The following is a 57,671-nucleotide window of genomic DNA, read 5'->3' on the forward strand; positions in this document are numbered from 1 at the left end:
AAGACGGCGAGGAACCCGGCACCGTCCGCCCACAGCGGCGGCATGTCCCCGGTGCCGAGCCCGTGCCCGGCCACGGCAAGCAGCACGCACACCGCGGCGAAAACCGCGGCACGCAGGCTCCGTACCGCCCGGGACGCACTCATGGTGAGGGATCCTCCCACGGACGGCGCCCGGTCACGGCTTGCGGGCCACCCCGCCGTAGCAGCCGGACTGGGCGTCGGTGAGGTCGGCCAGCGGCTGGCCCGGCTCCGGGTGCCAGCGGTGCGTCACCGCCAGCCCCGGCGGCAGCAGGTCCAGCCCGGCGAAGAAGCGGGCTGTCCGGGCCCTGGAGCGCAGTTGGATCGGGATGCCCGCACGGACGTACACGTCCTGCGTACGGGCCATGCCCTCCGGGTCGAAGTCGGTGGTGCCGTGGCTGAGGACGAGGAAGCTGCCGGACGGCAACGCGTCGACCAGTTCCTGCACCACCTCGTACGCGCCGTGCTCGTCCGGCACGAAGTGCATCAGAGCGCACAGGCTCAGCGCGATCGGCCGGTCGAAGTCGAGCGTGGCCCGGGCCTCGTAGGACTCCAGGATGGACTTCGGCTCCCGCACGTCCGCCTGCACATAGGCGATGCGGCCCTCGGGGGTACCGCGCAGCAGGGCCCGCGCGTGGGCCAGCACGATCGGATCGTTGTCGGCGTAGAACACCCGGCACTCCGCGGCCTCGGCCTGTGCGACCTGGTGCAGGTTCGGCTCGGTCGGCACACCGGTGCCTATGTCGAGGAACTGCCGCACCCCGTGATCACGCGCCAGCGTCCGCACGGCCCGGTGCATGAACAGCCGGTTGGCGAGGGCGGAGCTGCGGGCGTCCGGGGTGTGTTCGAGTACCTGCTCGGCCGCCTCGGCGTCCACCACGTAGTGGTCCTTGCCGCCCAGGTAGTAGTCGTACATACGGGCCGGGTGCGGCCTGCTGGAATCGATGGGTACCAACCCCGAGGCCGACTCGACCGACACCGTTTTCTCCTCGACTGTGTATGACGGGCCCTCGCCCCGTATCCGTGCCGGCCGCCGCACCGGAACGGCCGACCGACGGCATCACCGTAGGCGATTGAGTCCGGAGTGACCAGAAAACCCTTGGCGGGACGTCGAGTTGGGGCGATTCTGAGCCGAGTTCGATCGGCGCGGATCGGCTAGACGGCGCCCGCCGCGTCCAGGAGGCGTACCAGGTCCTTTCTGCCGTAGCCGAGGAGGGACGCGCGGTGGGCGGCCATCAGCATCAGATGGGCGACGATCTGGGCCCCGTAACCGTCCTTGTCGTCGCCCAGCCATTCGCCGGGGTCCTCGACGCCGAGGCTGTTCATCACCAGCCCGTGGGCGCGGCGGATCTCCGTCACGGTGTCGGACACGGCCTCCAGCAGGGTCCGCCCCGGCCGCTCGCACTTCAGGGCGAAGCCTCCCCAGTCAACCGGTTCGCAGCCGCTCGGCGGTCGCAGCCGCAGGCCCTCGTAGCGCTCGTGGCCGAAGGCGCCGTCGCCGAACTCGTCGTGCACCAGGGCGAAGCGGTGGAAGCCGGGGGCCACCGGCGACGGCGGTGGGGTGTACTCCCACCCGGCGTCCTCGTGCAGTGACCGTCGCACCTCCTCCTCGTCGGCCGAGGTGACGGTGAACCCCGTCTCGGTGTTGTGTCCGGTGAGTGTGCCGTCGTCGTTGCGCTGGAACTTCAGGCTCATGAGACCCCCCGTGGTCGTCGGTGGCGGGAAACGCCGAACGCTCCCCGTCACACGAACCAACGGACCGCGGCCGACCCGCGTGCCCGTCGCCACCATTGTCATCCGATCGTGTGAGCACGCCGCTCGTCCGTGACGATGCGACCGAGTCCGGGCCCGGCCTGCACGAGACAGCACGTTCTCTGCACTGTTCTGCGCACGCCGTTCCGGCCGGCCGATCCGGCGGTTTCCGGCATCCGCGCGGGCGACGAGACGCTGCGGGCCGGGAGGGGCCTTGCGGCTGCGCCCCACCCGGCCCGAGCCCCCTACCCCTTCTGTTCCACGCGCACCCAGTCCACCTCCGCCTGTACTCCCCCGGCGGCGATGCGGTCCACGCTCGACTGGGGCAGGCCCCAGTAGGGGGTGGTGACCTGGTTCCAGCCGGCCGGGTAGGCGCCGCCCAGGGCCAGGTTGAGGATGACGTACTGGTCGTGGTCGTAGACCCATTGGCCGCGGGTCGACTCGACCTTGTTGCGGGTGGTCTCCTGGACCAGCCGGTCGTCGACGTAGAAGCGCATCGCCGTCGGGGTCCATTCGACGGCGTACGTGTGCCACTGGTCGGCGCGGCCGCCGTTCGGGTAGGTCTGGCGGGCGCCGATGTTGCCGTCGGCCGAGTAACCGGGGCCGTGCAGGGCGGAGCTCGTCCAGTCGGCGTAGCCGATGTTCTCCATGATGTCGGTCTCGCCGGAGGCCGGCCAGGAGACGGACGGGTCGTCGACGTTGCTGCCGAGCAGCCAGAAGGCGGGCCAGAAGCCGTCGCCGACCGGGAGTTTCATACGAGCGCTGACCCGGCCGTAGGTGAAGTCGAACCTGGTGTTGGTGTCGATGCGGCCGGAGGTGAAGTCGTAGGTGCCGCCGCCCGCCTGGGTGCAGCCCTTGCAGTACTTGGACCTGAGGATCAGGCTGCCGTTCTCGGTACGGATGTTGTCCGTGGAGTCGACGTATGCCTGTGACTCGCCGTTGACCGGGCCCATCTCCGTTCCGGTGCGTACGACACGCCACTTGGAGCGATCGAGGGCGGCGCCGGTGAAGTCGTCGAAGAACGTGGTGCGGTAGCTGCCCGGCTGGTCGGCGGGGAGGGCCGGGTAGACGGCGGAGGCGCTGCCGCCGGTGCCCCAGACCTGGAACTCGTAGAGGGAGTAGCCGAACTGGGCGGTGTAGGGGGCCGGGTTGTAGAAGGAGCGGCGCTCCGTGCCGAGCATGCGGACATAGCGGCCGGTGGCCGGGGACGGGAGGGTCACGGTGTCGTGCAGGCCCGCCGCCTCGGACGGCGACTTGACGTTCGCGCGGCGCGCGGCGACGTCGGCGGCGGACGGCTGGTAGACCGTGCGCCAGGTGCGGTTGTCGTCGGAGACCTGGATCCGGTAGTCGACGGCGTAGGCCGCCTCCCAGTACAGGTCCACGGAGGAGATCGTCGAGGTGGCGCCGAGGTCGACCGAGACCCAGCGGTCCGCGTTCCAGTCGCTCGACCAGCGGGTGGCGTCACCCTTCAGATCGGCGGGCCAGCCGCCGTCCGTGACGAACGCCGGTGAGTTGCCGGCGTGTTGGTAGAGGTTCGAGTAGGCCGGGTGGTTCAGGGCCAGGTTGGCGCGGGTCGCCGACGCGGGTGCGGGTTCGCCGCCGTACACCTTGAAGGAGTAGAGGGAGTAGCCGTACGGCGTGGCGCGTTCCAGGCCGCGCAGGCGGACGTAGCGGCCGGTCGCCTCCTGGGGGTAGGTGTGCGCGGTGAGCGAGCCGCCGGTGCCGGCGGTCTCGGTGTAGAAGGGGGTCCAGTCGGTGCCGTTCCTCGACACCTCCAGCACGTAGCGCTTGCCGTACGCGGCCTCCCAGTCGAGGGTGACCCGGTCGATCCGGATCGTGGTGCCCAGGTCGAGGCGGATCCAGGCGTCGTCGGCGAAGTTGCTGGACCAGCGGGTGGCACCGTTGCCGTCGAAGGCGAGGCCCGGGGTGGTGCCGCCGTTCTCGCTGCCGGAGGCGGTGACGGCGGCCGGGTTCAGGGCGTAGGCCGCGGCGGCGCGGTCGGTGTCCCAGCCGGCCGCTTCGGCGGCGGCGGGCTGTGCGACGACGGGGGCGGCGAAGGCCGGGCCGGCGGACAGCAGCGCCAGCGCGGCGAGGGCCGTCATGAGGGTGCGCGGGGTGCGGGGGAAGCGGGCTGACCGTGGGGCGGTGGATGGCATGCGGCTCTCCTCAGTTCTGTTGCTATGACATGCACCTGACATTTCTGTTCGTGGTTCGGTGCGCGTGATTCGGTGCGCGTGATTCGCTGCACGTGGTTCGCTGCGCATGGTTCGTCGCAGGGGTGTTCCCGCGGGGTCGTACATGGGTCCCGCTGGGCCGTACATGGGTCCCGCGGTGGGCGCGGGCTCCCGCGCCCACGCCCACCGCAGGGGTATCAGGCGGGCCTCAGGCGGCCCGGCTCGACTGTCCGCGGTGGGTGCGGACGATGTCGGCGTAGCGGTGGCCGGTGCCCTTGATGGTGCGCACCTGGGTGCGGTAGTCGACGTGGACGAGGCCGAAGCGCTTGTCGTAGCCGTACGCCCACTCGAAGTTGTCCAGCAGCGACCAGGCGAAGTAGCCGGCCAGCGGGGCGCCCTTGCGGGCGGCGGACGCGCAGGCGGCGAGGTGCCGGACCAGGTAGTCCTGGCGCTCCGGGTCGTCGACGGTGCCGTCGGGGCGTACGACGTCGGGGAAGGACGAGCCGTTCTCCGTGACATACAGCTTGCGCGGGGCGTACTCCTCGGTGAGGCGCAGCAACAGCGTCTCGATGCCGCTCGCGTCGATCTCCCAGTCCATGCCGGTGCGCGGGACGCCGGACCGGCGGACCGAAAGGGCGCGCGGGGCCGGGCCTTCGGGGTCGTCGGCGACGGTGGCCGGGAAGTAGTAGTTCAGGCCGAGCCAGTCGAGCGGGGCGGCGATCGTCTCCATGTCGCCCGGCTTCTCCGGGAGTTCGACGCCGTAGACCTCGCGCATGTCGGCCGGGAAACCGCGGCCGTGCACCGGGTCCAGCCACCAGCGGTTGGTGTGGCCGTCCATCCGGCGGGCGGCGGCGATGTCCTCGGGGCGGTCGCTCGCCGCGTGGACGGTGGAGAGGTTGTTGACGATGCCGACCTCGGCGTCCGGGGCGGCGGCGCGGATCGCCTGGGCGGCGAGGCCGTGGCCGAGGAGGAGGTGGTAGGAGGCGCGGACTGCGGCCGTCAGGTCGGTGAGGCCGGGGGCCATCTTGCCCTCCAGGTGGCCGATCCAGGCCGAGCAGAGGGGCTCGTTGAGGGTGGTCCAGTGGGTGACCCGGTCGCCGAGTCGTTCGGCGACGACCGAGGCGTACGCGGCGAAGTGCTCCGCGGTCTCGCGCTCGGGCCAGCCGCCACGGTCCTGGAGCGCCTGCGGCAGGTCCCAGTGGTAGAGGGTGACGGAGGGGGTGATGCCCGCCTCCAGGAGTGCGTCGACCAACTCGTCGTAGAAGGCGAGGCCCTTGGGGTTGACCGGGCCGTCGCCGCCGGGCACGACGCGCGGCCAGGCGACGGACAGCCGGTAGGCGTTGGTGCCGAGGCGGCGCATCAGGCCGATGTCCTCGCGCCAGCGGTGGTAGTGGTCGCAGGCGACGTCGCCGTGGTCGTCGTTGTCGATCTTGCCGGGGGTGTGCGAGAAGGTGTCCCAGATCGACGGGGAACGGCCGTCCTCCGCCACGGCTCCCTCGATCTGGTACGCCGATGTGGCCGTGCCCCACAGGAAGTCGTGCGGGAGTGCGGCGAGGTCGATACGTTCGGACACTGAAGCCCTCTCAGGAATAGGGGGGTTGGTCGTCGCTTCACCGGCTGCCGTCCGGCCGCCGGTCGTACGACCGGTGGCCGTACGACCGGCAGCCTCCGCGGCGTCGGTCACTTGACCGCTCCGGCGGTGAGGCCGGCGACGAGATAGCGCTGGAGCAGCAGGAATCCGGCGACCACGGGCACGCTGACGACCAGCGAGGCGGCCATGATCTGGTTCCAGTAGACGTCGTTGAGCGTGGAGTAGCCCTGGAGTCCGACCGCGAGGGTGCGGGTGGCGTCGTTGGTCATCACCGACGCGAACAGCACCTCGCCCCAGGCGGTCATGAAGGCGTAGACGGCCACCGCGACGATGCCCGGGATCGCGGCCGGGACCACGACCCGGAACAGGGCGCCGAGCGGTCCGCAGCCGTCCACCAGGGCCGCCTCGTCGAGTTCACGCGGCACCGAGTCGAAGTACCCGATCAGCATCCAGATGGAGAACGGGAGCGAAAAGGTGAGATACGTGAGGATCAGGCCGCCGCGCGAGCCGAACAGGGCGATGCCGGTGGCGTTGCCGATGTTGACGTAGAGCAGGAACAGCGGCAGGAGGAAGAGGATGCCGGGGAACATCTGCGTCGACAGCACGGTCACCGTGAACACGCGCTTGCCGCGGAACTCGTAGCGGCTGACGGCGTACGCGGAGAAGACCGCGATCACCACCGAGCAGACGGTGGCGGCACCCGCCACGATCAGCGAGTTGCCGAAGTACTTGGCGAGCGGGACGGTCGACCAGATGTCGATGTACGGACGGATCGTCAGACCGCTGGGCAGCCAGCGGAACTTGCCGCTGACGTCCGCGAGGGGCTTCAGGGAGCTGGAGATCATGACGTAGACCGGCAGCAGCACGAACCCGGTGAGCAGGGTGAGGAAGACCCGCCGGGTCCATACGAACGAACTCGGCTGCGCCATGGGCGAGTCAGACACGGGAGGTCCTCCGTCCGCGGGACGTGACGGCGAGGTACACGCCGGTGACGAGGAGCAGGAAGAGCAGCAGCAGGACCGACATCGCCGAACCGGTGCCGAAGTTCCAGGTGACGAAGGACGCCTGGTAGATGTGGACCGAGATGAGGTCCGCGGCCGCGGGGGCGGTCCTGCCGAACAGGACGTACGGCGTGTTGAAGTCGTTGAACGTCCACAGGAACAGCACCAGGACCAGCACCTGGTTGACCGCGCTCAGCGACGGCAGGGTGATGTGGCGGATCTGCTTCCAGACGCCGGCGCCGTCGAGGGCGGCCGCCTCGTACAGCTCCCGCGGGATGTTCTGGAGGCCGGCCATCACGATCAGGAAGGCGAACGGCCAGCCCTTCCACACGGACACGGTGAGCAGGGCGTAGAAGCTGTTGTCGCCGATCAGCCAGAAGGACGGCTGGTCGGTGAGGTGCAGCTGGTCGTGCAGGACGTGGTTCACCAGGCCGTTGTCGTGCTGGAACATGAACACCCAGGTGATCACGGCCGCGTAGACCGGCAGGGCGTACGGCACCAGGAACAGGGCGCGCAGCAGACCGCGGCCGCGGAAGGCGTCCTGCATGCAGATCGCCGCCGCCGTGCCGATCAGCCAGCACAGGCCGACGGACAGCAGCGTGAAGGCGACGGTGACCAGGAAGGAGTGGAGCAGGGCCTCGCCGACGGGCGCGTCGAAGTCCACCGACACCGTGTAGTTGTCCAGGCCGGACCACGGCGCGGTGCTCCAGTCCCGGATGAAGAACTGGGTGAGCTCCTTGAAGCTCATCACGATGCCGATCACCATCGGCACCAGATGGACCAGGAGTTCGAGGATCAGCGCAGGCAGAAGCAGGAAATACGGGAGTCCGGCGCGGCGGAGCCGCCCGGTGCGGCGGCGGGAGCCGCGCGCCGCACCGGGGGCGTCCTTGCGCACCGTCCGCCCCCCGGCCTCCGTGGAGACAGTGGTGGTCATGGTGCTCACTTACTTGGTCGGCATCTGCTGCTGGGCCTTCTCGAGCTTCGCCTTCACCGACTCGGCGGTGACCGCGCGTCCGGCCGCCGCGTCCGCGAACAGTTCCTTGACGGCCGTGCCGACGGCCGTCTCGAACTGGGACTCGTCGGCAACCTGCGGCAGCGCCGCGGCGCTCTTGGCGAGCGTGTCCTTCAGGACCGCGTTGGACGGGGTGTTGAAGGCGGTGTCCGCCTGTGCGGCGGCGACCGGCGGAATGGAGCTGTACGAGGTGTTGAGGATCTTCTGCTCGGCGTCGCTCGTCATGAACTTCACGAACTCGGTGGCGCCGTCGAGGTTGTGGGTGTTCTTGAAGACCGCCATGTTGATGCCGGCGACCATGGAGTTGACGTTGGTGCCGGTACCGGGGGTGCCGGACTGCACGGGGACCGGGGCGATGCCGTAGTCGGCCTCGCTCATGCCCTGGGACTTGAGGTTGGCGGACGCGGACTGCCACAGCAGCATCGCGTTCTTGCCCTTGGCGAAGTCGCTGACGGACTGGTTCTGCGCGTACTCGGCGTTGCCCGGCGCGATGATCTTGTCGGAGGCCATCAGGCCGACGTACTGCTGGACCGCGCTGACCACGCCGTCGTTGGTGAAGTCGGGCTTGCCGTCGGCGGTGAAGAAGTCGGCGCCGTGCTGCTTGGCGAAGACGAAGACGTGGTGGATGTTCTCGGACGGGTTCGAACCCTCGGCGCCCAGGCCCCACTTGCCGCCCTTGGACAGCTTCTTGCCGTCGGCGATCAGCTCGGCCCAGGTGGCCGGCGGGTTGGCGATGCCGGCGTCGGCGAACATCTTCTTGTTGTAGTAGAGCGCGTACGCCATCGAGTACAGCGGCACCGCGGCCGGGTCCTTGCCCTCGGCGCCGGTCGAGCCGAGCGCGGAGGCGACGAAGCGGTCCTTGCCGCCGATCGCGGCGAACTGCTTCGCGTCCCACGGCAGCAGCGCCCCGGTGGCCTGGAGCGAGGCGCTCCAGGTGTTGCCTATGTTGAGGACGTCGGGGCCCTGGCCGGAGGTGGTGGCGGTGAGGATCCGGTTCAGCAGGTCGGACCAGGGGACCACCTCCAGCTTGACCTTGATCCCGGTCTGCTTCTCGAACTTGTCGAGTTCGGGCTGGAGGACCTTCTTGTCGACCTCGATGCTGGCGCCCTGGTTGGAGGCCCAGTAGGTGAGCGTCTTCGGCGAGTCGTTCGACCCACCGCCGGTCGCGGATCCGCCTCCGCAGGCCGTGGCGGCGAGAGCGAGTGACATGGTGACGGCGCCGACGGCCGCGGCTCGGATGCTGCGCATGGCTCCTGGTGTCCCTTTCCTGGAGTCGTGAACCCGGAGGCAGGCCGCGGAAGTGACACCCCGTTCGACTCCCGAAGCCCCTCATGGCTTAATTTACGACGTGAGTTAAACCTCGGAAGAAGAACGCGTCAAGACATCCGGCAGGGTCTCCCCGGGCGGCACCGTCCGGATCGGGGGCGCCGGGCCGGTGCGCACAGCGATCGCACAGGCCGTGACCTGCGCTGGGACCGCCTCGGGGGCGTTGTGCAACGGTTGTGTTTCGACGGGCCCCGGGGCACCCCGGGCAGCGGCCGGACCGGGACAATCCGCGCCACGAACCCGGGGGTTCGTGGCGCGGACCGCCCTGTCCGCTACAGCTCCTACCGTGTCGATCCGGTCACCGGCGCCGAGGCGGGCACCGGCGCGTACCCGGTGGGCCGGGCCGTGAAGGTGCCGCGGCCCTGGGTCCGGCTGCGCAACCGGGTCGCGTAGCCGAACAGTTCGGCCAGCGGCACGGTGGCGCCGACGACCGCCGAACCGGCCCGTACGGTCGAGCCCGTGACCCGGCCGCGGCGCGCCGCCAGGTCGCCGAGCACGGAGCCGACCGCGTCCTCGGGCACGGTGACGGTGACCTCGGCCACCGGCTCCAGCAGGACCATCACGCAGGCGCGCAGGGCCTCGCGGAGCGCGAGCCGGCCTGCGGTACGGAACGCCGTGTCGGAGGAGTCCTTCACATGCGTCGCCCCGTCGGTCAGCGTCACCCGCAGTCCGGTCACCGGATGCCCGCCGAGCGGACCGTCGGCGAGGGCGTCCCGGCACCCGGCCTCGACCGCGCGCACGTACTCCCGCGGCACCCGGCCGCCGACCACGGCCGAGCGGAACTCGAAGCCCCCGCCTCCGTCGCCGCCTCCCTCGCCGCTTCCGACGGGCCCGGAGCCGGTGGGGTCCGGCGGATCCATCGGTTCCACGTCGAGGACGACATGGGCGAACTGCCCGGCGCCGCCGTCCTGTTTGACATGACGGAAGACCAGCCCGGAGACACCGCGGACGACGGTCTCGCGGTGGGCCACCCGCGGGCGGCCCACGTTGACGTCGAGGCCGTGGGCACGCCGGAGCGTCTCCACCGCCACCTCCAGGTGCAGTTCCCCCATGCCGGACAGCACCGTCTGACCCGTCTCCGGGTCGGTGCGGACGACCAGCGACGGGTCCTCCTCGGCCAGCCGGCCGAGCGCGGCGGCCAGCCGGTCGGTGTCGGTGCCCCGCAGGGCCTCGACCGCCACGGAGACGACCGGGTCGGCGACCCCCGGCGGTTCGAGCACCAGAGGTGCCTCGGGAGCGCACAGCGTCGAGCCCGCGCGGGCCGACTTCAGGCCGACCACGGCGACGATGTCACCCGCCACCGCCCGCTCCAGCGGGGTCCGGCGGTCCGCCTGCACCCGCAGGATGCGGCCGATGCGCTCGGTGCGCCGCGCGCCCGCGTCCATCACCGCGTCTCCCTTCCCGATCGTTCCCGAGTACACCCGCAGATACGTCAGCCGCCCCGTCGGGGTGGCGTTCACCTTGAACACCAGGGCCGCCAGCGGCGCCGCCGGGTCGGCGGACCGCTCCTGGGGCACGCCGTCGTGGGTACCCCGTACGGCGGGTACGTCCAGCGGCGACGGCAGATAGGCCACGACGGCGTCGAGCAGCGGTTCGATGCCGCGGTTGCGGTAGGCCGAGCCGCACAGCACGACCACGCCGTCGCCGCTGTGCGTCAGGTCGCGCAGCGCGGCGGCCAGCGTCCGCGCGGACAGAGCCGACCGGGCGCAGAACTCGTCCAGCGCGCCCGGGTGCAGTTCGGCCACCGCTTCCTCCAGCACCCGCCGACGCCGGTCCGCCTCCTCGCGCAGGTCCGCCGGCACCGGGCCCTCCTGAGCCGTGTCGTCGCCCTCGGCCCAGGTCAGGGCCCGCATGCGCAGCAGATCCACGACGCCGGTGAAGCGGTCCTCCGTACCGATCGGCAACTGCACGACGAGCGGAGCCGGGTGCAGCCGCGCCCGGATCGAGGCGACGGCCGTGTCCAGGTCGGCGCCCGCCCGGTCCAGCTTGTTGACGAACGCGATCCTCGGTACGGCGTGCCGGTCGGCCTGCCGCCACACGGACTCGCTCTGCGGCTCCACACCCGCGACGGCGTCGAACACCGCGACGGCGCCGTCGAGGACGCGCAGCGAACGCTCCACCTCGTCGGCGAAGTCGACGTGCCCGGGGGTGTCGATCAGGTTGATCCGGTGACCGTCCCACGCGCAGCTGACGGCCGCGGCGAAGATGGTGATCCCCCGGTCGCGTTCCTGGGGGTCGAAGTCGGTGACGGTCGTGCCGTCATGGACCTCGCCGCGCTTGTGGGTGCTGCCGGTCGCGTACAGCATCCGCTCGGTGAGGGTGGTCTTGCCCGCGTCCACATGGGCGAGGATGCCCAGGTTGCGGACGGCGGCGAGCGGGTCGGTGAGGTGAGGGTCGAAGTGGGTACGCACGGCCCATGGCCTTTCGGGGCGACGGTGGAAAAGGGCGGCGCGATGGCCGGACGGGGACGTCGGTGTGCCTGCGGCCCGGCCGCCGGGCACGGCCTCCGGCTCGGCGAGCCGGCTGGCCGGCTGGCTGGCTGGCTGGCTGGCTGGCTGGCTGGCTGGCTGGCTGGCTGGGCGAACTGGCCGCTCGGCGGCTCGGTAGGCTCAGCTGGCTCGGCAAACTGGCCAGCTCGGCGAACCGGCCGGCTCGGCTGAGCCTGTGGGCTCCGCGGGTCAGGCCGAAGGGCAGGGCTCTTGAGGACGTCGTCTCGTCACGGCATCCGGTGCCGGCCGCGCAGCGGGCACCGGGCGGCCGGAGACACGAGGATCACCTCGTACCGGGAACGGGAAGCGACGACAGCGATGCGGACACGCACGGCCGGGCTCCCCTCACTCGTCACGACGACGCGCCGCCGTACCGTCGGCCGGCGCGTGATGGGTTGAGTCTAGGGAGAGCCACGGCGTCGAAGCACACGATTTTCCGCGCGATCGATTTCCGCGCGGCCGGGGGGGGACTTGGCCTCAGCCCTCAGGCAGAACCGCCGACTGCCCTCAGGTGTCGGGCCCACCGCCCTCGGAGGACGGGCCCGCTGCCCCCGGGGGACGGGCCCACCGCCCCCGGGGAACGGGCCCGCAGCCCTCAAGGCGACTCGGCGCCCGTCGTCCGGGGCGCGTTCGCCCAGAACTGCGCCCGCACCCGTCGCAGCCAGGCCTCGGCCGCCGTCTCGTCCGGCCGCTCCGGCAGTACGCTGCGTGTCTCCTCGAAGGCCTCCTCGAACCGGCGCAGCAGGGGCAGCGCGGCCTCGGGGTCGGCCGCGACCTGCTCACCGAAGCGGTGGTAGCCCTCCGGGTCGTCGACCCTGATGGTCAGCCGGCCCGTCGCATAGAGCTCGAACCCCTGCGTGCAGAGCCGCTTGAGGTGGCGGGCGTGCTTGGCGGTGCGTCTGCGGACCTCGGCGGAGCGCGGCCCTTCGCTGCGGTTCTGGAGCTTCCTGAACTGCTGGGTCGCGTAGCCGAGATAGGCGGCGCGGATCCTCGGTGCGCTCAGGAACGACGGCCGGATGCCGATGAGTTCGTCGCCCAGCGGAGTGCGGACCTCGTACAACTCGTCCGGCAGCCAGACGAGTTCCATCACCGTCGGATTGCCGCCCAGCGCCAGCCGGCACCACTTCGCGGCCTCGTGCAGGGTGCGGTCCGGTGCCGTGCTGACATGGGATTCCTTCGGCCCGTGCAGGCCGTGCAGTTCCTCGGTGGGCGCCGCGAACAGACCGAGCCGGTCCACGTCGGAGCCGGCGCGGGCGAGGCCGTACGCCGTCGAGCCGACGACGCCGGACAGCAGGATGTTGGTCATGGTCACAGGGGCCCCCGATGGTGGTCGTCTCACCGGCGCGGGCCGGTGCGTACGGCCCCGGGCGCCGTCCGCCGACCGCCCCCGGTACGGGGTGGCGGCGGGACAGCCATGATGCCCGGCCGCGGCCGCCGTCACCTCGCATTTTCCGTGGCCGGGCGGCGGCCCTCCGACGTGGGTTGCGGGCCGGACCGCGTTCACCCTTTCGGCTCCGTGCGCTGGTCGGGCACCGGAGCCGGTGGTGCCGTGGGAGGGAAAAGGGAGCACCAGCACCTCGGGGATACGTCCTCGTCCTCAGGAGGCATCCGTGATGACCCCTCGCCCGTCCCGACCCGCCCGTGTCCTCGCCTCGGCCCTGGCGGCGGGCACGCTGCTGACCACGGCCGCCTGCTCGGACGGTGAATCGGGCGGCTCGGGCGCCACGACCTCGGCTGCGGCGACCGGGACGACCTCCCCCAGCCCGTCGGCCACGACCGCCGCCGTCACCCAGGACCAGGCACAGGCCGCGCTGATCACCGCGGCCGATGTGGAGGACGCCTGGACCCAGGCGCAGGACCCCAAATCCTGGCACGACGCCCTGCTGACCGGCACGGTCGACGCCTCCCAGTTCGTCACCGACAAGTCTGCCGCCGCCGACTGTCAGCGCCTGCTCGACGGGCTCTACCGCGAGGACCTCCTGGGCAAGCCGGCCGGGGCCTCGGCGCTCGTCGGGTTCACCCAGAACAACTCCCGGCTGCTCCAGCAGACCGCGGCCTACAACAAGGACGACCTCGACAAGTCGCTGAGCTGGCTGGCGGGTCTGGCCGACAAATGCGCCCAGTTCACCGTGAAGGGCTCCGGCGGCGACCGGACCGTACAGGTCGTGGAAGCCACCCTGCCGAAGGCGGGCGACACCCGGCAGGGTCTGACGGTGACGGTGAAGGGCACCTCGAACGGCGCGCCCGTCACCCTGACCCTGGACGTCGCCGCGTCGCAGGTGGGCCCCAACGCGGTCACGGTCACCAACGGCGGTACGGAGGGCGTCAGTCACGACAGCACCGCGGACGCGATCACCTTCGGAACCCAGCATCTGCAGGACGTGCTGGCCGGCAAGACGCCCGCGCCCGCACCGAGCCAGATCGAGTGACGCCGCTTCCTCCCCCCGGGTTCTCCGGGAAGCGTCCGGGTTCTCCAGGAAGGGAGCGGGATCTCCGGGGAGGGAGCGGGTTCCCCGGGGAGCGCTTGGGATCTCTTCGCGGGCGCGCGCAATCCGACCGGATACGCTCGCTTCCCGCCGCTCCGTGTTCGGTGATGCCCCGCGAAGGGCATCGTGCATACAAGGCGGTGCGGCGCCGGTGCCGTCCCGTGCGACCACGCGGGCCAGGGGGGATGTCAACTACCGTACGTGAGGCCGGTGTCGTGCTTCCGTGCGGTATCGCTGCCCCCTAGCATTCACCTGCCCCACGACGAGGTTCGCGCGGCGGCCGACGGTGGCATGCGCGCGGTGCGTCCTCGGCCGTGCCGACACCGTGCGGGCGCGGAACGGAGGGGGGACGAGCCATGGCGACATCGGGCCATGCCCGTTGGCGTCGGCGGCCGGAGTCGGTTCCCGTCGTCGCGGTGGGTGCGGCGGGCACGCTGGTGGCGGGCGTGGTGATCGGGCTGCTGGTGGACACCTCGGCCCTGGTCGACTCGGGTGGATACCTGTTCGGTGCAAGCCTGTTGCTCGCCGTCGGCCTGTACGGGAGCACGTACGCGATCGATCTCGACGCGCTGCGGGCCGACCTGACCGGGGTGCTGGCCGCCGTGACCGTGGGGGTGCTGCTGAAGGCGGCCCTGATCGCCGGGACGATGCTGCTGGTCTTCCACCGGCCGCAGGCGCTGGTGCTCGGCATCGCGGTGGCCCAGATCGACCCGCTGTCCGTCGCCGCGCTCGGCCGCAACGGACGGATGTCGCCGCGGGCCCGGTCCTTATTGACGGCGTGGGCGTCCTTCGACGATCCGATGACCGTGCTGCTGACCCTCTACCTCGCGGGATACGCGTACACGGCCGCGGGGCACACGGGGGCGCCCGAGGTGTCGGGCGACGGCGGGGGCGGCTATCTGACCGGACTCGGTCTCAACGCCGCGCTGCTGGCAGGGGTGTTGTTGCTGTGGTGGGCCGGGCGCCGGGTGACGGCCGTGGTGCGCGGTGCCGGGTCGCTGAGGTGGGCCAGGGCGGCCGCGACGGTCGTGCTCGTGGTGGCGATGCTGGTGCTCGCGGCCGCGCAGCAGCTGATGCTCGCGGTGGCACTGGCCGGGCTGGTGGTCCGGTCCGCCGTCCTGACGAAGGGGCTGGAGCGTGCGGTGAGCGGTGCGTTCCTCGCCGCATTCCTGGCGCTCGGGCTGCTGCTGGCCCACGGGGTGGCGTGGTGGCCGGGATTCGTCCTGGGCGCGGCGGCCTTCGGAGCACAGGCGGTGGTGGCGCTCGGGGTGATGCCCCTGTTCGTACGGGATCTGGAGCGGCGCGACCGGATCGCGCTCGGTCTCGGACAGCAGAACGGCATCACGGCCGTGCTGATCGCGTTGACCCTGGAGCGTGACTTCCCCGGTACGGCGGCCACGGTGGGTCCCGCCGTCATCACGGTGAACGTGCTGCACGGCGTCTCGCAGGCGCTGCTGGCCCGTTCGGCCCGCGCCCGCCGCCCGGCCGTCGACCGGGAACTCCCGGTGGCCCATGCACGTCACTTCGTGCACGAGCGGAAGGCGCTCGACAAGAAGCTCGACGACAAGCTCGACAAGAAGTCGGTGGCGTAGCCGCGCGGCGGACGAGCCGGCAGACGGACAGATCGGCAGACGGCGAGATCGGCAGACGGCAAGATCGGCAGACGGACCGGCAGACCAATCAGCAGACGGACCGACAGGCGGGAGACGCGGACGGGAGACGCGGGCAGGAAGCGCGGACGGGCGGCGCGGACGGCCCACGGCGGGGAGGAGTCGTACGGAGGCGGCGGCGGGAGCGAGAGCGGCAAGGGTGGCAGGAGCGGCCGAGGCGGTGACCTCGGCGGGCCGGACAGGACCGGCGCGACCGCCGGTGGACCGGCGGGATCAGCAGGGCATACGGAACACCGGTGCTGCCGGACGACGGAGCGACCGGAACGGGGAGAGGCGTATGAGGCAGGGGACGGGACACGGCCGACGGGGGGCACCGAGGGCTGGCCGTCCGCCCGGTGTCCGGCCGGCGGAACGGGCCACCGCTCCCCCACGCGGCCCGCGGTCCCCTGTGCGCGGAGCTCACCGGTTCACGGCCTACGCGGCAGCGGTGCACGGTGCGGCGGTCTGCGGTACGGCACTGCTGCTGGCGGCCGGCGCCGCTCCGGCGTCCGCCGCGCCGTCGGCGTCCGACGAGCGGGACGTGCAGTTGGTGTACTGCCTGTCGGACGCGCATCGCGACGACCTCGTCGCGGCCGCCGTGGCGCTGGGGCTGCTGGTGCCCGGCAGCGCGGCCGGACAGGACTCGGTGCAGCCCGTACGGCCGGTGGGGTCCGCGGGGTCGTCGAGTGCCACGGGCGCCGCGGGAGCGTCGACGTCGCCGGGCGCCGCGGGACCGACGGCATCGGCGAGCGCCGCGGGGTCCGGTGGGCGTATGACGCTGCGGCAGTGGGCCGGGCGGCGTGCGAACGACTTCACGCGGGCCTGTTCCGCGCTGATGGCGGCCGCCGCGGCGGACTCCGACGGCCCGGCCGCGCAGGGATCCGGTGCCGAGGACGGCTGGTTCGAGACGTTCCTGAAGGGGCTGCCCGCGCTGGCGGCGGGTGCGCTGCTCACCCTGGGTGGTCAGCTCTCCGAGCGGGTCTCGTCCGAACGGCGCCTGTCGAGGCAGCGGTTGCGGACCGACGAGGCGGCGTTCCGGGGCGCGGCGCGCACGTATCTGGCCGCCTACGAGAGCGACCCGGAGGCGGATCACACCGCCGTACGGTCGACGCGTGAGGCGCTGGCCGGGACGCTGTTCCAGATACCGGGTCCGGCGGCACGGCGGCGGGCCGCCGCGCTGGCCGTCGAGCGGCTGCCGCTGGCCGGACCGCTGCCCGCCTCACGCGAGGGCGTGGTGCTCGGCTCGGAGGGCCGGGCCCGTGAGGCGCGCGAGGCGGGGGAGGCCGTGGATCTCGTGCTGCGCACGGTGTCGGACCTCGACCGTGGCGTCGCGCACTGGGCCCTGCGCACCGTGCTCGAGTGGCGGTCCGGCCGTACGGCGCCGGGAGCGGCCGTATGACCGGGCCGGTGCAGAACGACCCCCACGGCGTCCAGGACAACCCGTACGGCGTCTACGTGCCGGGCAGCAGGGACAGTCTGCCGTGGCTGCCTCCCCCGCTGCTGGACGACCATCCGCTGGTGCCCTGGGTGGAGGCGAGCCACGCCGGTCAGTGGGTGGACGTCGATCATGCCCTGGAACAGGTGAAACAGTTCGAGCAGTGCCTGAGAAGGCTGCCGGAGATGATCCTTCCGAGGGTGGACACGGGTCATCTGGTCGTGGTCACGGGACCGGTCGGCATGGGCAAGACCACCCTGATCCACCGGTGTGTGCATCTGGCCCACCAGTACCTGGACTACTTCAGGCAGCAGCCCCGGGCGGGCGCCGGCCGAGCGGGAGTCATCCAGCCGCCGACGCCCTACGTGGCGATGACCGGCGGTTACGACAATCGCGCGAACGGCATCAGCACGGACGCGCGGGGACAGTTCGCGTCGACGCAGGACATCAACACCGCCCTGCGCGACAAGATCGTCGACGAGCTGGGCGACCAGTTCCCCGAGAAGTCGCTGCAACGGGTGCGGGACGAACCGGAAGTCCACGAGGCGTTCCGGCTGCTCAGCAGGCTGCTCGCGCAGCAGGACGCGCTGCTGCTGGTCCTGGTGCCGCACATGGACTGGCGGGACGACATGGGTTCCGTGCGCACGGACTTCCTGAGGACCTGTCTGAAACATGCGCGCAGCAGAATCGTACTGTTCGTCGAGGTGTGCCACCACGATCCCGACCGGGCGCACGAGGTGGTCGACGAGATCTGGCCCAACAGCGCGCTCACCCATCTGAAACTCGGCAGCCTCACCTCGGAGGACACCGTGAAGTTCAGTCAGGCCGCCCGCGGGGACCATCCCGATCCCGACGCGCCGGTCCACTCCGGGGCATGGCTCACGTCCGACGTACGGCAGTTGCGCAAGCGGTACTTCAGCATCGCCGAGGAACGCAGACGTACGGGCGGCGAGGTCCGGGTCACCGCGGCCGACCTCGGCGCCCCCGTCCTCGACGTGACGGCCATGGCCCGCCACCCGTCGGCCGCCGCCGGTCCGGTCCCCAGGCAGCCCCCTCCCCCGCCGGGCACCTGAACCCCGGCCCGGCGGCCGCCCGGCCCCGTACCCACCCGATCCTCCGCGGCACCCACCCGCGGTGATCCCCGCACCCGCCCGCCGCTCGGAAGCCGAAACCGGATACACGAGGAGTGCCATCGTGGCCCCAGACCGTGGAGACATCTGGCACGAGAACCCCTTCCCGCTGATCCCGGTCGTGCGCCTCGGTCCGGCGTCCGACCTGGGAGACGCCTCGGTCCGAGGGGCCGACTCGGGCAACGCGCACATCACCACCCCGCTGATACAGGACCTCCGGGCGCTGGTCGACGACTACTTCGCGCCGCCCGCCGCCTCCGGCCGGCGGGGCCGGGCCATCGCCCTGGTGGGCGGGTACGGGCTCGGCAAGAGCCATGCGCTGCGGCGTACGTACCAGACGGTGCGCGAGCGGCACTCCGAGACGGCGATGTGGATCGTGGACGAGCCGGCGCAGGACATGGGGCGCCTCTACCGCGACCGGCTGCGCGGTCCCGGCGACTCGGTGCAGGGCCGACAGGCCTTCGAGGAGCTGGTGCGGGACTACTACGCCTATGTGACGGCGGGCTGGGTGGGCGCGCAGGAGGGCGATCCACGCCGGGACACCCTCCAGGAGATCGCGACCGGGCTGCGGGAACGCGCGCTCGACCCGGACAAGGTGGTGGCGGCACTGCGCTACGACCCCGAGGTGATCCACGCCGATCTGCGGGGCACGCTCGGCGAGGTCACGGAGCACCGCAGGTTCGCGACCGCGCTGGCGCTGCTGCTGGAGCCGCCGTTCAAGCGGATGGTGTGGAACTGGCTCGGCGGCGAGGAACCGGCCGAGCCGCTGCGCGAGCGGGGCATCACGGAGGCGATCGGCCCGTCCGGCGGCGGGGCGGGCAACCCGGCCGGGATCGACCGGGTGTTCGACGCGCTGGCGGTGCAGGGCTTCCTGCACGGCCGGGTCGGCTCCGCCTACGTGCTGTTGCTCGACTCCCTGGAGAAGGTCTTGGACTGGCCGGAGGAGAACCGGCGCACCTTCATGGACGCCTTCGAGCGGCTCGTCAACATCTACACCAGCCATGGCGGTCTGCTCGTGTTCTGCACCTCGCCGGAGGGGCTGCGGGCGCTGCGGGCCGGCATGCACGAGCGGGTGGTGCAGTTGTGGCCGACGGGGCTGAGCAACGAGCACACCCGGGAACTGGTCGCCAAGTACCTCGCGGAGAGCGGCCAGGGCGCCGGGACGGAGGCAGTGCCGGCGGCACCGGACACGGGGCCGTTCGAGGAGGAGGCGCTACGGCTGCTGCACGAGCTGACCGAGGGCGTGCCGCGCGAGGTGCTCAAGGTGTGCCGGCTGGCCTGGCAGCTCAGCGAGGAGCCCATGGAGCCCATGGAATCCGCCGGCTCCGCGGAGCCCGCGGAAGCCGGGGCGGGGGGCTCGGCCGGGTCGCTGCCGGGTTCCGGGACCGGGGCCGGCACCGGGGACCACGGTGGCCCGGACGGCGGCCGGAGGCTGGTGGTGCGCCGGGTGACCGGGGCCACGATGCTGAAGGCGGTGCGGCAACTGCACGAGCGGGTGTCGTACCGCAAGGTCCTCGACGACGTGCATGACGCGCTGGACCTCGGGCAGTGGCGGATCGCCTCGCGTGATCCGGTACCGGCCCGGCTGTCGCGTTCACCGGGCGGCCGGGACGAGGTGGTGCACTGGCTGTCGCCCGCCCCCAACGCCTATCTGGCGGTGATCCACACCCGTTCGGTGCTGCTCGCCGACGACGCCGAACGCATCGCGGCCCATGTGCACGGGCTGCGCAGCGCGGTGCGCCCGGGACGGTTCGAGGCGCTGCTTGTGGTCAACGGGCTGGTGTCGCAGGCGATGCAGGACCGGCTCGGGCGGTCGATCGGCTCCCGGCCGCTGGTGTACCGGCAGGGCGGGTTCGCGCAGACCGTGCACGAGGCGCTGCTGCAACTGGAACGCCGTCTGGTCGAGGAGCAGCGCGAGGGCGACCTCGCCGAGCTGGGCGAGCGGATGCGGCGCGATCTGGAACAGCAACAGGCGGCCCAGCTCGAGGAGTTGCGCCGCGCCGTCGCGGCGCTGGCACTGGAGACCGTGCCGAGAGTGACCGTCCCGGCGACCGTGGGGCCCGTCGGCGAACTCGAGCCGGAAGCGGTCGAGTTGCCGGTCCCGGTACGACGCAGGTTCCGCGACGCGCTGGCGATGCTGGAGACGGTGACGCGGCGGGTGGCAGGCCGGGCGGTGAGCCGGCGTGTGGCGGCGACGCCCGCCGATCTCAGCGTCCTGGGCTGCGCCACCCTGGTACGGGAACTGACCGAGGACTTCCGGGGCTCGGTCACCGCCTGGGCGCGCGGTACGCAGCCGGGCGCGCCGACCGAGCTCCAGCTGAGTGAACTGCGCCGGATCTGCCGGGAGTACGAGTGCGCCGTCGAGGTGCTGCCGGTACATCTGCTGGGCGGCGCCGAGCCACAGCATCCACTGACGCCCGCGCGAGCCGTGGAGGTCCTCGCCGAGGAGGTCTGGGGCTCCCTCAGCGCGGTGCCTTGAACCGGGCGCGGAACGGGCGCGGTGCCAAGGCCCGACACCGAGCGCGGACCCGGCGGCACCGCACCGGGGACGAGGCGGCGCGGCCGTCCGTCACCGCGGGGGCGGGACGATGCCGCCGACCGCGCGTGCCAGTGCCGCCAACTCGCGTTCGGCGTGGTCGACCTGGCGTTGGTCCAGGGTGACGCCCAGGAGGAACGCGCCCACCGAGGTCCAGTGCACGTACACGGCGCCCTCCTGTACGTCGAGGACGAGCCGGTCCACCGGGGCGTGGCCGTGTACGGGCGGGGCGACCAGGGCGAGCGCGTCGGTGAGCCGGACGAGGTGGCCGCGCAGGCTGCGGGAGAGGTCGCGGTAGGCCGTGCGCCGGGTGCGGACGCTGACGTCGATGAACCGCGGCCCGAGCTCATGGGCGTCGAACACGTCTCCGACGCAGACCAGGGCCCAGTCGCGGTAGTAGCCCGCGTACTGGAGGTCGGTGGTGTTCACATGCGTGTGCCACAGGCTGCGCAGCCGCTCCTCGTACGCGACGTCGGGTTCGGCCGCCGTACCGAAGTCGACGTGCGGGCCGTCCGTCTCGGCCGCGCCGCGCCGGTTCGCCTTGGCTTCGGGGTCGCCGCCGGGCAACTCGTCGGGCAGCGAGTGCACTTCGGTACGGATCCGGGTGACGAGCCGGTTCATGGCGGCGTCCATGGCCGGGACGCCGTCGGGCAGGTCCGTCACCGCGGCCAGGAATTCACCGGGACGGGCCCGCCCGCCCCACAGGCCGCCGCGCGTGTTGGCGACGACTGTACGCATCAGCTCACCGGTCCCCAGCGGTCGCAGGACCGTGCCGAGATCCTGGGCGCACAGCAGCAGCCTGCTGCCGGGCAGCGCCTCGCTCTCGTCCTCGTCGCCCAGTTCGGTGACCAGGCTGCTGAGCGGGGCGCGCGGGAAGCGGAAGACGGTGAAGTCCAGGATGCCGTTGCTGTAGTGGGACAGGGAACGGATCTGGGGAGTCCGCGCGACCTCCTCCTCGCACAGGGCGGTGATCCGGCCGTGACGCTTGTCGGCCCAGTGGGACTCCTTCAGGGTGTCGGTGCGTCGGTGTGCGGGAGCTGCCACGGGTGCTCGCCTTTCGGTGGGTGAGTGCGGGCTGCTTGCGGCCGGCCGGTACCGGTTCCGATGGTGCACTACACGTCGGGCAGCTCCAGGTCGATGTCGTAGCCCGACGGCGGTGCCGAGCGGGCGGATCCGGTCGCGGTGAGCCGGGCGAGGTGCTGGCTCACCCGGCGTCCGTCGGGGCGGTGCGCCACGCCGAGGTCGCGCAGCCGGGTCAGCGCGGCCCCTGCAAGCCCGGCCGCCTCGTCGGGCCGGCCGGCGGAGGCCAGCGTGGCGGCCAGGGAGTTCTCCGCGGCGGCGACCCAGGGGTGGGCCTGGCCCAGCTTGTGGCCGAGAAGGTTCAGGGCGCCGCGGCCCACCTCCTCCGCCAGCCGCGTCTCGCCTGTCGCGCGCAGATAGACGCCGTGGCGCACCTGGCACAGGGCGGTGTACGGGTGGCCCGCGCCGAACCGCCGGGCGAGGGTGTCCCCGCACTGCCGGGCCTGCGCCTCGGCCTCGTCCGCCTTGCCGAGGGCGTGCAGGTCGGCGGCGTAACTGAACTGGCAGCGCAGGGTGTCGAACCGGTCGGGACCGAAGCGGCCGATGTAGATGCGCAGCGCCCGCTGGTCGCGCTCGTGGGCGAGTTCGTAGCCGTAGCGGGGATCCTTCACGGCCGGGAAGCCGTCCGCGAGCCGACGCTCGCTGATGGCCAGGCCCACCTCGGTGTTGAGCCGCCTGCCGTCCCAGACGTCGCCGTGGCGGCGCAGTCGCTGGCGCAGCAGGTCGTGCGCCTCCCCGGTGCGGCCGGCCGAGCGGTAGAGGTAGGCGAGCAGGTCTGCGCTCTCCCAGGCGATCTCGTCGTCCGTGCCGCCGACCGCCTGCCGGTAGCGGAAGCGTTCCTGGAGCCGGGTGAGGGCGCGGGCGACGCGTCCGGTCAGCGCCTCGGTGAGGGCCACGTTGTGCTCGACCTGGAGGGTGGCGGGATGCTTCCAGCCGAGCAGCAGCTCCAACTGCTCCAGCGCGGGGCGCAGTTGGAGCAGGGCGTCGTCGAACCGGCCGACGGCGCGCAGGGTCGCGGCGTAGGAGTCGGCGGACAGCAGGGTGCGGGGGTGGGTGGTGCCCAGCAGCCTGCGGTGTCCCCCGAGCGCCTCCTGGGCGAGGCGGCGGGAGGTGTCGTAGTCGCCGCGCAACCGGTGGGCGCGGGCGGTGAAGTTGAGCAGCCGCAGGTACTCGGGCGACTGTTCGTCGTCGTCGGCACGCCACCAGGCGCGGGCCAGCCCGGCGATCTCCAGGAGCCGGTCCAGGTCGGCGGACTCGGCGCGCCGGCTGAGCGCGCTGAGGTGGCGCAGCAGCGAGCGGCGCACCCTGGGCCGGGGGTCCTCCCACAGGCGCAGCGAGTACACCTCGCGGGCCCAGTCGGCGGGCAGTTCCTGGTTCTCCTGCGGGGCGTACTCGGCGAGGATGCCGCGCAGCACCGACTCGATGTGGCGCCGGTCGGCGTCGGCCATGCCGGCCCTGATCAGGTCGCGCAGTCCGTGGTGCTGGGCGAGGGGCTGTTCGGCGCGGTCGAAGTCGACGTCGAGGAGGCCGACCTGGGCGAGTGCCCACAGGGCGACGCTCACCATGTGTTCGTCGGGCAGCTGTACGTCGTCGGGGTGGCGGGTGCTCGCCGCGGTGACCGGCCGGTCGGCGTCGTCGTCGCGGGCCAGTTCGGACAGGATGCGGCGCGAGCGCAGCAGCTCCAGCCCCATGCCGCGGCCGGTGAGCAGGGACGCGGCGTCCAACAGCCAGCCGAGGGCGTCGCGTTCGGGGCTCTCGGCGCGCCAGGCCGCGGCTCCGGGGGTGGCCTGCGCGACCCGCCGGGCGACGCGGACCATCACCGCGAGCGGGGCCACGCCCTCGCTGTGGCGCAGCAGTTCGGTCTTGCCGGCGCGGTACTCGGCCAGCACGTCGCCGACGGCGGCGCGCAGCGCGGCGTCCGGGTTCATGTGGTCCTCGCGGCGGTGGGCCGCGACCCGCTCGGCCAGGCAGTGGGCCGCCAGCTGAAGGGCGTGCGGCACGAAGTCCACGACGCTGCCGAGCTGTCCGGCCTGCTGCTCGGTGATCTCCGGAACCCGGTCGGCGAGCAGCGCGCGGCTCTCGTCCGGGGCCATCGGGGGGATGGCCAGGGGGGTGAGGTGCGGAGGGCGGGGTTCGGGGCCGGTGCGGGGGCGGAGGGACGATGCGGGCGGATCGGCCGGAGTCCCCTGCGGCAGGTCGGCCCGGTGCTCGGCGGCCGGGACCGGGGCCGGGGCCCAGGTGCCCGGCTCGGGCTGTGGTGGCTGCCGGCTGGTGATCAGGACATGCCCGCGCTCGTGCGGTACGGGCAGCAGTCCGTGCAGGGAGGCGGGGTCGGTGACACCGTCGTAGACGAGCAGCCAGCTGCCCAGTTCGTCGTCGGGGCGCGACAGCCGGGTCAGCAGCCGGGAGACACCGGCGTCGTCGCCACCGGTGGCGAGCCGTTCCTCGGTGCCGCCCAGGCGGACGGCCAGCCGTGCGAGACCACGCTCGACGCGCTGCCGTTCCCAGGAGCGCACCCACCACACCACGTCGTAGCCGGCGCCGTAGCGATGGCACAGCTCGTGCGCGGCCTCGCTCTTGCCCCAGCCGCTGGGTCCGTGCAGCACCAGGCAGGCCCCGTCGCGGCCGGCGTCGCGCAGCGACTCGTCGATCCGGGCGAGCAGTTCGCCGCGGTCGACGAAGCCGACGCCGCGCGGGGCGACGTTGGTGGTCTCCGGCAGACGTGGGAAACGCGCCGCGGCGCGGGGGACTGCGTGCTCGGCGGCATCGAGTCCGAGTCCGGTGAAGAGCAGCCGCAGCGCCTCGTCCTCGGTGGTGTCGCGCAGGTCGATCCGCTCGTGGTGGGCGGCCTCGGCGTGCGGGAACGGCTCGTCCACCAGCACGATGCGTACGTCCGTGTGGGACAGCGCCCCGATCTGGGCGAGGAGCGTGTCGTCGGCGTCGTCGGGGGACACGAACAGCAGGGCGCCGCCGGGGTCGGGGCGTTCACCCGTGTAGGTGTCGGCGCGCCGCAGTTCGGTGCGCACCCCCTGCGCGGCGAGCCGGTCGCGCAGCCAGGCCGCCCAGGGCGCGTGCCGGGTGGAGTGCACGACGGTGACATCGGTCAGCCGCGCGGTGCGGCGGTCGCGCAGCCAGTCGGCGAGCCGCTCGTAGTAGGGGCGCAGCCCGGTGACGGTCCCGGCGTCCTCGGCCTCGACGGCGAGGCTGCGGCTGTCCTGGTACATCGGGTTGTACGGGATCTCCAGGAAGGGGATGTCGCCGCCGCCCAGGGTGCGGGCGATCGGGCCGAACTTGCGGCGCACGCGCTCGCGTGCGTTGCGCAGTCGGTCGTGGACGGCGACGTCGCTCTTGAGGCCGAGGGTGAGCAGCCGTGCGGCGCCGCCGTCGGACCGGCGCACCGTCAGGACCTCGGCGAGGGCGGCGGCTCCGTCGATGGACCAGGCGGTCATCGCGAAGCAGACGACGAGCGCGTCGGCGTACGCGGCCGGCCGGGTCGCCTCCACCGCCTCCGGTGTGTCGGGGACCGGTGCCTCGATCAGGACATGGTCGTAGGACACGGCGACGGGGTCGGCGGCGAGGGCCGCGAGCGCGGGGCCGCCGACCGTGACCGCGCGGACCTCGCCCGGTTCGGGCGGGGGCAGCGGGACGGCGGGACCGTCGGCGGTGCGGCGGCCGTTGACGAGCAGGACGCTGCGGTTGGCCTCGGCGAGGACGTCGGCGGCGTTGCGCAGGGTGGTGCTCAGACCGAGGTTCTCCGAGGTCGCGAGGAAGACGGCGAAAGGACCTGGGCGGTCGAGGGGGTTGACGTCTGACATGACCTCTCCGCTCGGCGCGGCGCTACAGGGACGACGACAGGTAGGGCGGATACGGCGGGTGCCGCCGGTGCGACGGCGGACGCGACGGCAGGGACGGTGACCGGAGCGATGACCGAAGCGGACAGAACCAACCGGAAATGCCAACAAAACGGACACGCGTGGAGGTCAGTATAGGGCTGCTCCGCGCACCGGGCGGTCATGCGCTTTCTTGGTGCCCGGTGACGAACGGATCGCCCTCCGCGCAGCCCGCGTACACCCGGCGCACCACGGCGCCGAGCACGGAGTCCGGCAGGGCGGCGAGGTCGTCGGGCGCGAGCGCGGCCAGGTCCAGAACGGCGGACTCCACGTCGGGCACCGGCTCGGCGCCCCCGCCGGCCCGGGCCTCACCGGGGGTGACGCCTTCGGCTGCTGCCATGGTGTCCACTCCATGAGGTCTCGTGGACCGCCGCAACGGCCCGCCGGGCGCCGGCCGGTCCGGCAGGCTACGGGAATGCCGTTTCAGCGTAACGCCGAGGCCCGCTCCGGCGGCAGCGGCCGGAGCGCACCGGACGAGGACAACTGACCTCCGCAGGAGCCCCGTTGACTAATTCGTGATGTTGACGCTGACCGCACCGCGAACGAATACTGGTCGAACAGAGTGCGCCGCCGACCGTGCCGGGCCTGGTTCGCTGCGTACGCCTTCGGGGGGAAGCGGATGAGTCGACCGCCACTGCTCCATGCCGAGCCGCCCTGGCCGAGGGACGCCGACATGGCGGCCTCGCGGGCCGCGGGCTGGGTGCCGTACCCGTTCCACTCCTTCGTCCTGAAGGTGCACAGCCGCTGCGATCTCGCCTGCGACTACTGCTACATGTACCGTTCCCACGACCAGAGTTGGCGCGCCCAGCCACGCAGCATGAGCCCGGCGACACTGGCCCGCACCGCCGAACGCATCGCCGCCCACCTGTCCGCGCACGGCACGACGGAGGCGGGTGTGGTGCTCCACGGCGGCGAGCCACTGCTCGTCGGGGACGCTGAACTCGCCCGTACCGTAAGAGTGTTGCGCGAGACGCTCGGCGAGGGAATACGCCTGCACCTGTCGTTGCAGACGAACGGGGTACGGCTCACCCGGCAACGCCTGGACCTGTGCGGCGAGTTGGGACTGCGCATCGGGGTGAGCACCGACGGCGGACGGGCCGCGCACGACCGGCACCGGCGGAGCGCGGACGGCCGGGGCAGCCACGGCCGGGTGCGGACGGCGTTGCGCCTGCTCGCCGAGGACGCCTACCGCCCGCTGTTCGCCGCGCTGTTGTGCACGATCGACCTGCGCAACGACCCGGTGCGCACCTACGAGGACCTCCTCGCCCACCGGCCGCCGGCCGTCGACTTCCTTCTCCCGCTGGGCAACTGGCACACCCCGCCGCCGGGACTGGACCCCGCCGGGCGGCGCACCCCGTACGCGGACTGGCTGTGGGCCGTCTTCGAGCGCTGGTACGGCGCCCCGGCCGGGGAGACCCGGGTGCGGCTCCTGGACGACCTGCTCGCGCTGCTGCTCGGCGCCACTCCGCAGACGGAGTCGCTCGGCCTGTCCCCCGTGCGCTACGCGGTGGTGGAGACGGACGGCTCCCTCGCCCAGGACGACGCCCTGCGCACCGCGTACGAGGGCGCCACCCGCACCGGTCTCGACGTCCGCGACCACTCCTTCGACGACCTCCTGCGCCATCCGGGCGTCGCGGCGCGCCAGTGGGGGGCCGCCGGCCTGTGCGCCCGGTGCCGTGCCTGCCCGCTGCACCGCGTGTGCGGCGGCGGCCACTACGCGACGCGTTACCGGCGTGACACGGGATTCGCCAACCCGAGTGTGTACTGCGCCGAACTCACCGAACTGATCGGCCGCGTGAGACACCGCCTGCAGACCGACCTGACGGCCACCGGCACCTCGAGCGCATCGGGCGCGTCAGGCACCTCGGCCGCATCGGGCGCGTCAGGCGCGTCGGCCGCATCGGGCGCGTCAGGCACCTCGGCCGCATCGGGCGCGTCAGGCACCTCGGCCGCATCGGGCGCGTCAGGCACCTCGGCCGCATCGGGCGCGTCAGGCGCGTCGGGCGCGTCGGGCGCGGGAGCGGCATGACGCCGTCTCCGCACCGGATGCCGGGCGCGCTGTTCGACGCGGTCGCCGCGGGCGCCGGCGGGGCCGAGGCCCTGCGGTTCCTGGCCCGCGCCGAGCACAGCCGCCGCCTGGCCTGCGCGTACGCCGTCACGGCCGCGGCCCGGGAGACCGGGGGCCAGGTGGCCGAGGAGGCAGCACGGGCCTGGGAGTTGCTCGCCGCCGCCACCCGCGCCGATCCCGGGGCGACGGCGGCCGTGCTGACCCACCCGGCGGCGGGGCCCGCCCTGTTCGGGCTGCTCGCCCGACTGACCGGACGGCAGGAGCAGGACCGGCAGGCACTCCGGGCGCCGCTCGGCCGCTACACGGCGCTGGCCGCGGCCGCCACGGTACGCGCGGGGCTGGCGGCGCGGGTGGAGTGGCCGGTGGAGGGGGCCTGGGTGGCCCTGCCGTCGCTCGGCCGGGCCCACTTCCCGGCCGCCCGCCGCGGAGGGCAGGCCGTGCTGCGCGTCGACACGTCCGGCCGGGCCCTGCTCTCCCTGACCGGCCGGTCCCCCGGCGACCCTCCGGTGCCGGTACCGGCGTCCCCCTACCGCAGCGAAGGCCGCTGGCACGGCGCGTACCTGCTGGAGACCCTGGCCCCGGGCACCCCGCTGCTGCTGGACGTCCTGGACCAGCCCGGCTTCCCGAACGCGGTGCGCCGCCCCGACGGCCTGGACGCCGACGAGATCCACCACTGGGTGACGGCGGCCCGGGAGGCCTGCGAACTGCTCCGGGCGGACCATCCGGACCTGTACGAGGAACTGGCCGCGGGTCCGCGCCAGTTGGTGCCCCTGACCGGCACCGGCCAGGGAACCGCCAGCGGCAGCAGCGCGGAGACGTTCGGGTGCGTGGCGATGTCCCGGCCGACGACGGCGACGGGATTCGCGGCGACGATGACGCACGAGATGCAGCACAACAAGTTCTCCGCCCTGCTGCACCTGTTCGACCTGCTGGAGCCCGGCCCGGAAAGCTTCTACGCCCCCTGGCGCCCCGACCCGCGCCCCCTGCTCGGCCTGTTCCACGGGGCCTACGCCCATCTGGGCGTGGCCTGCTTCTGGGCCCGGCGGGGCGAGACGGAACCCGACCCGGGGCTGCGCACGGAGGCCCATGTGCAGTTCGCGCGCTGGCGGTCGGCGGCCCGGGAGGCGACGCTGGTGACCCTGGGCTCGGGCCGGCTCACCCCGCTGGGGCGGCGCGTCGCCGACCAAATGCTCCACACCCTGGACGGCCTGTGCCGTCTGCCGGTCCCCGCCGCCGCCCGCCACCGCGCCGAGGCGACGGCCCGCGCGCACCACGCCGCCTGGCGGGAGCGGAACGGGAACCCGGAGCGGACGCTGTCGGCCTGAACCGTACGGCCCGGGAAAACGGCGGATGCCGGGGAGGCGGGCCGGGACGGCCCGCCTCGGCGGAGGTCAGCTGTTGGCGTTGAGGACGGGGTAGTAGCCGCTGGAGTGACCGGCGGCGGTGGGGTGGTAGGACTCCCAGCTCGGCGAGACCACCAGGGAGTGCAGATAGTCGTCGCCGGAGCACAGTTCATGGTTGTTGAAGGTGCCGCGGACGTCGCCGAAGACGAAGCCGTGCGCGGCGGCACGGGCGGCGATGACGCTGTCGATGACGTCGGAGGCCTCGTCGATCTTGCGGTGCTTGGTGTCGCTGAGACCGACGCAGAAGACGTTGAGCGTATACATGTGCGGGTAACCGAGAACGACCACCTTGGCGTTGGGGGCCTTGGCGCGGATGGCGTTGTAGGTGGCGTCCAGGCGGGCGGGGAGGGTGTTCTGGGCGTAGGTCTCGGCCTGGGCGACCCGGTTGACACAGGTGGTGTCCGAACCGGTCACGCAGGTGGTCATGACGTCGGCGAAGCCCGCGTCATTGCCGCCGATGGTGAGGGAGACGAGGCCCGTGGAGGAGTTCAGCGGGCCGAGCTGATTGTTCGTCACGTCCGTGGTGACCGCACCTGAGCAGGAAGTGTCGGCGAACGAGGACGGTGCGTGGGCGTTCTTCCACAGATACGGGTAGGCGCTGAGGCTGCGGTGGCAGTCTCCGCTCGAACTGTCGTAGTTGCCTGCGCCGTTGCCGGCCGAGTAGGAGTCCCCCAGTGCGACGTAGGCCGGTCCGGCAGCTTGTGCCGGACCGGTCAGCACCAGGCTGAACATGATCGCGAGGGCGAGTGTGGCGAGGGCGGAAAGCGATCTGACGCGTCTCACGAGACCTCCCTGAGCGGGAAAGCTGGCCCTCATTTGGTACAGCAGGCAACCAACTCGGGGAAGTGTCCATGACAAAACTAGTTGCTTCGTTAACATCACGTTTCACGCCACGGGGGCACGGGCAGGCGCGAAGGGCGGGGAAAGCGCGGCCTGATGCACGCGCAAAGCCGAAGCCCAGCCGGTCATCGCCGGGCTCGTCGACACACGTTCGGCACCCACGGCGCGGCGGTCGGGACATCCGGACCCGGGTCCGCGCCGGCGAGCATTCGCCTCGCTGAACTCTCATAGGAACGAGGCCCGTTGCAGGCGGCCGTCGCCCTGCACGCGTACGACCGGGGCGAGTTGGGCGCATGCAAGGATCGGCAGCCCACTCAGGGCGCGCCGGCCGAAGCCTTCGGGTCGACCTTGCCCCATGCGCGCGGCCGCCGCCGGGGACAGCCCGGCCCGGCACCCTCCCCCCTGGACACCGGCTCCCCGCGTCGCACCCGACCCAAGGGCATGACCGCTCGACCGCTCCCCACCGTCCGGAAAGGCGACCCACGGCAAGCGGGCGGGGGCGAGGTCCGTCGCGGCGGCGCGAAGACGCGCGGCCCGCCTGCCGCACCCCCGCTCGACCCGCAGGCCACCGCGAGCACGGACGGACGGGCCCCGTCACGGAGCGGCTCCACCCGGGCACCGGAGCACGAGCAATGTGAGGGGCGTCACGAATGCAAATAATTCATGGTTCAACCTCTTGCTTGGAAATATCTAGCTCGAGAGATTCATTGATGTGAGAGTCCCAGCCGGGGCGGACCCCCGTCCCGGCGCGACACCGAGGAGGCCGCGATGCCGGCATCCAGGAACCGACAGCAGGGACTGCTTGCACGGATCCGCCGGCTCTTCGGCCGGCCCATCCCCCGACACGCCAGAGGCGCGTCCCTGTCCCTAACGGAAGAAGAGGAACCCGTCATGTTCAACCCCGCCAACGTCAAGGCCGCCCCCAGCCCGGATCTGCTGACCCCGGACAACTCGGTGATGCTGTTCGTCGACCACCAGCCCCAGATGTTCTTCGGAACCGGCAGCGGCGACCGCACCAAGATCATCAACGCCACCGTGGGTCTGGCCAAGGCAGCCAAGGCGTTCGCCGTCCCGGTGGTGCTGACCACCGTGGCCGCCGAGTCGTTCTCCGGCCCCCTGCTGCCGCAGCTCGCCGAGGTCTTCCCGGGTCAGGAGATCATCGACCGCACCACGATGAACGCCTGGGAGGACAACGCGGTCGTCGAGGCGATCAAGGCCACCGGCCGCAGGAAGATCGTCATCTCCGGGCTGTGGACCGAGGTGTGCATCGTGCTCCCGGTGCTCTCCGCGCTCGGACAGGGCTACGAGGTCTACGTGGTGGCCGACGCCTCCGGCGGTGTCACCCCGCAGGCTCACGAGCACGCCATCGAGCGGATGGTCAGCGCCGGTGCGGTGCCGGTGACCTGGATCCAGGTACTGCTCGAACTGCAGCGCGACTGGGCCCGTACGGAGACCTACCTCCCCGTGATGGAGATCGTCAAGGAGCACGGCGGCGCCTACGGCCTCGGCGTCGTCTACGCCCAGTCCGTCATCGGCGCCCACGCCGCGGGTTGACCGCCGGGTCGCCGGCCCGAGGACACCCCGCCCCGGGCCGGCCCCGGCCCGCCGCCCGATACCTCCAGGGGCCACGCCCCCAAGGAACGACAGTGAACCTCCATCATTCCTCGGCGCCCGGCACGCCGGGCGGGCCTGAACCACTGCTGCCACCCCTGCTGACCGTGACGGCGGTGAGCGGCCTCATCGACGCGGTCAGCTATCTGGGACTGGGCCATGTCTTCACGGCGAACATGACCGGGAACGTGGTCATCATCGGCTTCGCCGCCGTCGGCGTCCCCGGCTTCTCGGTGCTCGGCTCGCTGGTGTCGCTGGCCGCCTTCCTGGTCGGGGCGGGGATCGCCGGCCGTCTGGAGACCGCGATGCGCCACCGCACGCGACCGAGCAGGCTGCGCCGCGTCCTGATGCTGGAGACGGTACTGCTGGCCGTGGCCACCGCCGTCGCCTTCGCCGCGGGCCATGCGGTTCACGCGCTCATCGCCCTGATCGCACTGGCCATGGGCCTGCGCAACGGGACGGTCCGCAAGCTCGCCGTGCCGGACATGACCACGACGGTGATGACGCTGACCCTGACCGGACTGGCGTCCGACTCGACCTGGGCAGGCGGTGCCAACCCCCGGGCCGGCCGCCGGCTGGCCTCGGTGCTGGCGATGCTGGCCGGCGCACTCGGCGGAGCCGTACTCGTGCAGCACACGGGGCTCGGCTGGCCCCTGCTGGCCAGCACGCTCGGTACCGCTGCGGCCGTCACGGCCGTGCCCCGCGGCTCGTCCGCCGGCTGACTCGAACCCGGCCGTCACTCCCCCCTGCCGCCCCACCTGCCGCTTCTCCCCCACAGCCCTTTCGGGATCCCTTGCCCCCTTCACCCCTTTGGGGATTCCGCTCATTGGAGATGATTTCCATGGCCACTATGCCAGTGGCTGGCCTCCCCCCGGTCAGCGACGACCACGTCGCCGACCTCGTGGTCCGCAACGCCAAGATCTACACCGGCGACCCGGTGCACCCGCAGGCCAGTGCCGTCGCCGTCAAGGACGGCAGGATCACCGTGGTCGGTGACGACAAGGACATCGCCCCGCTGATCAGCGCCGGGACCCGGGTGGTCGACGCGCTGGGCCGCCGCGTCGTCCCCGGCCTCAACGACTCCCACCTGCACGTGATCCGCGGCGGTCTGAACTACGTCCTGGAACTGCGCTGGGACGGTGTGCCCACGCTGCGCCAGGCCCTGGCGATGCTGCGCGAGCAGGCCGCCCGCACACCCAAGGGGCAGTGGGTCAGGGTGGTCGGCGGGTGGTCGGCGGACCAGTTCGCCGAAAAGCGCCTGCCGACCCTGGCCGAGCTGAACGCGGCCGCGCCGGACACACCGGTGTTCGTCCTGCACCTGTACCAGTCCGCCCTGATGAACCGAGCGGCGCTGAAGGCGGCCGGCTACACCAGGACCACCCCCGATCCCCGGGGCGGCCAGATCGTGCGCGGCCGGGACGGAGAGCCGACCGGCATGCTCCTGGCCGCGCCCAGCGCGCTGATCCTTTACTCCACCCTCGCCGCGGCGCCGACCCTGCAGGGTGAGGACCTGAAGACCTCCACCCGGCACTTCCTGCGCGAGCTGAACCGGTTCGGCCTCACCTCGGCCATCGACGCGGCCGGGGGCTTCCAGAACTTCCCCGACAACTACGGCACCGTGATCGACCTCGCCGAAGCGGGCCAGCTGTCGCTGCGCATCGCCTACCACCTCTTCCCGCAGACCCCGGGACAGGAGATCGACGACCTCAAGCGCTGGATCGGCATGGTCCGGCCCGGAGACGGCGACGAATGGCTCCGGCTCAACGGCGCCGGAGAGAACCTGACCTGGTCGGCGGCCGACTTCGAGAACTTCACCGAGCCCCGCCCCGAACTGGCCACGGGCTACGAGGAGGACTTCGAGCAGGCCGTGCGGCTGCTGATGGCGAACGGCTGGGGCTTCCGCCTGCACGCCACCTACGACGAGACGATCCGCCGCGACCTCGCGGTCTTCGAGAAGCTCGCCGCCGAGGGCCTCTTCCCCGCCGGCAACCGCTGGCTGTTCGACCACGCGGAGACCGTCTCCCACGGCAGCCTCGACCGCATCGCCGCGCTCGGCGGCGCCCTGTCGGTCCAGAACCGCATGTCCTTCCAGGGCGAGGCGTTCGTGCGCCGCTACGGCGCCGCGGCCGCCGCCGAGGCGCCGCCGGTGCGCGCCATGCTGGAGCGCGGCCTGACCGTCGGTGCCGGCACGGACGCGACCCGGGTGTCCTCCTACAACCCGTGGGTCGCCCTGCACTGGCTGGTCTCGGGCCGCACCGTCGGCGATCTCACGATCCACCCGCCGGAGAACCGCGTCAGCCGGGAGACCGCACTGGCCATGTACACCCGGGCCGGCGCCGAGCTCACCGGCGAGCAGGACGTCAAGGGCATGCTCAAGCCCGGCTTCTACGGCGACCTCACCGTCCTCTCCGACGACTTCTTCTCCGTTCCGGAACGGGACATCCCGCACATCGAGTCCCTCCTCACCGTCACCGGCGGCCGCATCGTCTATGCCGCCGGCGAGTACGAGGGCCTGGACGAGGCCATACCGGCGATCAGCCCGGCATGGAGCCCGGTCGCCCACTACGGGGGCTATCAGGCCACCGTCAAACCCGGCATCTCCGGCGCCCGGCAGGCCGAACTGCTCGGCCAGGCCGTCGCCGAGTCCGAACAGCACCGGGCCTGGCGCGCGCAGCGCGGCTTCGCCCCGGAGGCTCCGACCGAGATCTTCGACACCTGCTTCGTGCTGTAGCGCACGGCACCCGAGGAGAGTGTGATGAACACCGGACTGCTCATCCTGCGGCTGGTCACCGGCCTGCTGTTCGTCGGGCACGGAATCCAGAAGGTCAGCCACCGCCTCGGAGGCCACGGCATCGAGGGGGGAGCGGCGGAGTTCCGGGCGGACGGGTTCCGTGGCGGCCGGCTCACCGCGGCCGCCGCGGGGCTCGGCCAGATCACCGCCGGTCTGCTGCTCGGCGCGGGAGCACTGACCCCTCTGGCCGCCGCCGTCGCAGCCGGCGTCATGACGGTCGCGGCCACGGTGAAGTGGCGCAACGGGCTCTGGGTGCAGCACGACGGCTACGAATACCCGCTCGTCCTGATCATCCTGCCGGCGGTGCTGACGCTCACCGGACCCGGCCGGTGGTCGGCCGACCGGGCCCTCGGGCTGCTTCCCTGGGCCCCCTGGTGGGCCGCCGCGGCCGTCGGCCTCGGCGTGGTGAGCGGGCTGACGACCCGCGCCGTGCTCGCCCGGCCCATCCCTGGTCACTGAGCCATCAGGAACATTCGCGCCGCCGGTGCGTTGGGACTGGTATGGAGCGAGAAGCGCGGGACCGGCGGCGGGCGGTGGTGTCGCCCGCCGCGGACGGTGGTGTCGGCCGAGGCGGTGACCCGGGCGTCGACCGTGAGCTGCTCGGCTGGTGGATGCTGGTCATGGAGGGTTTCCACGCCGTCCAGGACGTACTCGTCAGCAAGCTGGCCGAGCAGTTCAACCTGAGTCGAGGCTCCGCCGAGGTGCTGGTGCGCCTGCTCACCGCCCCCAAGCAGCGGATGCCGATGACGCGCCTGGCGCTCGAGACCCGCATGTCCAGCGGTGGGTTCACCAAGGTTGCCGACCGGCTCTGCGCGGCCGGTCTGACTCGACGTATGACCTGCGCCGAGGACCGGCGCCTCGTCTACCTGGAACTCACCGACCAGGGCAGCGAGACCGCGCGGGTCATCTCCCAGGCGGTGACGGAGGTCCTGCGCGCCCGCGTCCTCGCCCCTCTCGGACGCGACGGTGCGGGCCGGCTCGCCGAGACCATGCGCGCACTGCACGACGCCGACGACGCTCCCGGGAAGTGAGGGCGGCATCCACAACGCCCCCGCTTCCTAAGCCGGTTGACGCCTTCGGAGCGTGCGCTGCCGTACCGGCTGCTCGACCACGACCATAGTCACGGCCACAGTCACGGCCCCCACCACGAGGGGCAGGATCGAACCGACCGGCCCACCCACCCGGTCGGGCGCCCGTCGGCGCTTCCGTGCCGCCCCGACGAGCAGGGTGATCCGCCCGGCGCACAGGACGACCACTCCCCCGGGCGGTCCGCCGTGGCACGCACGCGCGTTTCGTGCAACGGAGCGCACGGATCGTGCCGCGGTTCACGCGGATGCCCCTCACATACTCGGTCACTCAAGAGACCGAGACGACCCGATAACACGCGGAGGCAGAGTTCCATGCGGACGTTCGTCTACACATCCCACCCCGCTCGGGTGGTCTTCGGTGCCGGCACGGTCGAGCACCTCGGCTCGGAGGTCGAGCGGCTCGGCCGCTCCCGGGTGCTGCTGCTGTCCAGCGGGTCCCGCGCGGCGGCCTCCGCGCGGGTTCGCCAGGCACTCGGCGGCCTCCTCGTGGCCGAGTTCGGCGGTGCGGCCATGCACACCCCGGTGGAGGTGACCCAGCAGGCCCTCGACGTGCTCGAAGCGGCCTCCGCGGATGTCATCGTCGCCGTCGGAGGCGGTTCGACCACCGGCCTGTCCAAGGCGCTGGCGGTGCGCACGGGACTGCCGCAGGTGATCCTGCCGACCACGTACGCCGGCTCCGAGGTGACCCCGGTCCTCGGCGAGACCCGGGAAGGCCGCAAGGTCACCCGGTCGTCCCCGGACATCCTGCCCGGTACCGTCGTCTACGACGTCGACCTCACCCTCACCCTGCCGCTGTCGCTGACGGTCACCAGCGGCGTCAACGCGCTCGCCCACGCCGTCGAGGCGCTGTACTCGGCCGACGCGAACCCGGTCACCGACGGGCAGGCCCTCGACGCGATCTCCCGCATCGCCCGGGCACTGCCCCGGCTCGCCGCCGACCCCGCCGACCAGGAGGCACGTGCCGACCTGTTGCACGCAGCCTGGCTCGCCGGGACCTGTCTCGCCACCGTGGGTATGGGCCTGCACCACAAGCTCTGCCACACCCTCGGCGGGAGCTTCGGTCTGCCGCACGCCGAGACGCACACCGTCGTCCTGCCGCACGCCATGGCCTACAACGCGCCCGCGGTGCCGGACGTGATGCGCCGCATCGCCGACGCCCTGGGCGTGCCCGACGCCCCCAGCGGCGTGTACGACCTGATCGCCTCCCTGGGCGGCCCCACCTCGCTGCGCGACCTGGGCATGCCGGAGTCGGCTCTGCCCCGCGCGGCCGAGCTGGCCACCTCCACGCCGTACCCGAACCCGCGGGAGCTGACCGCCGGGGGCATCGGGGAACTGCTGGCCGGCGCCTGGCACGGGCGCCGCCCCGAGGGTCCCCCCTCCACCGAGGCCCGGCTGGCCCGTCTCACCGAACGGGTCGTGGCGAGCTTCGACCAGGCTTCCGACCAGCGCGTCCGCACCCTGCTGAGCGACCTGGTCCGGCATCTGCACACCTTCGTCGCCGCCAACGACGTCACGGAGGACGAGTGGCAGTACGCCATCGACTTCCTCACCCGCACCGGCCAGATGTGCAGCCCGACCCGCCAGGAGTTCGTGCTGCTGTCGGACACCCTCGGCGTCTCCAGCGCCGTGGATCTGCTCACCAACTCCCGTACGCCCGACACCACTCCGTCGGCGGTGCTCGGTCCCTTCTATGTGGAGGGCCCGCCCGAGACCGCCGACGGCGGGGACATCTCCGCGGGACTGCCCGGCGTACCGCTCTGGGTGGACGCGCGGGTCACGGACACCGACGGCAAGCCCGTCGAAAGCGCGGTCGTGGACGTGTGGCAGTCCAACGCGGACGGCTTCTACGACGTCCAGCTCCCGGAGCTGGAAGGCCCGGTGCTCCGCGGCCGGCTGCGCACCGACACCGAGGGGCGGATCGCCTTCTGGTCCATCCTCCCCTCGGAGTACCCGATCCCGGGGGACGGGCCGGTCGGGCAGATGCTCGACGCGATCGGACGCCACCCCTACCGCGCGCCCCACCTGCACTTCATGATCGACGCGCCGGGCCACCGCCGGCTCGTCACCCAACTGTTCGTGTCGGGCGGCGCCTACATGGACAGCGACACCGTCTTCGGCGTCAAGGACGAACTCATCGTCGACTTCGCGCCGCAGACCGGCCCCACCCCCGACGGCCGCCGGATCGACGGCGAGTGGCGCCGGCTCGATTACACCTTCCGTCTCGCCCCTCTGGCCGGATGACCGGGCGCGCCCACCCATGACCACGCCCGAGACGCACGACACGTACGACACCGACGCCCTCGTCGTCGGCAGCGGCCCGCCGGACGGTGACCCCGGCGCCGTGCCGGCGTACGAGCTGCGCGGCGAGCATCCCGGTCAGATGGTCGACGCACGCGCGGACCGAGGGTTCCCAGGAGCACAGCATGCCCTCCAGGACAGCCCATATAGCTGAAAGATAAATCAGATGCCGCGGCATCGAGAGGCGGCCGGATCACTGCACGACGCCCTGGACATCACCGCCAGGTACGCACACGAGAAGAGGGCCGCGACCGTCAGGTCGGGGCCCTCTTCTGCGTATCTCAATGATGGTGGGTCGTTCACGAAATCCCTTGACCAGGCACAACGGGGCTAATCGATGTTGAGGTTCCCGCAGGCCTCAAGATCACTACCCGAAAGTATGCACATGCATTTTATTGATGGGATGCACCTACGCCCGTGAGGTAGTGAGGGCCTTCCCCGCCGAGTCGAGGGGGTGAGACTCCCCTCGGCTACTCGGTGGGAAGCTTCACTCGTCGTCATCCCCTTCATCGAGGTCGAAGTCGAAGGCCAACTGGCCCGACAAAGCGTCGTCCGGCGCGGTCGCAGCCCGAGGCTCCGTCGGGTCCAAGGCCTCCTCGATCTCGTGAGGCAGAGCGTAATCGTCCGCGAGCCGCGCAAGGTGGAGGATCAAGGGCAGAGCCAACCCCTCGCGACCAGCACGGTAGTCCTCGCTGAAGCGCTGCTGGTGGACGAACGCGGCCCATGGTTCCGCGTCGTCACCGGGCTGAAGGCACGCGACGGTCAGTTCGAGGAGGTCCGGGTTCCAGGCGTTCGCCGTCGGCCGGTAGGCGTTGTTGCCCGAGGCGTTGGTGTGCGGAGTGAGTTTGGCGTCGTCGTTGGTGAGGTTCGGCTGCGAGCCGGACTTGCCGGTCGTGCTGTAGAAGACGCGGCCCGAGTCTCCCCGCACCCCAGGCCGCCACAGCCCCATCGCGATGCCCCCACTCTGCTTGCCCTCCAGCCCGGGAGAGAGTTCCTCCGCCTCGGCCCAGCACTGTGCCGTCTCGTCCCGGCTGCCGTCGGCGATCCGGATGACACGCAGCTGCTTGCCGTAGAGACCGATCCGTTGGGCGAGGCCTCCGTCGAGGCCGAACCTGTCCCGTTCCAGACCGTCGTTCCTCAGCCACGGCCATCGCTTGCGGACGTCCTGGGCGTGGGCCAGGACGAGCGTCGGGGTGCTGCGCAGTTGTGCGAGGGTCTTCTTGACGAAGGCCGCCATGAGGACCGACTGCTCCGCGCTGTTCTTCCTGCCTTCGACCCTTCCCGTCAATGACTTGAGGAGTTCGGGGTACGGCACCCATGCGTGCATGTCGGCCGACTTGCCCAGCACGCATTTCGCGCCCGGTCGGATGAGCACCGCGATCGGCGTGAACTGCTGCTTGCCCGTGGGCCCGTCAAGGCGGCGTTCCACGAGGTGGAAGGCCACCTGGTTCAGGTTCGCGGGGATGAGCGTGTCACCGAGCGTGTGCTGAGGCACCAGCCGCATGCCGGTCTGACGCAGGCCGTCCGACCAGGCCGCGGCGGCACGCAGACCTGTATCAGCGAGAGCCTCCTCCGTCTCCGCATCAGGGTCCGGTGGACGGATGAATTGGGTCACCAGGCCTGCGTCCGCGCAGCCGAGGCGGATCGCGTGCTTGGGGTCGGTCCGTCGCTTGGCGTGGCGGAAGGCATCCTTCCCGTCGAGTTCCACGAAGGCCAGCCGCGCCCCGGGGACGGCTTCCCGCAGGGCGGCCATGGCACGCGCGACACCGATACGGCGCTCCTCGATGGCCTTGTCGTGTTCCTGCCCCCGGCGCGGCACGCCGTCGCCTCCCATCGGTGCACCGAGAGCGCCCAGTGGCCGCGCGTGCAGCCGGACGGTCAGCTCCTCCGCCTCCCACACCCAGGTATCGGGACCCTGTTCACGCCGGTGCCCGGCCAGCCTCAGCCTCGTCTCCGCCGCTGCGATCATCTGATCGCGGATGACGTCGCTCTGGTGGAGCACGACCGCGGTGAGGTCTTCCCCTTCGAGAGCTTCGGCCAGGCGCGCCCGCAGAACCTGAGCGTTGTGGGCCGCGTTCAGCTCACGTTGGTCCAGGATGACCGCGCGCTCTTCGGGATCCTTCTCTTCCATGTTCTTGGGAATGGACGGCAGCTGCTTGAGCTGCTTCTTGGGCGGCCGTGCGTACGCACTGCGCTCGAGCTTCGGAACGGGGACGAACTCGGGAGCGATCGTCTGTTCCGCCCACTCGATCAGCCGTCGACGTTCACTGGGCATCAGTCCGGTACCGATCGTGTGCCTTCCCATGGCCGCCTGATGCCCGATCGCGATCTGGGCACCGTCTCGGCCGTGGATCCAGTGGTCGGCCTCCTTCACCAGCCGGTCCGGGGACGGCAGTGCGTCGAGTGCGCTGATCCCGGCGAGCATTCCTTCTGCTCCCCCCTGACGCCAGTCCGTGGCACCGTTCTTCCACTCCAGCATGGCGACGGCGAAACGCTGCGGCTGCGGGCCGTCGTGGACGAGGGAGTCGTCCGGGAGCAGGTACGCGGACACGCCCTTTCCGTACGGCATGTAGACCTTGCCGGTGACGAACCGACGCACACCGGCGGCCACGTGGACGCGCGGGACGGGTGAGAAGGGAACGGTGCGCACGGTGATGCGGAGGGTCGCCGCGTAGTAGGCCGGCTTGCCGTCGCCGCCACCGCGTCGCCCGGGTACGTACTTGATCACGTTCGACATCAGCTCGGCGCCCCCGCTTCCCTGCCCTCTGGCCCCCGTGCGGCCGGCGACCTGTCGGAACGACAGCTGCTGCCCGTGGTGTTCGTACGGTCCCTGGCGCGCGATCCTTTCGGCGAGGACGTCGGGAAGCAACCGGTACACGTGGGGCGCGGGCAGAGCGGTTCCTCCGGGCGACACCTTCTGCTCGAGGAGGTCGACCTTGCCGGGCCGCCAGCTGAGAGTCGCGGTGTCGAGGTCACGAAAGCAGTTCATCAGCAGGGCCGTGGTCTCGGGATCGCCGGCATCGCGCGGGAGGCTCTTGAGCCAGGTGGCGATGTAGAGGTTCGTCACCGCCATCGGGTACGCGTCCTGGCAGTACAGCCAGGGGTTCTCCGAACCGAACCGTGCCGTGGAGTCGACCGTGACGACGTCCGGCGCAGTGGCGCGCATCAGCTGGTTGACAGCCGCTGTGGGTACGCGGCGCCGTCGCTCGGCCTGCCCCTCAGTCATTTCGCCGTGGTGGAGGCGCAGGAGTGGTTCCTCCCAGTGGGCGGGCAGGGAGAGTGTGTGCATCGGGACGACGAAGGGTCCCCGTGCCTGGTCGGGCAGGTACGCCGCCGGACGGTTGTACTGGTAGGCCATGGTGTCGGTTCTCCTCGGAGCATGGCGTGAAGTCTTCGGACGCGACGCGAACACGTCGGGGGTGCGGTGTGGTGACGGATGCCGTCAGCCCATGTCCACCAGGGCGCGGTAGAGCGGTTCGTACAGTTCACGAACCAGGGACTTGTCGATCGGGGCAAGGTGCCGCTCCGCCGTGTTCTCGTCCTCGAAGAAGGGGGCCAGCACCTCACGCATACTCGCCAGCAGACTGGTGTCGGGGGTGTCCGTGTCCTGGAATCCGGCTTCTCTGGGAGAGAAAGCCGCGTCCACGAAGACCACCCGGGCCGGCACGCCGCCGCGCACCAGACGACCGATGACCTGCCACATGACGACGAGTTGGTCCCAGGTGAACGCCGTCTTCTCCTCGTCCCGCAGGCTGGACCAGGCCAGCCGCCGGGTGAGGAAGCGGTTCCACTGACGGCGTGCGCGGCTGCGGAACGCCATGGCCGCCTGGTCGGGGGTGGCGGCGGCGAGCGCGTTCTGCCGGAAGGACCCGTCAGTATCACGGAGTTGGCGTACGGCCCAGTCGTTGATGGACTGGATGGCGAGCGCGATGTCGTCGGGCCGAGGGTGTGGGCGTGCCAGGAAGTAGACCGTGCCGATGGCCGCCTTGCCATCGCGCAGGACGATGTTGTGTCCCCGCTCCACGGCGAGCAGCGGCGCGACGAGAATGTCGCCGCCGACCGAGGGGAATGTCTTCACGTCACCGCGGGGCAGCGTCCGTGCGGCGGCGTCCTCCGGCAGTCGGGTCCAGGCGGTGTCGGAGTCTGCGTCGTCGGACACGAGTCGGGTGACGCGGCCGTTCCACTCGGGGATCTGGTTGAGGTACTCGGCGGCCCGACGTGCCTCGTCGTAGCTGCCGACGAGCAACAGGATGCGGCGGCGGTCCGGATCGTCGATCTCCTTCAGTTCGGCGTCCAGCATGCTCTCGGCGTCGGGCAGACTCCGGTCGGGCACCGCGAGCTGGTGCAGCATGTGCAGAAGGGCCTGTGGCCGTTCTTCGGGGTCGCAGCCGGACAGGCGCAGCGGCTTGGGCCGGTCGTTTCCGGGCCAGTACAAGAACTCCTTGCGGAACTCGCTGCCCAGGACGGCTTCGACTTCCTCGTCGTGAGGACGCAGAACCGCACCGACGTCGGCGTGCACGTGGTACCTGCTCGACGTGCCCGCCCAGCTCGTTGCGGACATGAGCAGGACATGCGGGCCCGGGCGGCCGTCCACGGCGCACAGGTCACCGAGCCGCATGAGCAGTTCGCGGCCCACGCCGTTGCAGTGGAAGAAGCGGAGTTCACCGCTGCGGTCACCATCGCGCTCACGGTCGTCGTGGCGGAACTGGAAGCCGAGCACGTTACCCATGGGCGACTCGGGGATGACCGCCTCGTAGTCCTTGGGGGGCCTGCGGGAGAGCACATTCGAGGCGCTCTCGAGATTGAGGGCGGCCTCGACGCGCGGCCACAGCGTGGTCATGAAGTCGAGACGGCTGTGCAGAGCGGCAAGGAGCAGGGTGAACTCGAAGCGCCGGGCTTGAAGGTCGGCGTCCGCGATCACCGTGCTGTCGTCTCCGACGATGTCGGTGAGGGTGTCGCGCAGCCTCTCACGCGTCCGTGCTCCCTGGGGCGCGTGCAGAAGTTCCAGGGCGAGGTGGACGAAGGTGTTCACCAAGGGTGTCACTTCATCGTCGTCTCCCGTGCTCTGTTGCTCGTGCAGCGGGTCGTCGCGGAACCGGCCGAGCGCACCGTCCAGCGTCCGGGCCGCCGCAAGCGGGCGTTCGCCCTCCTTCCGCCCCGGGAACCAGCTGTCCAGCAGCAGGTTGTGGAGGGTGAAGGCGCTGAAGTAGTCGACGCTGATCCACCGTCTGAGTTTGTCGTCCTTGACGAGCAGGGCGAAGAGGCGGTCGGTGGCGGCGCTGACCGTGTTGACGGCGTTGGTCCAGTCGTCGACGTCACGGGCGGACAGCTGGAGCCGGCCGTCCCGGGCCATCTGCTGAAACTTGTGGACGGCGACCTCGTCGAACCAGGAGTTCGGAGCCTTGCCCACCAGAGTGCTGGCCGGCGCGAAGGCCGTGTCGAGCTGCATCTGGACCCGGTCTGCCTCGTCGACGATGATCAGGTCGCTGAGTCGGCACGCGAGTTCGAGGTACCGGAGCTGTTCCTGGTGCTGGTGCAGCGGGACGGAGCTGTGCACGAGACCGGCCGGGGTAGCGACCCACACCTGCGCGTCGACCAGATCACGAGCCCCGCGGTGGCGCGGACAGCGGTTCCACAACGGGCACAGTCTCCGCTGCGGCTTCGGGCCTTGTGCGTCACGCTGCGTGCTGTACTCCTCGTCGAGGAGGGGATCGCCGTCCGTGGCCTGCTGCTCGGGGACGGTGTACAGCGTGATGCACGGTGCTTCACGGACGCCGAGCGGGCGGCGGGCTTCCAGGCCGCGCAGCACGTCGACGGGGCAGGCGCTGCTGAGGTAGGCGAAGCCCGCGTGGTCGTGCCCGAGCATGGTGGCGGCACCGGCCGTGGCGGTGCGGCGATGCAGCCGGTTGATGTTGCGCTCCCTGGTGGAGTGCCCGAGGATCGGCGCCGCCCGCACACCGAGCCGGTCGAACTGCTCCACCACGGCGAGTGTCTCGGCCACGTCGCCGACGACGATGGTGACCCGGCGGGGTGTCCGGGTCACGAGGTGGTAGGTCAGGATGTCCCGGAGGGTGGACTTGCCGGCTCCCACCATCCCCACGAGGTGCAGCAGCCTGTCGATCCTCAGCCGTCCCTGTTCGGTGAAGCGGCCGAGTTCCGCGTCGCGCACGAGCAGTTTCACCCGCCGGAGCCGCCCGGCCCAGCCGTTGCGCGGCCCCTCCGGCGCCGTCGCCTCGACGGCGTCCATCTCGTCGGCGGCCTTCTCGAGCTCTTCCCAGGTGACGTCGACGGGCTCTCCACGCCCGGCCGGTGGTGCGTCAAGCGCGTGGGCGCGCGGCAGGGTGTCCGTCAGCAGTTCCTCGTCGAACACCACGGAATGGGTACGGTCCTGCACCCGGAAGGTGTGCTCTCCCTCCTCGGCGAACGGAATGGACCGCGTCGCGAATCGCGGAGCGGTGCTGAGCAGTTCTTCGAAGATCTCGAAACGGCGTGCGGCGCGCGACGGCTCGCGACGGCTCGGTACGGAGCCGGGTCCGTCGATGTCGTATCCGCGCAGGTGCTGGGGGACCTTCAGGTAGTCGGTCAGCGCCTCCGACCAGGCGTGCCGTCGCCGCATGTCCCACAGATAGTGGCGGGCGCGCAGAACGCGCAGCCGCTGTTCGTCGGTGCGGACGTCTCCGAACACCTCGCTGTACGGGTAACCGCCCAGCAGCGGCCAGACATCGGCGGCCGTGCGGGTGGGGGTCACGCCCTCCAGGAGGTACAGGCCCAGTTCGACGTCGAGAAGGTCGCCGGGGCGGAAGCTGCCGAGGTTCGCCGGCCACACCTCGGTGAGCTGCTGCGGCGAGCAGCGCCGGTGCCATCCTCTGCGGTCACGCACGGCGTCCTCCTTCGGTACGCGGGTCCCCCGCCTGGTCGCGCGGGGCGGAGATCTCATCGGCGACCAGCCGCAGGAAGGCCCGGTCGTCCAGCAGGGTGACCCGATCGGCCAGGTTCTCCTGCAGGTTGCGGCGGAACTGCCGCCCGTACGCCTCGTTGTCACGGAAGCGGTAGCGGGGCACGACGAGGAACGCCCGGTCGTACGGCGGCTCGTTCCTGAACGACGTGAGGGAGCGCGCCAGGAGAACGGGGTTCACCCGGTCCTTGACGTCCACCGCCCAGTGCCGTCGCCCAGGCAGGGGGACACGCAGGTCATACGCGTCGTAGTTGGGCCACATCTCGGCGGTGATCCCGAACTTCTCCTCCAGGGCGGTTTGCAGATCGGTCTCCGCGAGCCCGGGGCTGGTGATGAACATCCGCAGGGGGCGGCTGAGCTGGAAGACCCCGCCTTTGTCGGCACGGAGCGGCGCGCCTTCGTCCGAGGTGCCGTCGCGGCGGCACCGGTCCAGTTCGCAGCGGTGGCCGCCGTGCAGCAGCGGCACCATCAGGCAGCGACAGCGAACGCACTGCCGGTATGTGCCGCGCTGCAGATAGGAGGCGGGCACGGGCTCGTAGCAGCGCTTGATCACATCATGCAGCAGCATTCCGCAGTCGGGATCGCCGCCGAGCAGCGCCAGCTCAGCGCCGGTCAGCACAGGCCTGGAGGTGAGCAGGGCCCGGAACGCGGTGTAGGCCTGCGGGGCCTTTGCCGCACGGCACACAGCGATTGCTTCCCGGATGCGTTCGTTCTCGAAGAGCTCGGCGGCCGGGTCGGCCGCGCTCACCTCCCACTCCAGGCACAACTGGTGCGGCAGCCGGGTCTCCGGATCGACGAGCAGGGCCGCTCCGGGAAAGTTGTCGGGCGGCAGCTTCAACGGCCATTCTCCCAGATGCCGTTCAGAAGCCCAGCGGACCATCTGCGGCACGCTGCCCGGCGGTTCCTCGCCCCGGCACAGGCAGTGCAGGACGAGCCGGTTGTATGCGTTCTGCACCTTCGCCGGGTAGACCGGGTTGGGTACGGTCCTCTGCCGGGACAGACACGCCAGGGCGCTGGCGATCTGTCGGAGCAGCCCCTCGTCCGTGCCGACGGCGTCCTCGGACCGGGTGTCCCTCATGTCGGTCGTGGTCACGCCTCCCCCTCTCTCGCGACGACGCCGTCGGGCGCGGCGCTCGGACACCACCGGGAGACCGGGCAGGACCGGCAATGCGGTCCGGGGCGGGCGTCCCATGTCTCGTCCTCCCGCCACGGACCGGCGTACTGTCGCAGCACCGACAGCGCCTTCCGCTGTCGGCCGGGGTCCGTCGGGTCGATCATGTGCGGATCGGAACCATCCGGCCGGAGGATCTCCACCTCGACGCGCGAGCCGTCCGGATCGCCGCCCAACGCGCCCTGAGCCAGGAGCGTGACCGCCAGGGCGAGTTGGGGGTAGGTGTCGAGAGGATCCTCGTGGTGGCGGCGCCGTTTCCGTGTCGTCTTGAGCTCCCGCCATACCCATGAGCCGTCCTCCTGGTAGAGCAGGTCGGGTTTGGCGATGACGACGGCCTGCGCCGTGGTGTCGTGGACGACTCGGAGGGCTTCGGGCTCGACCCGCTGGATGAGTGCGGCGTCCTGGAAAGGACAGGCGTCGACGTGGTGGAGCAGCATGTGCCGGCCGGTCGCGGCATCCTCGTCGGAGACCCGCCAGCGTCCTTCTGCCCAGTTCTCGCCCTCCGGGGGCATGTCGCCGGCCGCGCACGGCGGCCATCCCGGGCGCCGGTGCAGCTTTTCGATCCAGCCGTGCACCGCCTGGCCGAGCCTGGCCGCGCTGCCGTACTCGTCGGACTTGGGCAGGTGCAGGGCGCGGAGGAACCCCTGGGCGGGGCAGGCCGCGTGATAGCGCAGATCGCTGACCGACACCTTCCTCAGCGGTGCCGCCCTCGAGGGAAGGCCGAGGACGCCCGGCCTGCGCGGCACGGCCTCGCAGCCCGTGAACTGCTTGCAGTCGACGCAGGATGAGCCGGGTGCCGGCCTGCCGCCCGCCACGACACGGGCCACGTGCGCGTGCCCGTGCTCGGCGTAGTAAGCCTCGGCTTCCTCGGCCGTCCCGTCGAACTGCACGCGCGGCCGTCCGTCGGCGAGCCCGACTTCGACGACACGCACCTGCTCGGGCCGGGCGGTGGGTCCATACGGCTGGAACGCGCGCGCCCACTTCCGCGGCCAGGCTGCCTGGCGCCCGTGAACGGCCACGTACACGGCGATGGCGATCTCGCCGGGTTCGGAGTCCTTGGCCTCGCCGTGCCGCAGCCGTCGGTACTCTCGCAGTCGTCCGTCGGCCGACTCGTACCTGCGCCACCAGGCGTACATCTCCCAGAACTTGCCGTTCTCCCGCTGGGCCACCCAGTACGGACGGACCGGCCGCAGCCGCTGCTCACCGTCGCCGACACGCGCTCGCACGTACGTGCGGAGGGCGTGCTCGGCATACACCAGGTGGCCGGGATGAAGGGCGGGGGTGCGGGAGCGCAGCCCTGCCAGGGCCTGGCCGGGTGTCTCACCGTGAAATTCGACCCGATCGACGGCGTCCATCACCGGCCCGAGTGTGAACGTTTCGAGCTCCGGCTTCGGAAGCCGGAGACGCCGGGCCGGCCAGAGACCGGGCCGAGCCTTGGCCGCGGCGTGCGAGGGGCAGGTGTGCTCCTCGCTCCCACTCGTACCGGGCCCCACGCGCACGAGGCCGTCGTCCCCCGTCAGCCAGTGCGGCTTGTGCCATGCCGTCGTGTCGTGACTCATTGCCTCCCCCTTGTCTCGGAACAAACGGCACCCTTCGGTCCGGCCGGGTGCGCCGCCGCATTCGACCGTAGCAGGTAATCTTGGAATTCATTGGAAGTTCTTGGCATAGGTTGGTTGCTGCGCTAGGCTGCCCTGCATGGCGGCATCACTGGAGGAACTCGAGCAGCGCCTGTCCCACCTGCGCACCGAGCTGCGCGGCGCCGTGCGCGCACGGAACAAGGCCGAAACCGCGCGCATCCGTCGCGCGCTGCGCGAGGCCGAGGCCGCCTGGGAGCACGCCCTCGAGACCGAGGCGGAACCGGACGGCGAGGCACTCCCGGCCAAACCCCCGGCCCCGCAGGCGTCGGCAACCACAGGCGCACCACGCCGGACGGAGCGTCCGGCGCACGGCTCCATCCCGATCCGCGAACAGGTCCACCAGGCACTCACCCTGCTGGGCGCCCCTGCCTCCCCGAAGCTCATCTCGTCCACGTACGAGGCGTTCTTCACCGAGTCGCTGGTCGCCACCAAACTCGCGTCCCTCCGCCGCGACGAGGAGCGTTCCTTCACGGCACAGGGCTATGCCCGCCCGTACTACATCTGCGCAGCACTGACCCACGACCGCCTGGTCCCCGCACGCGGACTCCTGACCTTGTCCACCTGGCCCGTGGAGCGGCGGATCATCGGCCCGCTCAGCCCGCGCGCCGACTTCCTCACCCATGCGGTGGGAACCGCCGAGCAGATCCAGCGACTCACCACCGCGGGGCATCCAACCCCCGACGCGGCCTGGCGGCTGCTGCGCCGTTTCGCCCTCACGATCCCGGGCGCCTACGACGCTGCGGCCCCGGAACCCGACCTCGCCCGCGTGATCGCGGCCGCCCACGCCGAAGCGGCCGTCCACCAGCAGGAGGACGACCAGCAGCGGCAAGCGGCCGCGCAGCGCGCCCGTACCCAACTCGCCGACATACAGCAGCTGTTCGGTGCGGCACCGATGCGTGACGCCCTGCGCGACGCGAGTGGGACCCTGCCCTGACGCCCCCTTCCCGACAGGGATGACGTCAGACGCCTCGCACGCCGGTGAGCTCCTGAAGACGTTCCCGAAGACGTTCCCGAAACAGAGACGATGCCCTCGCAGCAGTCCGAACCTCCCGACGACCGACTCGCACGGCTGCGTGGACCGCAGCCCCCTCAGCCGTACACCGCTCGCAAGATCACCGCCCTGACCGCCAATCCCGCCTGCGCCCGCCGCGCCGTCCTCGACGCCGCCGGTGTGGACAAGGCACTGCTCGCCCAGCAGGTCGGATACGAGCCGCGCTTCGGCCAGTCCCCCTTCGCCCTCGCTCGCGAACAGGCGTTCCACAGCCTCGTGAAGTGGGGCAGCTACGCCGAGCTCATCCGGCTGCTGCGCGAGCAGCTCTCCGTCCCAGTGGCGGAGGCCCATGTCACCGACCTCAACGAGGTAGGGGGTAACACGGCCCTGCACCTGCGCGAGCGGGAGACCCGCCGCCTCCTCGCGCACGTGGCCTCCGGCCAGGACGTACGACTCATCCTCGACCGTCCCGTGCTCACCCTCGAAGTCGCCGGTCAGACGGCGTACTTGGAGCCGGACGCGCTCACCCACCGCATCGGGGGGAAGTTCCACGTCGTCCTGATCCGCTCGTTCGCGGCGATCGACGGCCAGGCCAATCCGACCGCCGTCGCCGAGGCGGCCAAGCAGGCCGCGGTGTACGTCCTCGCCCTGCACCGGGCCTTCGGGACCGCCGGCCTGCCCACCGAGCAGATCTCCCACGAGTTCCTGCTCGTCTGCCCCAAAGACTTCTCCAACCGGCCCTACGGCCGCCTGATCGACCTCCGGCAGGAACTCGACGCCCTCCAGTTCCAGCTCTCGCGGCTGCGGCGCGCCGAGGACCTTGCGGCCCAGCTCCCCGAGACGGCGACCTTGGACACGACCCGAAGCACGGACGAACTCTCCTCCTCCATAGAGGCGTTGGACGCGTCGTACACACCCTCCTGCCTGTCCTTCTGCGAGATGGCCCGCTACTGCCGCGACGAGGCCGACGGATGCGCCTCGCCGGCCCGCCTGGGCAGCGGCGTGCGCAACGACCTGCCGGGCATCGACTCCACCCGCACCGCGCTCGACTACCTGGACGGCGTCGCCGCGCCGGGAGAGGCCGAGACGGAAGCCGCCGACCTGCTGCGCGCCGCCGCCCGGCTGCGCCGACTCCGCCGGGGGGCCGCATGAGCGTCCTGTCCACCGTCGCGGCGCTCACGGCGTCCCGCACCGGCCGTGCCGAACCGCTGACGACCGTCCGCCACCAGCACCTGGACGAGAAGCCGTTCGTCCTGGTGCCGCTCACCCTCGCCGGCGAGGCGTGCGCGCCCCTGGCCGCGCTCGCGGGTACAGACCCCGAGCACCCGACCCTCCTGACCGTCCGCCAGCCGCGCAACCGCGCCGAACGCTTCCGGTTCGCCGAGCGCCTCGCCGCCCTCCTCCTCGCGTACGTCGACGGGTGCCGGACGGAGACCGAGCCCTACACCGTCGGCCGCGGTAAGGAGAAGGAGGAACGCCTGCGCTTCCAGCGGGCCCCACAGCTCCTTGTCCCGAACGGCGAGGGCATCGCGTACGTGCGCCTGCTCGGCCGGCTGACCAGACTGCGCGCCACCGAGGGACCGTACGCGGTCGGCCCGTCCGTGCCGGCCCTCGGCAAGTGGCTGACCTGGTTCGCGGACCTGGCCGAGTTCCCGGATTCCGGTGTGCTGCTCGCGATGACCCGGCTGCTCGCCGCCAACTGGGCCACGGGCCAGAGTTCTTCCGAGGACTCCCACCTCGCGTCCCTGCTCGCCTGGATCGATCCGCCGGAGGACGACGACGGCGCGCGGGCGGCACGGGAGGCGGAGGACCCCGCCGTGTGGCCGCCGGCCGGTCCGTCCACCGACCCGGTCTTCGACCGGACCCTGCACGAGTTGATGACGCGCTACGACGAGGCGTCCGACGACCGCGGATACGAGGCGGTCGGCCGCCAGATCGACCGTGAGCTGAACGGCCAGATGCTGCCCACCTGGCGGCTGATGTGGCGCGGCGTGGAGCTGCTCCGCGAGCTGCCGGAGGGCGCCCACGTCCCCGGCCGCCGGGCCCTCGACCGGCGCTGGTTCTCCGAGTACGCCGAGTACCTGGACGCCGACGGCCACCCGCAGGCCCGCCGCGACCAGGCCGTCCGAGCCGCCCGCCGCCTGGCTCGGCTGGAGGACGCGGTCACCCGCTACGAGGCGCAGCGCGCGTACGACGACCCGCTGGTGATGGCGGAGTACGAACTGACCGGCGAGGCGTTCACGGGCACGGTCATGGCCAGGGACGAGGACCGCTTCGTCCCCGGCGACCGTCCCGGCTCCCAGGTGTGGCGTCCGACGATCGTCCTCCGTACCGACACCCGCGTCGCCCTCGCGGTCGGCACGGAGGTGAAGTCCCCCGCCCGGCCCGGCCAGGAGGCCCGCATCCTCGAAGTCGGTCAGAAGGACGACGACGGCCACACCGTGGTGCTCCAGCTCAAGGGCGGCTTCGCGAGGAAGCGCACACCGCCGGCACCGCCCGGCACCCTCGCGGAGACCGGCGAGGAGCTGACGTACACCACGCTCAACCCCACGGCCATGCCGTCCGCCCTGCCCGACGAGGCGAACACCCCATGGACCCACGGCGGTCCGCCGCAGCCGTACGAGCCCACCGACGAGGACGCAGAGGAGACCTGGGAGTGACCGCCCTCCTTCCCGACATCGGGGAGCCCGAAGCCCTCACCCCCGGCGAGCGCGCGGACCGGGCGGTCGGGGAAATCCTGACCAGCCTCGACACCGCGCCCGGCCGGGGCGTCGTGGTGGACTCGCCGCCCGGAGCCGGGAAGTCCACGCTGGTGGTGAAGGCCACCGGGCACCTGACGTCCGCAGGCCACCAGATCATGATCGTCGCGCAGACCAACGAGCAGGTCGACGACCTGGTAGACCGCATCGCACAGAAGTATCCCGGCCTGGCGCTCGGCCGTCTCCACGCCGGCGGCCACATCCTCCCGCCCCGTGTCACTCGGCACCCCAACGTCACCGGGAGCAGCCAGGTGACGGACCTGCGCGACCTGCCCGTCGTGGTGTCCACCGCGAAGAAGTGGTCGTTCGTCACGCCGGACAAGTGCGCGCCGTGGCGGTGGGCCATCGTCGACGAGGCGTACCAGATGCGCTCGGACGGGCTCCTGGCGACGGCCCCGCTGTTCGCCCAGGACGACTCGCAGGTCCTCTTCGTCGGCGACCCCGGCCAGCTCGACCCCTTCGCCACCGTGGAGTCCGACCGCTGGCACGGCCTGACCTGGGACCCCCTGCGCAACGCGGTCGATGTCGCCCTCGCCCACAACCCCGACCTGCTCCGCCACCAGCTCCCCGTCTCCTGGCGACTGCCGGAGACGGCGGCGCCCCTGGTAGAGCAGGCCTTCTACCCCTTCTACCGGTTCGTCCCCGGCACGACGACACCGGAGCGCGTGCTCTCGTACGCCAGCCTGCCCCACGGCCCCGGCCCGCTGGACGACGTCCTCTCCCGGGCCGCCGACTCCGGCTGGGGCCACCTGGAACTCCCCGCCCGCCACACCCTGGACCAGGATCCGGAGGTGGCGGACGCCCTCGCAGCGACGGCAGCCCGGCTGCTGGAGCGCGGCGCGCTGGTCAACGGGGAGCCCCTGACCGCGGATCGCATCGCGATCGGCACGGCACGCACCGTCCAGGCGGACGCGGTCCGCTCCCGCCTCGCCGCCCGCGCCCTGACCGACATCACCGTGGACACCGCCAACCGCCTCCAGGGCCGCGAGTTCGACGTCACCCTGGTCTGGCACCCGCTCTCCGGCCGCCAGGACGCCTCCGCCTTCCACCTGGAGACGGGCCGACTGTGCGTCCTGCTCTCCCGGCACCGCTTCGCCTGCGTCGTGGTGGCCCGCGCCGGCATCCGCGACCTGCTGGACCGGCATCCGCGGAGCAGTCCCGTGTACCTGGACGTACCACCGAAGTTCCCGGACGGGTGGCGGGCGCACCAAGTGGTCATGGGGCATCTGGAGCGAGGGGAGCACAGAGTGAGGGCCACGTGATCACAGGGCGAATGGGGTCATTGTCGGTGGCACGATGCACGGTCCGCGCAGGTGTGGCGTGAGGGGGATGTCCAGAGCGTGGCAGCAGTGACATAGGGCCCGATCATCAATTCGCCATACGCGGAGCCGACCTGGCACCGGGAACTGGATGAGCGGGGCCAGCCGACCGGCGAGAAGGCTCCCGGTCGCCGCCCCAGCAAAACCTAAATGCCTGTACCGCGCGCCCGGGCAGATCGACGAGGAGGCGCTGGCCACCCTACTTCACCACGAAATCGCGTTCCTTCCCCAAACCCGAGTCCGGCCGCATCACGGTCAAGGTCGTCAACTACTACGGCGACGAAGTCCTCAAAGCCATCAAGGTCTGAGACCACCCAGCCCACCACCGGCCTCATACACAGAGGCATCAGTCAGTTCCGGGGGAACAATGCCGTTCACGGATGCCCAGCGCACCGCCATCAACACCCACGACGACAACCTCCTCATCGTCGCCTGTGCCGGTTCCGGTAAGACGGAGGTCATCTCGCAGCGGATCGCCGGCCTGATCGGGCGGCCCGATGTGCAGCCGAAAAACATCGTCGCCTTCACCTTCACAGAGAAGGCCGCCGGTGAATTGAAGGAGCGTGTGCACACGAGGATCCGTGAACTCCACGGCGAGGTACACGGCCTCGCTGAAATGTACATCGGCACCATGCACGGCTACGCCCTGGACCTGCTGCACAGCCACGTCCCCGAGGCATTCAAGTACAACGTCCTCAACGACGTGCAGACCCGCCTGATCATCGACAAGTACAGCACCCGCTCCGGACTGACCACGACAAACGCGGTCGTCAGAGGCATCGAGAAGCCCCTGCGGCGCTGGGTCAACTCCAAGCTGTACCAGCAGGTCATGTCGATCCTCCGCGAGGACGACGTAGACCTGGAAGGGCTTCGCCCGGATGTCGCGGACGGGCTCGACAAGTACACGGAGCTCCTCAGCGACCGCGCCTACTTCGACTACACGGCGATCCTCCACAACGCCGTCGTCCGGCTGAACGACGACGACGGTGACGAGTCCGTCCTGGACCTTCAGCGGCACGTCAAGGAGACCGTCAAATACGTCGTCGTTGACGAGTACCAGGACACCAACCCAGTCCAGGAACAGCTGATCCGCGGGCTCACCCGCCACGGCGCGAACCTCTGCGTGGTCGGCGACGACGACCAGACGATCTACCAATGGCGCGGCAGTGCTGTCGAGAACATCCTCACGATCGAAGGCCGCTACCCTGACGTCCACCGCGTCACCCTGAACGAAAACTTCCGCTCCAGTTCCGCCATCGTCGATCTCGCACGCCACGTCGTCGAGCAAATCCCTCCCGGCGAGCGTCTCAACAAGGCAATGACGGCCGCGGGCCACCAGAACTTCGAGCGCGGTGACCTGTTGGCGCTGGAGTTCCCGGACACCGAGGCCGAGGCCACCTGGCTAGTCGACCGTATGGAGCGGCTGCGTGGCGTCCCCTTCCAGGACCGGGAAAGCAGTGAGCCACGCGGACTCGACTGGTCCGACTTCGCCGTCCTGTTCCGTTCCGTCAAAGCCGACGCCGGACCCCTCGTCGAAGAGCTGCGCCGTCGTGGCATCCCGTACGTCATCAAGGGCTTGACCAAGCTCTTCGAGACCCCGGAGGTGCAGGCGGCCGTCACCTGTTTCCGCTTCACCGCGGGGCTGGCCGACGAGCAGGACGTCGTCGATGCGTGGGTGGACGCCGGCGTCGGGCTCGCGGAGGGCGACGTCCGTGCCGGGCTTCCCGTACTTGCCGCCGCCACGCAGTGGGATGCTTCCAAGCCCTGGGACTCCACCACACTCCAGGGCGTCTTCCTCGAGTTCCTCGAAGCCGTGGAGCTGCGCGAGGAGCGCGTCCCGAACGAGCGGGGCGAACTCGTCTACTACAACCTCGGCTGTTTCTCCACCGCGATCGGGGACTTCGAGCGCATCCACCTCACCAGCGAACCCCAGCAGCGGTTCGACGCGTTCGCCAAGTGGGTCGAGCACCAGGCACCCGACTATTACGAGGAGTCCGACGGGGACAACGGCTACGCCCAGCCCAACGCCGTCGTCATCGCCACCGTCCACCAAGCCAAGGGCATGCAGTGGCCCGCGGTCTTCCTGCCCGCCCTGCGCAAGAACACCTTCCCAGCCTCAGGCCGGGGCGGGCTCGGCGTCTTTCACGTGGTCGAGGAGGACCTCGTCCCCGGCGCGGCCCGCTACCGGGGCACCGAGGCGGACGAGCGGCGTCTCTTCTACGTCGCTGTCACCCGCGCCCAGAAGTACCTGGCGCTCGCCTTCGCCCCCAGCGACAAGCGCACCGGCAAGAAGCGCTCGGACTTCTTCAACGAAGCCACGGGGGTCCACACCGTCCTAACCCGCGAGGTCGTCCCCTCCTCCGGTGACCGGCTGACGCCGGCTCCCAGGCGCGGCACCCCCGACGTCGTCATGTCCTTCTCAGACCTGAAGTACCTCTTCGAGTGCCCGTACTCCTTCAAGCTCCGCCTGCTCTACGGCTTCGACTCGCCCCTGCAGAAGGAACTCGGCTTCGGCAAGTCCCTGCACGACGTCATGGCCGAGATCCACAAGCGTGCCATCGAGGGCGATATCGCCACCCCCGAGGAGGCGGAGGACCTCGTTGACCGCCACCTCAACCTTCCGTTCGCAAACAAGGCGGCTGCCGACCAGCTCCGCCCGGCAGCCGAGACGGCCGTCCGGCGATACCTGGAGCGCCATGGTGCGACCCTGCATCAGACGCGGTACTCCGAGCAGCCCGTCGAAATCCACCCCGTCCCTGGCGTCACAGTGACCGGCCGTGTCGACCTGATCAAACGACTGGATACGAACGAGACGTCGGTCGTCGACTTCAAGTCCAGCGAACGTGCCCAGGCCGAGGACCTGACCCGTGACCAGTTGCACCTGTACGTACTCGGCTACCGGGAGCTCACCGGACAGGACGCGGACGTCGTCGAGGTTCTCAACCTCGACAAGGCGGGACGTGACACCCGCGAGATGGTGGACCCCGAGGTCATGACCGACCTTGGCAAACGGGTTACGGAGGCGGCGGATTCGCTGCGCACCAACCGGCTGTCCCGCCGGGACAGCTGGTGCGCGACTTGCGCCAGCTGCGACTTCGCGGGCATCTGTCGCGACCGCGAAAGCTGACGGTTGCTCCCCTCCTGGCCCGTGCGAGGGCAAGGGCCAGGAGGATGCCCGAACGGGTGCAGTCAGGGACTCGTCTCCGTCCCTACGAGGCAGACAGCGCTGCCCTAGACGCTAGGCGTGGTAACTGGGACGGTCGACCGGTCTGGGCACCCACAGAGGATCCAGCGCTCCCGCTGGGGCGCTGATCCCAACGCGCGCCGAGGATGAATCGCTCGCGGCTCACAGACGGACTGGAGTCCAACAGACTCCGAGCGGTCCATCAATCTGGCAAGCGCATCAGTGACGGCGGCCATAAACGGGACCAACCGACCCCCGCTACGCACCGCAGCACTGGAGCGAGCCACTGACGCACTCTGAATTACCCACCAGAGTCCTGAGACTGGTCAAAGTCCCCGCGTCACCACGCCCTGCGGCTCACCGTTGACCGTTACGGCCGGATCGGCCTCCACTACACGCACAGCCATGTCGATCGGTGCGGGGCGGGTGTTGGCTGATTCAGCTGCCGAGAGGTGTCGCACATTGGAGGAGCCATCAGCGAACGGACGGACGGTGTGGGCCAGGAGACGGGTCAGTTCATCGTCGAGGCCGTGCTGCAGGGGGGTGCCGTCGGGACCGAAGGAATCGATTTCGCGCTCGGCGAGTTGCTTGCCGGTGGCTACGTGGGTAGCGGTGAAGCGCAGGATGCCGCTCTCGTTGTAGCGGAACTTGATCTCGATCCTGTTCCGGCGGATGTCCTGCTCACGGGTCGGTAGATCCACCTCGATATTGGCCAGGGGGAAGGCGCGATCGCTGTCGGCCGGGTAGCCGACCTCGCCCTCGATCACCGGCACGCGCACGAAGGAAGCGCCCGGCGTGTCCGGGTAGAAGTTGGCCGAACCCTCCGCCGGGAGCGTGGCGTTGCGTCGGATGATGGCGCGGAAGCCCTTCTGCTCGCCCGCGCTCACAGCCGTGCCCAGGTCGTAGCTGGTCACCAAGGAGAAGTCGCTGTCATCGCCGAGTTCGCCGTCGAGGGAGGCCGCGTAGATGGCCGCACCTCGGGCGACGGCGGTCATGGGCCGGCACAGGCCGCTGTCGACGATGCGGTCGTGGCCGAGGAGCTCGCCCAGGGCGTGACGCACCTGGGGGATCTGCGAGGTGCCGCCGATCATCAGAACCGAGTCGATGTCGTCCGCGGTGATGGCCAGGTCTTCCAGTGCCTGCTGGACCGGCTCCAAGGCGCGGGTGATGAGCGGGGTAACCGTCTCGGTGTACTCGGCCGCGGTGATCCTGACCTCACGCCTTGAGATCGAGGGGGCGAGGCCGACCGGGAGGTCGAAGAAAAGCGCGCCGTCCATCGGCACGGAGGACAGGGCGATCTTCGTCAGTTCGACCGCCCGGCGCCATCGGCGTCGTTCGGCCTTGGTGAGCTGGTCCGCGGTCAGGCCGATCTTCTGCTGGATCAGCTTGGCCAGTGCGTTGTCGAACTCCAGGCCTCCGAGAGCGGTGATGCCACGGGAGGTCTGTTCCTCGAAGAGGCTGTCGTCGTATTCGAGGACGGTGACGTCGATGGTGCCGCCGCCCCAGTCGAAGACGAGGAAACGGCCGGGGATCGGAACGTCACGGACGTACGAGATCGCGGCCGCGGTGGGCTCGTTGAGCAGGGCCCGGACCTTCACTCCGCCGAGCGCTGCCGCGGCACGGGTGCGGTAGCGGGCGCCGCCCGTGGCATTGGCGGGGACGGTAACGACCGCGTCGGAGAGGTCGAGCAACTGAGCGGAGACGCCTTCCTTCATCCGGCTGAAGAGGGAGGCGGCCGCGACCGTGCTGTGGAACTTCTCCGAGCCGACCCAGACATGGTGTTCCTCGAGCTGAGCTGCCACTTCAAGGCTGTCGATATCGCCGTCCTTCTCGGCACCGGAGCGGGTGCCGAGCATGCGCTTCACGGCGTCGAGCGGCTCGCTGGTACCGGTCTTCGCCTCCCAGCCGAAGCAGAGGGTGCGCTGGAGGTCGCGGACGGACAGCACGGAGGGGAAGAGCTGCTCGAACTCCGACATCCGCCACTGGGC

General features: G+C 71.2%; 38 protein-coding genes (2 of these 38 only partly in view). 19 read left to right on the forward strand and 19 right to left on the reverse strand.

The window, feature by feature from the left end:
* The 10 genes from ACZ7OY_RS08215 to ACZ7OY_RS08260 all read right to left on the reverse strand — a co-directional run.
* A protein-coding gene (locus ACZ7OY_RS08215) for a hypothetical protein (RefSeq protein ID WP_471910633.1) crosses the window boundary here: on the reverse strand, positions 1 to 143 show its beginning. 490 nt of this gene lie to the left of the window's left edge; the window shows 143 of its 633 coding nt (coding positions 1-143); the start codon lies at positions 141 to 143; its stop codon lies beyond the left edge, outside the window.
* A 31-nt stretch (positions 144 to 174) separates the two neighbouring features.
* Positions 175 to 996 carry an SAM-dependent methyltransferase gene (locus ACZ7OY_RS08220; protein WP_471910634.1) on the reverse strand — a complete coding sequence of 274 codons (822 nt, stop codon included), beginning with the start codon at positions 994 to 996 and terminating at the stop codon, positions 175 to 177.
* 176 nt (positions 997 to 1,172) lie between these two features.
* Positions 1,173 to 1,712: a hypothetical protein gene (locus tag ACZ7OY_RS08225; protein WP_471910635.1), complete on the reverse strand. Its 540-nt coding sequence runs from the start codon at positions 1,710 to 1,712 to the stop codon at positions 1,173 to 1,175.
* A 302-nt stretch (positions 1,713 to 2,014) separates the two neighbouring features.
* Positions 2,015 to 3,925, reverse strand: coding sequence for a discoidin domain-containing protein (locus tag ACZ7OY_RS08230; RefSeq protein WP_471910636.1), 1,911 nt, complete (start codon positions 3,923 to 3,925; stop codon positions 2,015 to 2,017).
* A gap of 226 nt (positions 3,926 to 4,151) precedes the next feature.
* Entirely contained in the window at positions 4,152 to 5,516 is a 1,365-nt protein-coding gene (locus ACZ7OY_RS08235) for a GH1 family beta-glucosidase (RefSeq protein WP_471910637.1), read from the reverse strand.
* A gap of 107 nt (positions 5,517 to 5,623) precedes the next feature.
* Complete coding sequence (locus ACZ7OY_RS08240; protein WP_152891050.1) at positions 5,624 to 6,463, reverse strand: carbohydrate ABC transporter permease; 840 nt, start codon at positions 6,461 to 6,463, stop codon at positions 5,624 to 5,626.
* A 7-nt stretch (positions 6,464 to 6,470) separates the two neighbouring features.
* Positions 6,471 to 7,469 (reverse strand): carbohydrate ABC transporter permease, encoded by a 999-nt coding sequence (locus ACZ7OY_RS08245; RefSeq protein WP_471910638.1) that lies wholly within the window; start codon positions 7,467 to 7,469, stop codon positions 6,471 to 6,473.
* Positions 7,470 to 7,478: 9 nt separating this feature from the next.
* The gene (locus ACZ7OY_RS08250; protein ID WP_471910639.1) at positions 7,479 to 8,795 is read right to left on the reverse strand and encodes an ABC transporter substrate-binding protein; all 1,317 of its coding nucleotides are present in this window, start codon (positions 8,793 to 8,795) and stop codon (positions 7,479 to 7,481) included.
* 359 nt (positions 8,796 to 9,154) lie between these two features.
* The gene (fusA, locus tag ACZ7OY_RS08255) at positions 9,155 to 11,284 is read right to left on the reverse strand and encodes an elongation factor G (RefSeq protein WP_471910640.1); all 2,130 of its coding nucleotides are present in this window, start codon (positions 11,282 to 11,284) and stop codon (positions 9,155 to 9,157) included.
* 673 nt (positions 11,285 to 11,957) lie between these two features.
* On the reverse strand, positions 11,958 to 12,668 hold the full coding sequence (locus ACZ7OY_RS08260; protein ID WP_471910641.1) for a nucleotidyltransferase domain-containing protein: 711 nt from the start codon (positions 12,666 to 12,668) through the stop codon (positions 11,958 to 11,960).
* 307 nt (positions 12,669 to 12,975) lie between these two features.
* Between ACZ7OY_RS08260 and ACZ7OY_RS08265 the strand changes: the two genes are divergently transcribed.
* The 5 genes from ACZ7OY_RS08265 (at position 12,976) to ACZ7OY_RS08285 (ending at position 20,541) form a co-directional block, all read left to right on the forward strand.
* On the forward strand, positions 12,976 to 13,791 hold the full coding sequence (locus tag ACZ7OY_RS08265) for a hypothetical protein (protein WP_471910642.1): 816 nt from the start codon (positions 12,976 to 12,978) through the stop codon (positions 13,789 to 13,791).
* A gap of 413 nt (positions 13,792 to 14,204) precedes the next feature.
* Complete coding sequence (locus tag ACZ7OY_RS08270) at positions 14,205 to 15,440, forward strand: hypothetical protein (RefSeq protein ID WP_471910643.1); 1,236 nt, start codon at positions 14,205 to 14,207, stop codon at positions 15,438 to 15,440.
* 505 nt (positions 15,441 to 15,945) lie between these two features.
* Positions 15,946 to 16,896 (forward strand): hypothetical protein, encoded by a 951-nt coding sequence (locus ACZ7OY_RS08275; protein ID WP_471910644.1) that lies wholly within the window; start codon positions 15,946 to 15,948, stop codon positions 16,894 to 16,896.
* Complete coding sequence (locus tag ACZ7OY_RS08280) at positions 16,893 to 18,005, forward strand: P-loop NTPase family protein (protein ID WP_471910645.1); 1,113 nt, start codon at positions 16,893 to 16,895, stop codon at positions 18,003 to 18,005. The genes ACZ7OY_RS08275 and ACZ7OY_RS08280 overlap by 4 nt, the downstream gene beginning before the upstream one ends.
* A 121-nt stretch (positions 18,006 to 18,126) precedes the next feature.
* The gene (locus tag ACZ7OY_RS08285; RefSeq protein ID WP_471910646.1) at positions 18,127 to 20,541 is read left to right on the forward strand and encodes a hypothetical protein; all 2,415 of its coding nucleotides are present in this window, start codon (positions 18,127 to 18,129) and stop codon (positions 20,539 to 20,541) included.
* 90 nt (positions 20,542 to 20,631) lie between these two features.
* Here the strand turns inward: ACZ7OY_RS08285 and ACZ7OY_RS08290 are convergent, their stop codons facing one another.
* The 3 genes from ACZ7OY_RS08290 to fxsA all read right to left on the reverse strand — a co-directional run bounded on the left by ACZ7OY_RS08290 (position 20,632) and on the right by fxsA (position 25,908).
* Positions 20,632 to 21,642 (reverse strand): hypothetical protein, encoded by a 1,011-nt coding sequence (locus ACZ7OY_RS08290; protein WP_471910647.1) that lies wholly within the window; start codon positions 21,640 to 21,642, stop codon positions 20,632 to 20,634.
* 68 nt (positions 21,643 to 21,710) lie between these two features.
* Complete coding sequence (gene fxsT / locus ACZ7OY_RS08295) at positions 21,711 to 25,493, reverse strand: FxSxx-COOH system tetratricopeptide repeat protein (protein ID WP_471910648.1); 3,783 nt, start codon at positions 25,491 to 25,493, stop codon at positions 21,711 to 21,713.
* Between the two features lie 196 nt (positions 25,494 to 25,689).
* On the reverse strand, positions 25,690 to 25,908 hold the full coding sequence (fxsA, locus tag ACZ7OY_RS08300; RefSeq protein ID WP_351599876.1) for an FxSxx-COOH cyclophane-containing RiPP peptide: 219 nt from the start codon (positions 25,906 to 25,908) through the stop codon (positions 25,690 to 25,692).
* A 279-nt stretch (positions 25,909 to 26,187) separates the two neighbouring features.
* On the opposite strand from fxsA, the gene ACZ7OY_RS08305 reads away from it, so the two are divergent.
* Complete coding sequence (locus tag ACZ7OY_RS08305; protein ID WP_471910649.1) at positions 26,188 to 27,597, forward strand: FxsB family cyclophane-forming radical SAM/SPASM peptide maturase; 1,410 nt, start codon at positions 26,188 to 26,190, stop codon at positions 27,595 to 27,597.
* Positions 27,594 to 28,961, forward strand: coding sequence for an aKG-HExxH-type peptide beta-hydroxylase (locus ACZ7OY_RS08310; RefSeq protein ID WP_471910650.1), 1,368 nt, complete (start codon positions 27,594 to 27,596; stop codon positions 28,959 to 28,961). Before ACZ7OY_RS08305 ends, ACZ7OY_RS08310 begins: the two co-directional genes overlap by 4 nt.
* A 66-nt stretch (positions 28,962 to 29,027) precedes the next feature.
* On the opposite strand, the gene ACZ7OY_RS08315 is transcribed toward ACZ7OY_RS08310, so the two are convergent.
* On the reverse strand, positions 29,028 to 29,822 hold the full coding sequence (locus ACZ7OY_RS08315; protein WP_471910651.1) for an SGNH/GDSL hydrolase family protein: 795 nt from the start codon (positions 29,820 to 29,822) through the stop codon (positions 29,028 to 29,030).
* A 948-nt stretch (positions 29,823 to 30,770) separates the two neighbouring features.
* Between ACZ7OY_RS08315 and ACZ7OY_RS08320 the strand changes: the two genes are divergently transcribed.
* The 7 genes from ACZ7OY_RS08320 (at position 30,771) to ACZ7OY_RS08350 (ending at position 37,821) form a co-directional block, all read left to right on the forward strand.
* Positions 30,771 to 31,433, forward strand: coding sequence for a hydrolase (locus ACZ7OY_RS08320; RefSeq protein WP_471910652.1), 663 nt, complete (start codon positions 30,771 to 30,773; stop codon positions 31,431 to 31,433).
* Positions 31,434 to 31,525: 92 nt separating this feature from the next.
* Positions 31,526 to 32,212: a YoaK family protein gene (locus ACZ7OY_RS08325; protein WP_471910653.1), complete on the forward strand. Its 687-nt coding sequence runs from the start codon at positions 31,526 to 31,528 to the stop codon at positions 32,210 to 32,212.
* 119 nt (positions 32,213 to 32,331) lie between these two features.
* Positions 32,332 to 34,221, forward strand: a complete 1,890-nt coding sequence (locus tag ACZ7OY_RS08330) for an amidohydrolase (protein ID WP_471910654.1) — start codon at positions 32,332 to 32,334, stop codon at positions 34,219 to 34,221.
* A 24-nt stretch (positions 34,222 to 34,245) separates the two neighbouring features.
* Positions 34,246 to 34,740, forward strand: coding sequence for a DoxX family protein (locus ACZ7OY_RS08335; RefSeq protein WP_471910655.1), 495 nt, complete (start codon positions 34,246 to 34,248; stop codon positions 34,738 to 34,740).
* A 41-nt stretch (positions 34,741 to 34,781) separates the two neighbouring features.
* Positions 34,782 to 35,312 (forward strand): MarR family winged helix-turn-helix transcriptional regulator, encoded by a 531-nt coding sequence (locus ACZ7OY_RS08340; protein ID WP_471910656.1) that lies wholly within the window; start codon positions 34,782 to 34,784, stop codon positions 35,310 to 35,312.
* 369 nt (positions 35,313 to 35,681) lie between these two features.
* Positions 35,682 to 37,610, forward strand: a complete 1,929-nt coding sequence (locus tag ACZ7OY_RS08345; RefSeq protein WP_471910657.1) for a maleylacetate reductase and hydroxyquinol 1,2-dioxygenase domain-containing protein — start codon at positions 35,682 to 35,684, stop codon at positions 37,608 to 37,610.
* A gap of 16 nt (positions 37,611 to 37,626) precedes the next feature.
* Positions 37,627 to 37,821 (forward strand): hypothetical protein, encoded by a 195-nt coding sequence (locus ACZ7OY_RS08350; protein WP_471910658.1) that lies wholly within the window; start codon positions 37,627 to 37,629, stop codon positions 37,819 to 37,821.
* A gap of 333 nt (positions 37,822 to 38,154) precedes the next feature.
* Here the strand turns inward: ACZ7OY_RS08350 and ACZ7OY_RS08355 are convergent, their stop codons facing one another.
* The 4 genes from ACZ7OY_RS08355 to ACZ7OY_RS08370 form a co-directional block, all read right to left on the reverse strand.
* On the reverse strand, positions 38,155 to 41,025 hold the full coding sequence (locus tag ACZ7OY_RS08355) for a pPIWI_RE module domain-containing protein (RefSeq protein WP_471910659.1): 2,871 nt from the start codon (positions 41,023 to 41,025) through the stop codon (positions 38,155 to 38,157).
* An 84-nt stretch (positions 41,026 to 41,109) separates the two neighbouring features.
* Positions 41,110 to 44,547 (reverse strand): pPIWI_RE_Z domain-containing protein, encoded by a 3,438-nt coding sequence (locus tag ACZ7OY_RS08360; RefSeq protein WP_471910660.1) that lies wholly within the window; start codon positions 44,545 to 44,547, stop codon positions 41,110 to 41,112.
* Complete coding sequence (locus tag ACZ7OY_RS08365; protein WP_471910661.1) at positions 44,540 to 45,715, reverse strand: pPIWI_RE_Y domain-containing protein; 1,176 nt, start codon at positions 45,713 to 45,715, stop codon at positions 44,540 to 44,542. Before ACZ7OY_RS08365 ends, ACZ7OY_RS08360 begins: the two co-directional genes overlap by 8 nt.
* A complete protein-coding gene (locus ACZ7OY_RS08370) occupies positions 45,712 to 47,352 on the reverse strand; it encodes a PD-(D/E)XK nuclease family protein (RefSeq protein ID WP_471910662.1) in 1,641 nt (546 codons plus the stop codon). Before ACZ7OY_RS08370 ends, ACZ7OY_RS08365 begins: the two co-directional genes overlap by 4 nt.
* 136 nt (positions 47,353 to 47,488) lie before the next feature.
* Here ACZ7OY_RS08370 and ACZ7OY_RS08375 point away from each other — a divergent pair, with 136 nt between their 5' ends.
* From ACZ7OY_RS08375 to ACZ7OY_RS08395, 5 genes are all read left to right on the forward strand, one after another.
* Entirely contained in the window at positions 47,489 to 48,364 is an 876-nt protein-coding gene (locus tag ACZ7OY_RS08375) for a hypothetical protein (protein ID WP_471910663.1), read from the forward strand.
* A gap of 90 nt (positions 48,365 to 48,454) precedes the next feature.
* Positions 48,455 to 49,573 carry a hypothetical protein gene (locus ACZ7OY_RS08380; RefSeq protein ID WP_471910664.1) on the forward strand — a complete coding sequence of 373 codons (1,119 nt, stop codon included), beginning with the start codon at positions 48,455 to 48,457 and terminating at the stop codon, positions 49,571 to 49,573.
* The gene (locus ACZ7OY_RS08385; protein ID WP_471910665.1) at positions 49,570 to 51,081 is read left to right on the forward strand and encodes a hypothetical protein; all 1,512 of its coding nucleotides are present in this window, start codon (positions 49,570 to 49,572) and stop codon (positions 51,079 to 51,081) included. The genes ACZ7OY_RS08380 and ACZ7OY_RS08385 overlap by 4 nt, the downstream gene beginning before the upstream one ends.
* On the forward strand, positions 51,078 to 52,442 hold the full coding sequence (locus tag ACZ7OY_RS08390; RefSeq protein ID WP_471910666.1) for an AAA family ATPase: 1,365 nt from the start codon (positions 51,078 to 51,080) through the stop codon (positions 52,440 to 52,442). The genes ACZ7OY_RS08385 and ACZ7OY_RS08390 overlap by 4 nt, the downstream gene beginning before the upstream one ends.
* Positions 52,443 to 52,866: 424 nt before the next feature.
* Positions 52,867 to 55,626, forward strand: a complete 2,760-nt coding sequence (locus ACZ7OY_RS08395) for an ATP-dependent helicase (RefSeq protein ID WP_471910667.1) — start codon at positions 52,867 to 52,869, stop codon at positions 55,624 to 55,626.
* A 383-nt stretch (positions 55,627 to 56,009) separates the two neighbouring features.
* Here the strand turns inward: ACZ7OY_RS08395 and ACZ7OY_RS08400 are convergent, their stop codons facing one another.
* Positions 56,010 to 57,671 carry the 3' portion of an Hsp70 family protein gene (locus ACZ7OY_RS08400; protein WP_471910668.1) on the reverse strand. 99 nt of this gene lie beyond the right edge of the window, so only the last 1,662 of its 1,761 coding nucleotides appear in the window; its start codon lies off the right edge, out of view; the stop codon is at positions 56,010 to 56,012.

Source organism: Streptomyces sp. NPDC107559 (assembly GCF_055657365.1).

Coding starts and splice junctions, on each gene's coding strand:
- ACZ7OY_RS08225 (WP_471910635.1), bottom strand. CDS start 1,712: ATGAGCCTGAAGTTCCAGCGCAACGACGACGGCACACTCACCGGACAC.
- ACZ7OY_RS08230 (WP_471910636.1), bottom strand. CDS start 3,925: ATGCCATCCACCGCCCCACGGTCAGCCCGCTTCCCCCGCACCCCGCGC.
- ACZ7OY_RS08240 (WP_152891050.1), bottom strand. CDS start 6,463: ATGGCGCAGCCGAGTTCGTTCGTATGGACCCGGCGGGTCTTCCTCACC.
- ACZ7OY_RS08245 (WP_471910638.1), bottom strand. CDS start 7,469: ATGACCACCACTGTCTCCACGGAGGCCGGGGGGCGGACGGTGCGCAAG.
- ACZ7OY_RS08250 (WP_471910639.1), bottom strand. CDS start 8,795: ATGCGCAGCATCCGAGCCGCGGCCGTCGGCGCCGTCACCATGTCACTC.
- ACZ7OY_RS08260 (WP_471910641.1), bottom strand. CDS start 12,668: ATGACCAACATCCTGCTGTCCGGCGTCGTCGGCTCGACGGCGTACGGC.
- ACZ7OY_RS08265 (WP_471910642.1), top strand. CDS start 12,976: ATGACCCCTCGCCCGTCCCGACCCGCCCGTGTCCTCGCCTCGGCCCTG.
- ACZ7OY_RS08270 (WP_471910643.1), top strand. CDS start 14,205: ATGGCGACATCGGGCCATGCCCGTTGGCGTCGGCGGCCGGAGTCGGTT.
- ACZ7OY_RS08280 (WP_471910645.1), top strand. CDS start 16,893: ATGACCGGGCCGGTGCAGAACGACCCCCACGGCGTCCAGGACAACCCG.
- fxsT (WP_471910648.1), bottom strand. CDS start 25,493: ATGTCAGACGTCAACCCCCTCGACCGCCCAGGTCCTTTCGCCGTCTTC.
- fxsA (WP_351599876.1), bottom strand. CDS start 25,908: ATGGCAGCAGCCGAAGGCGTCACCCCCGGTGAGGCCCGGGCCGGCGGG.
- ACZ7OY_RS08305 (WP_471910649.1), top strand. CDS start 26,188: ATGAGTCGACCGCCACTGCTCCATGCCGAGCCGCCCTGGCCGAGGGAC.
- ACZ7OY_RS08310 (WP_471910650.1), top strand. CDS start 27,594: ATGACGCCGTCTCCGCACCGGATGCCGGGCGCGCTGTTCGACGCGGTC.
- ACZ7OY_RS08320 (WP_471910652.1), top strand. CDS start 30,771: ATGTTCAACCCCGCCAACGTCAAGGCCGCCCCCAGCCCGGATCTGCTG.
- ACZ7OY_RS08330 (WP_471910654.1), top strand. CDS start 32,332: ATGGCCACTATGCCAGTGGCTGGCCTCCCCCCGGTCAGCGACGACCAC.
- ACZ7OY_RS08335 (WP_471910655.1), top strand. CDS start 34,246: ATGAACACCGGACTGCTCATCCTGCGGCTGGTCACCGGCCTGCTGTTC.
- ACZ7OY_RS08340 (WP_471910656.1), top strand. CDS start 34,782: ATGGAGCGAGAAGCGCGGGACCGGCGGCGGGCGGTGGTGTCGCCCGCC.
- ACZ7OY_RS08345 (WP_471910657.1), top strand. CDS start 35,682: ATGCGGACGTTCGTCTACACATCCCACCCCGCTCGGGTGGTCTTCGGT.
- ACZ7OY_RS08350 (WP_471910658.1), top strand. CDS start 37,627: ATGACCACGCCCGAGACGCACGACACGTACGACACCGACGCCCTCGTC.
- ACZ7OY_RS08355 (WP_471910659.1), bottom strand. CDS start 41,025: ATGGCCTACCAGTACAACCGTCCGGCGGCGTACCTGCCCGACCAGGCA.
- ACZ7OY_RS08370 (WP_471910662.1), bottom strand. CDS start 47,352: ATGAGTCACGACACGACGGCATGGCACAAGCCGCACTGGCTGACGGGG.
- ACZ7OY_RS08375 (WP_471910663.1), top strand. CDS start 47,489: ATGGCGGCATCACTGGAGGAACTCGAGCAGCGCCTGTCCCACCTGCGC.
- ACZ7OY_RS08380 (WP_471910664.1), top strand. CDS start 48,455: ATGCCCTCGCAGCAGTCCGAACCTCCCGACGACCGACTCGCACGGCTG.
- ACZ7OY_RS08385 (WP_471910665.1), top strand. CDS start 49,570: ATGAGCGTCCTGTCCACCGTCGCGGCGCTCACGGCGTCCCGCACCGGC.
- ACZ7OY_RS08395 (WP_471910667.1), top strand. CDS start 52,867: ATGCCGTTCACGGATGCCCAGCGCACCGCCATCAACACCCACGACGAC.